The 57671-nt window shown below is 74.0% G+C and carries 47 protein-coding genes (2 of these 47 running past the window's edge); 30 read left to right on the top strand and 17 right to left on the bottom strand.

The window, feature by feature from the left end:
- Nucleotides 1-568, top strand: partial view of an orotate phosphoribosyltransferase gene (gene pyrE / locus ACF0H8_RS04040; protein WP_395287707.1) — the 3' portion only. 5 nt of this gene lie to the left of the window's left edge; 568 of the gene's 573 nt are visible here — the last part of the coding sequence; its start codon lies beyond the left edge, outside the window; the stop codon is at nt 566-568.
- A gap of 211 nt (nt 569-779) precedes the next feature.
- Here the strand turns inward: pyrE and ACF0H8_RS04045 are convergent, their stop codons facing one another.
- A complete protein-coding gene (locus ACF0H8_RS04045) occupies nt 780-1553 on the bottom strand; it encodes an HAD-IIA family hydrolase (protein ID WP_395287708.1) in 774 nt (257 codons plus the stop codon).
- 325 nt (nt 1554-1878) lie between these two features.
- Here ACF0H8_RS04045 and ACF0H8_RS04050 point away from each other — a divergent pair, with 325 nt between their 5' ends.
- On the top strand, nt 1879-2544 hold the full coding sequence (locus tag ACF0H8_RS04050; protein WP_395290802.1) for a TrmH family RNA methyltransferase: 666 nt from the start codon (nt 1879-1881) through the stop codon (nt 2542-2544).
- A gap of 19 nt (nt 2545-2563) precedes the next feature.
- Here the strand turns inward: ACF0H8_RS04050 and ACF0H8_RS04055 are convergent, their stop codons facing one another.
- Nucleotides 2564-2935, bottom strand: coding sequence for a cupin domain-containing protein (locus ACF0H8_RS04055; protein WP_395287709.1), 372 nt, complete (start codon nt 2933-2935; stop codon nt 2564-2566).
- A 307-nt stretch (nt 2936-3242) separates the two neighbouring features.
- Here ACF0H8_RS04055 and fbaA point away from each other — a divergent pair, with 307 nt between their 5' ends.
- Nucleotides 3243-4265, top strand: coding sequence for a class II fructose-bisphosphate aldolase (gene fbaA, locus ACF0H8_RS04060; RefSeq protein WP_395287710.1), 1023 nt, complete (start codon nt 3243-3245; stop codon nt 4263-4265).
- A gap of 101 nt (nt 4266-4366) precedes the next feature.
- On the opposite strand, the gene ACF0H8_RS04065 is transcribed toward fbaA, so the two are convergent.
- Nucleotides 4367-4768 (bottom strand): STAS domain-containing protein, encoded by a 402-nt coding sequence (locus tag ACF0H8_RS04065; protein WP_395287711.1) that lies wholly within the window; start codon nt 4766-4768, stop codon nt 4367-4369.
- Nucleotides 4769-4855: 87 nt separating this feature from the next.
- On the opposite strand from ACF0H8_RS04065, the gene ACF0H8_RS04070 reads away from it, so the two are divergent.
- Complete coding sequence (locus ACF0H8_RS04070) at nt 4856-7063, top strand: SpoIIE family protein phosphatase (RefSeq protein WP_395287712.1); 2208 nt, start codon at nt 4856-4858, stop codon at nt 7061-7063.
- Between the two features lie 141 nt (nt 7064-7204).
- Here the strand turns inward: ACF0H8_RS04070 and ACF0H8_RS04075 are convergent, their stop codons facing one another.
- Complete coding sequence (locus tag ACF0H8_RS04075) at nt 7205-7570, bottom strand: STAS domain-containing protein (RefSeq protein ID WP_395287713.1); 366 nt, start codon at nt 7568-7570, stop codon at nt 7205-7207.
- A gap of 351 nt (nt 7571-7921) precedes the next feature.
- Between ACF0H8_RS04075 and ACF0H8_RS04080 the strand changes: the two genes are divergently transcribed.
- The gene (locus ACF0H8_RS04080; RefSeq protein ID WP_395287714.1) at nt 7922-9208 is read left to right on the top strand and encodes an adenylosuccinate synthase; all 1287 of its coding nucleotides are present in this window, start codon (nt 7922-7924) and stop codon (nt 9206-9208) included.
- A 287-nt stretch (nt 9209-9495) separates the two neighbouring features.
- On the opposite strand, the gene ACF0H8_RS04085 is transcribed toward ACF0H8_RS04080, so the two are convergent.
- The gene (locus ACF0H8_RS04085; protein WP_395287715.1) at nt 9496-10974 is read right to left on the bottom strand and encodes a helix-turn-helix domain-containing protein; all 1479 of its coding nucleotides are present in this window, start codon (nt 10972-10974) and stop codon (nt 9496-9498) included.
- 123 nt (nt 10975-11097) lie between these two features.
- Between ACF0H8_RS04085 and ACF0H8_RS04090 the strand changes: the two genes are divergently transcribed.
- Both ACF0H8_RS04090 and ACF0H8_RS04095 read left to right on the top strand, forming a co-directional pair.
- Nucleotides 11098-12942 carry a phosphoenolpyruvate carboxykinase (GTP) gene (locus tag ACF0H8_RS04090; RefSeq protein WP_395287716.1) on the top strand — a complete coding sequence of 615 codons (1845 nt, stop codon included), beginning with the start codon at nt 11098-11100 and terminating at the stop codon, nt 12940-12942.
- A gap of 125 nt (nt 12943-13067) precedes the next feature.
- Nucleotides 13068-13577: a pyridoxamine 5'-phosphate oxidase family protein gene (locus ACF0H8_RS04095; protein ID WP_395287717.1), complete on the top strand. Its 510-nt coding sequence runs from the start codon at nt 13068-13070 to the stop codon at nt 13575-13577.
- Here the strand turns inward: ACF0H8_RS04095 and ACF0H8_RS04100 are convergent.
- On the bottom strand, nt 13567-14277 hold the full coding sequence (locus ACF0H8_RS04100; RefSeq protein WP_395287718.1) for an LppM family (lipo)protein: 711 nt from the start codon (nt 14275-14277) through the stop codon (nt 13567-13569). The two genes, ACF0H8_RS04095 and ACF0H8_RS04100, sit on opposite strands and share 11 nt — an antisense overlap.
- 116 nt (nt 14278-14393) lie before the next feature.
- Here ACF0H8_RS04100 and purD point away from each other — a divergent pair, with 116 nt between their 5' ends.
- A complete protein-coding gene (gene purD, locus ACF0H8_RS04105; RefSeq protein ID WP_395287719.1) occupies nt 14394-15671 on the top strand; it encodes a phosphoribosylamine--glycine ligase in 1278 nt (425 codons plus the stop codon).
- A 373-nt stretch (nt 15672-16044) separates the two neighbouring features.
- On the opposite strand, the gene gndA is transcribed toward purD, so the two are convergent.
- Nucleotides 16045-17499, bottom strand: coding sequence for an NADP-dependent phosphogluconate dehydrogenase (gene gndA, locus ACF0H8_RS04110; protein WP_395287720.1), 1455 nt, complete (start codon nt 17497-17499; stop codon nt 16045-16047).
- 168 nt (nt 17500-17667) lie between these two features.
- Between gndA and ACF0H8_RS04115 the strand changes: the two genes are divergently transcribed.
- The 12 genes from ACF0H8_RS04115 to purQ all read left to right on the top strand — a co-directional run bounded on the left by ACF0H8_RS04115 (nt 17668) and on the right by purQ (nt 30741).
- Nucleotides 17668-18582, top strand: coding sequence for a phosphoribosylaminoimidazolesuccinocarboxamide synthase (locus ACF0H8_RS04115; protein ID WP_395287721.1), 915 nt, complete (start codon nt 17668-17670; stop codon nt 18580-18582).
- Between the two features lie 145 nt (nt 18583-18727).
- Entirely contained in the window at nt 18728-19843 is a 1116-nt protein-coding gene (locus ACF0H8_RS04120) for a fatty acid desaturase family protein (RefSeq protein ID WP_395287722.1), read from the top strand.
- A gap of 168 nt (nt 19844-20011) precedes the next feature.
- Nucleotides 20012-20959, top strand: coding sequence for a nucleoside hydrolase (locus tag ACF0H8_RS04125; protein ID WP_395290803.1), 948 nt, complete (start codon nt 20012-20014; stop codon nt 20957-20959).
- Between the two features lie 330 nt (nt 20960-21289).
- Nucleotides 21290-22123, top strand: a complete 834-nt coding sequence (locus tag ACF0H8_RS04130; RefSeq protein WP_395287723.1) for an ABC transporter ATP-binding protein — start codon at nt 21290-21292, stop codon at nt 22121-22123.
- Between the two features lie 151 nt (nt 22124-22274).
- Nucleotides 22275-23300 carry an aliphatic sulfonate ABC transporter substrate-binding protein gene (locus tag ACF0H8_RS04135; RefSeq protein WP_395287724.1) on the top strand — a complete coding sequence of 342 codons (1026 nt, stop codon included), beginning with the start codon at nt 22275-22277 and terminating at the stop codon, nt 23298-23300.
- On the top strand, nt 23297-24160 hold the full coding sequence (locus ACF0H8_RS04140) for an ABC transporter permease (protein WP_395287725.1): 864 nt from the start codon (nt 23297-23299) through the stop codon (nt 24158-24160). The genes ACF0H8_RS04135 and ACF0H8_RS04140 overlap by 4 nt, the downstream gene beginning before the upstream one ends.
- Nucleotides 24151-26151 (top strand): acetate--CoA ligase, encoded by a 2001-nt coding sequence (acs, locus tag ACF0H8_RS04145; protein WP_395287726.1) that lies wholly within the window; start codon nt 24151-24153, stop codon nt 26149-26151. Before ACF0H8_RS04140 ends, acs begins: the two co-directional genes overlap by 10 nt.
- The gene (sfnG, locus tag ACF0H8_RS04150) at nt 26148-27344 is read left to right on the top strand and encodes a dimethylsulfone monooxygenase SfnG (RefSeq protein WP_395287727.1); all 1197 of its coding nucleotides are present in this window, start codon (nt 26148-26150) and stop codon (nt 27342-27344) included. The genes acs and sfnG overlap by 4 nt, the downstream gene beginning before the upstream one ends.
- Complete coding sequence (locus ACF0H8_RS04155; RefSeq protein WP_395287728.1) at nt 27341-28765, top strand: O-acetylhomoserine aminocarboxypropyltransferase/cysteine synthase family protein; 1425 nt, start codon at nt 27341-27343, stop codon at nt 28763-28765. Before sfnG ends, ACF0H8_RS04155 begins: the two co-directional genes overlap by 4 nt.
- Nucleotides 28762-29259, top strand: a complete 498-nt coding sequence (locus tag ACF0H8_RS04160; protein ID WP_395287729.1) for a CoA-binding protein — start codon at nt 28762-28764, stop codon at nt 29257-29259. The genes ACF0H8_RS04155 and ACF0H8_RS04160 overlap by 4 nt, the downstream gene beginning before the upstream one ends.
- Before the next feature lie 514 nt (nt 29260-29773).
- Nucleotides 29774-30031, top strand: coding sequence for a phosphoribosylformylglycinamidine synthase subunit PurS (locus ACF0H8_RS04165; RefSeq protein ID WP_395287730.1), 258 nt, complete (start codon nt 29774-29776; stop codon nt 30029-30031).
- A complete protein-coding gene (gene purQ / locus ACF0H8_RS04170) occupies nt 30031-30741 on the top strand; it encodes a phosphoribosylformylglycinamidine synthase subunit PurQ (RefSeq protein WP_395287731.1) in 711 nt (236 codons plus the stop codon). The genes ACF0H8_RS04165 and purQ overlap by 1 nt, the downstream gene beginning before the upstream one ends.
- A 133-nt stretch (nt 30742-30874) precedes the next feature.
- Here the strand turns inward: purQ and ald are convergent, their stop codons facing one another.
- Nucleotides 30875-31990 carry an alanine dehydrogenase gene (gene ald, locus ACF0H8_RS04175; protein ID WP_395287732.1) on the bottom strand — a complete coding sequence of 372 codons (1116 nt, stop codon included), beginning with the start codon at nt 31988-31990 and terminating at the stop codon, nt 30875-30877.
- A 182-nt stretch (nt 31991-32172) separates the two neighbouring features.
- Here ald and ACF0H8_RS04180 point away from each other — a divergent pair, with 182 nt between their 5' ends.
- A complete protein-coding gene (locus ACF0H8_RS04180; RefSeq protein ID WP_395287733.1) occupies nt 32173-32745 on the top strand; it encodes a YceI family protein in 573 nt (190 codons plus the stop codon).
- 119 nt (nt 32746-32864) lie between these two features.
- Here ACF0H8_RS04180 and ACF0H8_RS04185 read toward each other — a convergent pair whose 3' ends face one another.
- The 5 genes from ACF0H8_RS04185 to ACF0H8_RS04205 all read right to left on the bottom strand — a co-directional run bounded on the left by ACF0H8_RS04185 (nt 32865) and on the right by ACF0H8_RS04205 (nt 39273).
- Complete coding sequence (locus ACF0H8_RS04185; RefSeq protein WP_395287734.1) at nt 32865-34520, bottom strand: ABC-F family ATP-binding cassette domain-containing protein; 1656 nt, start codon at nt 34518-34520, stop codon at nt 32865-32867.
- A 456-nt stretch (nt 34521-34976) separates the two neighbouring features.
- Nucleotides 34977-35297, bottom strand: a complete 321-nt coding sequence (locus ACF0H8_RS04190; RefSeq protein WP_395287735.1) for a hypothetical protein — start codon at nt 35295-35297, stop codon at nt 34977-34979.
- A 189-nt stretch (nt 35298-35486) separates the two neighbouring features.
- The gene (locus ACF0H8_RS04195) at nt 35487-36335 is read right to left on the bottom strand and encodes a MaoC/PaaZ C-terminal domain-containing protein (RefSeq protein WP_395287736.1); all 849 of its coding nucleotides are present in this window, start codon (nt 36333-36335) and stop codon (nt 35487-35489) included.
- 161 nt (nt 36336-36496) lie between these two features.
- Nucleotides 36497-37873, bottom strand: a complete 1377-nt coding sequence (locus ACF0H8_RS04200; RefSeq protein WP_395287737.1) for a 3-oxoacyl-ACP reductase — start codon at nt 37871-37873, stop codon at nt 36497-36499.
- Nucleotides 37870-39273, bottom strand: coding sequence for an acetyl-CoA C-acetyltransferase (locus ACF0H8_RS04205; protein WP_395287738.1), 1404 nt, complete (start codon nt 39271-39273; stop codon nt 37870-37872). The genes ACF0H8_RS04200 and ACF0H8_RS04205 overlap by 4 nt, the downstream gene beginning before the upstream one ends.
- A 34-nt stretch (nt 39274-39307) precedes the next feature.
- Here ACF0H8_RS04205 and ACF0H8_RS04210 point away from each other — a divergent pair, with 34 nt between their 5' ends.
- The 5 genes from ACF0H8_RS04210 to ACF0H8_RS04230 all read left to right on the top strand — a co-directional run bounded on the left by ACF0H8_RS04210 (nt 39308) and on the right by ACF0H8_RS04230 (nt 45094).
- Nucleotides 39308-40042: a TetR/AcrR family transcriptional regulator gene (locus tag ACF0H8_RS04210; protein ID WP_395287739.1), complete on the top strand. Its 735-nt coding sequence runs from the start codon at nt 39308-39310 to the stop codon at nt 40040-40042.
- A gap of 57 nt (nt 40043-40099) precedes the next feature.
- Complete coding sequence (locus tag ACF0H8_RS04215) at nt 40100-42259, top strand: acyl-CoA dehydrogenase (protein WP_395287740.1); 2160 nt, start codon at nt 40100-40102, stop codon at nt 42257-42259.
- Nucleotides 42260-42381: 122 nt separating this feature from the next.
- Nucleotides 42382-42867 carry a cation:proton antiporter regulatory subunit gene (locus tag ACF0H8_RS04220; RefSeq protein ID WP_395287741.1) on the top strand — a complete coding sequence of 162 codons (486 nt, stop codon included), beginning with the start codon at nt 42382-42384 and terminating at the stop codon, nt 42865-42867.
- A 10-nt stretch (nt 42868-42877) separates the two neighbouring features.
- Entirely contained in the window at nt 42878-44038 is a 1161-nt protein-coding gene (locus ACF0H8_RS04225) for a cation:proton antiporter (protein ID WP_395287742.1), read from the top strand.
- 117 nt (nt 44039-44155) lie between these two features.
- A complete protein-coding gene (locus ACF0H8_RS04230) occupies nt 44156-45094 on the top strand; it encodes a 1-phosphofructokinase family hexose kinase (RefSeq protein WP_395287743.1) in 939 nt (312 codons plus the stop codon).
- A gap of 20 nt (nt 45095-45114) precedes the next feature.
- Here the strand turns inward: ACF0H8_RS04230 and tkt are convergent, their stop codons facing one another.
- From tkt to ACF0H8_RS04245, 3 genes are all read right to left on the bottom strand, one after another.
- Entirely contained in the window at nt 45115-47181 is a 2067-nt protein-coding gene (gene tkt / locus ACF0H8_RS04235; protein WP_395287744.1) for a transketolase, read from the bottom strand.
- A gap of 31 nt (nt 47182-47212) precedes the next feature.
- Nucleotides 47213-48592 carry a glycosyltransferase gene (locus tag ACF0H8_RS04240; RefSeq protein WP_395287745.1) on the bottom strand — a complete coding sequence of 460 codons (1380 nt, stop codon included), beginning with the start codon at nt 48590-48592 and terminating at the stop codon, nt 47213-47215.
- A 74-nt stretch (nt 48593-48666) separates the two neighbouring features.
- Complete coding sequence (locus ACF0H8_RS04245) at nt 48667-49752, bottom strand: DUF2804 domain-containing protein (protein WP_395287746.1); 1086 nt, start codon at nt 49750-49752, stop codon at nt 48667-48669.
- Nucleotides 49753-49857: 105 nt separating this feature from the next.
- Here ACF0H8_RS04245 and purL point away from each other — a divergent pair, with 105 nt between their 5' ends.
- From purL to ACF0H8_RS04260, 3 genes are all read left to right on the top strand, one after another.
- A complete protein-coding gene (gene purL, locus ACF0H8_RS04250) occupies nt 49858-52164 on the top strand; it encodes a phosphoribosylformylglycinamidine synthase subunit PurL (RefSeq protein WP_395287747.1) in 2307 nt (768 codons plus the stop codon).
- A 210-nt stretch (nt 52165-52374) separates the two neighbouring features.
- Nucleotides 52375-53712 carry an NADP-specific glutamate dehydrogenase gene (gene gdhA, locus ACF0H8_RS04255; RefSeq protein ID WP_395287748.1) on the top strand — a complete coding sequence of 446 codons (1338 nt, stop codon included), beginning with the start codon at nt 52375-52377 and terminating at the stop codon, nt 53710-53712.
- A gap of 48 nt (nt 53713-53760) precedes the next feature.
- On the top strand, nt 53761-54063 hold the full coding sequence (locus ACF0H8_RS04260; RefSeq protein ID WP_395287749.1) for an MTH1187 family thiamine-binding protein: 303 nt from the start codon (nt 53761-53763) through the stop codon (nt 54061-54063).
- On the opposite strand, the gene ACF0H8_RS04265 is transcribed toward ACF0H8_RS04260, so the two are convergent.
- On the bottom strand, nt 54032-55510 hold the full coding sequence (locus tag ACF0H8_RS04265) for an MFS transporter (RefSeq protein ID WP_395287750.1): 1479 nt from the start codon (nt 55508-55510) through the stop codon (nt 54032-54034). The genes ACF0H8_RS04260 and ACF0H8_RS04265 overlap by 32 nt on opposite strands.
- Before the next feature lie 197 nt (nt 55511-55707).
- Here ACF0H8_RS04265 and ACF0H8_RS04270 point away from each other — a divergent pair, with 197 nt between their 5' ends.
- Nucleotides 55708-57671, top strand: the 5' portion of a protein-coding gene (locus tag ACF0H8_RS04270; RefSeq protein WP_395287751.1) for a bifunctional metallophosphatase/5'-nucleotidase. Its footprint extends 4 nt past the window's final position; only the first 1964 of its 1968 coding nucleotides appear in the window; its start codon is at nt 55708-55710; its stop codon lies beyond the right edge, outside the window.

A 57671-nucleotide genomic window follows, 5' to 3' on the forward strand; every position in this document is an offset into this window, starting at 1 on the left:
CACCACGAACGACACCCCCCGCGGCCAGCTCGCCGCCCTGGTGCGCGAGCTCGCCGTCGTGCACGGCGAGGTGACGCTGGCCTCCGGCCTCACGTCGGACTTCTACGTCGACATGCGCCGCGCCACCCTGCACCACGCCGCCGCGCCGCTCATCGGGCACGTCATGCTCGACATGCTCGAAGAGGCGGGGCTGGGCCCGGAGGAGGTCGACGCCGTCGGCGGGCTCACCATGGGCGCCGATCCGGTCGCCACGGCGATGCTGCACGCGGCCGCGTCCCGGGGCCTCGAGCTCGACGCGTTCGTGGTCCGCAAGGAGTCCAAGTCCCACGGCATGCGCCGGCGGATCGAGGGGCCCGACGTCGCGGGGCGCCGCGTCGTGGTGCTCGAGGACACCTCCACCACCGGCGGCAGCCCGCTGACCGCCATCGAGGCGCTGCGCGGGGCCGGGGCGCAGGTGCTCGCGGTGGCCGTGGTCGTCGACCGCGACACCGGGGCCCGGGAGGCCATCGAGAAGACCGGGGTGCCCTACCACGCGGCCCTCGGGCTCGCGGACCTCGGGCTGTCCTGACGCCGACGGCCTCGGTGAGTTGCCCACAGGGGGGAGCATCCGTCAGGCATTGCCTGACGGATGTTCCTCGTTACCGAGAGTTTCGCGCTCCCGACCGCCAGGAGGCGCGGCCCCTGGCTGACCGAGAGTCGTGGCCCTCGATCACGGAGAGCTGTGGCTCCGCGCGTCCGCCCGGCGGGCCGACGCGCCGGGGCTCAGATCACGCCGTGGCTCAGATCAGGTCGACGAGCTCCGCGATCGACTGGTGGACCTCGCTGGGCCGGAAGGGGTACCGCTCGACGTCGGCGAGGGTCGTCGACCCCGTCAGCACGAGGTAGGTGCGCAGCCCGGCCTCCATGCCCGCGACGACGTCCGTGTCCATGCGGTCCCCGACCAGCGCCGTCGTCTCGGAATGGGCCTCGATGCGGTTGAGCGCCGCACGGAGCATCATCGGGTTGGGCTTGCCGACGAAGTAGGGCGACCGGCCGGTCGCCTTGGTGATCAGCGCCGCGACGGCGCCGGTGGCGGGCAGCGGGCCCTCGGTGGAGGGACCGGTCGCGTCCGGGTTCGTGGCGATGAAGCGGGCGCCGCCCCGGATCAGCCGGATGGCCTTGGTGATGGCCGAGAAGGAGTAGGTCCGCGTCTCGCCGAGGATGACGTAGTCGGGGTCGGTGTCGGTGGTGATGTAGCCGGCCTCGTACAGCGCCGTCGTCAGCCCCGCCTCACCGATGACGTAGGCGCGGCCGCCGGGCATCTGCTGCCTGACGAAGGCGGCGGTGGCCAGGGCCGAGGTCCAGATCCGCTCCTCGGGCACGTCGATGCCGGAGGCGGCGAGCCGGGCGGAGAGGTCGCGCGGCGTGAAGATCGAGTTGTTGGTCAGCACCAGGTACGGGAGACCACGCTCGGTGAGCCGGGCGATGAAGTCCGCCGCGCCGGGCAGGGCGTGGCCCTCGTGGACGAGCACGCCGTCCATGTCGGTGAGCCAGCTCTCGATCTTGTCGCTCATGCACGCTCCTCGCAGACGTCGACGCGGCCCGGTCGGCCCCGGGACGCGCGGGACGGGCCAACAGCGACCATACCGGCGGCCGCCCGGCACGGCGCCGCCGCGACGGCTGGGACGCGTGCCACACCGGGCCGCCGAGGCCGGGGCGGTGGGGGCCGCAGGGTGGCGTCGCCCCGTGCCGCGGGGGCGCGCTGCGGGGTGGCGCCGCCCCCGTGACGGGGGCGCCTGCGCCCCCCGGTGCCCGCGCCGGCGCCCGCGACGCTGCCGGTAGTGTCGGGCGCAGGATGAGGGGACCACGGTGAGCGGGGCGCTCGAGAGGACGGCCGCGCTGGCCGGCGTCGGGGCGGTCGAGGCCGAGCCGGGCGCCGTCGCGGAGCGGGCGGTCGGCGTCGGCCCCTGGCCCGGGGGCGAGGCGGCCTGGCCGGACGACCCCCGCTACGACCGCGAGCTCCTGGCAGCAGGGGACCGCCGCAACGTCGAGGACCGGTACCGGTACTGGACCGTCGAGGCGATCGTCGCGGACATCGACGCCCGCCGGCACCCGCTGCACGTCGCGATCGAGAACTTCGCCCACGACATGAACATCGGGTCCGTGGTGCGCACCGCCAACGCCTTCGCCGTCGCGGAGGTGCACATCGTGGGGCGACGGCGGTGGAACCGGCGCGGGGCGATGGTCACCGACCGCTACCAGCACCTGCGTCATCACGCCGACGTCGCGGACCTGCTCGCGTGGGCGCACGAGGGGCGGCTGCCGGTGCTCGGCATCGACAACATCCCGGGTTCGGTGGCCATCGAGGGGCGGGCGCTGCCGCGCGCGTGCCTGATGGTCTTCGGGCAGGAGTCGGCGGGCCTGAGCCCCGAGGCGCTCGCCGGCTGCGACGAGGTCCTCCACATCACCCAGTACGGTTCCACCCGCTCCATCAACGCCGGCGCCGCGGCCGCCGTCGCCATGCACGCCTGGATGCTCCAGCACGCCGGGCCCCCGCCGGCCTGAGCCGGGCGGCGGCGGAGGCTCAGCCGCCGGGCCGCGCCCAGACCGAGGCGCCCTGCCAGTCGACAGCCACGGCGGGCTCGTCACCCACCACCCAGGCGTCGTGCCCCGGCGGGAGGGACGTCACCTCGCCCGGCCCGGCCTCCATCTCCGTGCCGTCCGCCATGACGACGTGGATCCGGCCGGACACGTGGTACTGCTGGTGGGGCGCCATGCACAGGTCGGTCCCGGCGACCGGCCCCACGTCCTTGGTCCACCGCCAGCCCGGCTGGATGGTGATCCGCCCGACCTGGGCGCCGCCGGCGAGGTTGACGAGCTCGAGGCGCCAGTTGTCGCCCTCCCGCACCTCGTCGGGCTTGTCGAAGGACGCGAACTCCAACGGCTGGGTATTCATGGCTGCAGCTCCTTCACCGCTCACGCCCCTGTACTGCACTGCGCCTCCGCCCGGATGTCAACAGCCGGAACGGGCCGGGGCAGGCCGGCGCCGGCGCGCCACCGGGCACGATCCCCGGCCGGCCGGGGATCGCCGGGGATCGCCCGCGCCGGCCCGGCGGAGCGCCCCGCGGCTGGGAGGCGCCGTCGCGACGGGCGGCCAGGACGCGCTGTTGCCACGGGCGCCGAGGTGTCCGGGTCCCCACCGCGGGCAGGATGATGAAACAATCGGACCGAGACCTACCTCACCGACTCACAGGAGTGCTGACGTGCCGATCGCAACCCCCGAGGCCTACGCAGAGATGATCGACCGGGCGAAGGCGGGCAAGTTCGCCTACCCGGCCATCAACGTGACCTCCTCCCAGACCGTCACCGCCGCCCTCCGCGGCTTCGCCGAGGCGGAGAGCGACGGCATCCTCCAGGTGTCGGTCGGTGGCGGCGAGTACGCCTCCGGCTCCACCGTCAAGGACCGGGTGGCCGGCACCCGCGCGCTGGCCGCGTACGCCCGGGAGGTGGCCGACGGGTACGGCATCACGGTCGCGCTCCACACCGACCACTGCGTCAAGGAGAACCTCGACCGCTGGGTCAAGCCGCTCCTCGCCCTGGAGGCGGAGGAGGTGGCCGCGGGCAAGCAGCCCACCTTCCAGTCCCACATGTTCGACGGCTCGACGGTGCCGCTGGAGGAGAACCTCGTCATCGCCGAGGAGCTCCTCGAGCTCTCCCAGAAGGCGCGCACGATCCTCGAGATCGAGATCGGCGTCGTCGGCGGCGAGGAGGACGGCCACGAGGCCGCCATCAACGAGAAGCTCTACACCACCCCCGAGGACGGCCTGGCCACCGTCAGCGCGCTCGGCACCGGCGAGCGTGGCCGCTACCTCACCGCGCTGACCTTCGGCAACGTGCACGGCGTGTACAAGCCCGGCGCGGTCAAGCTCCGCCCGGAGCTGCTCGGCGAGATCCAGCAGGTCGTTGGCCAGGAGGTCGGCAAGGACAAGCCTTTCGACCTCGTCTTCCACGGCGGCTCCGGCTCGACCGCGGAGGAGATCGCGCTCGCGGTGGACAACGGCGTCATCAAGATGAACATCGACACCGACACGCAGTACGCCTTCACCCGCCCGGTCGTGGACCACATGTTCAAGAACTACGACGGCGTGCTCAAGATCGACGGCGAGGTGGGCAACAAGAAGGCCTACGACCCGCGCGCCTGGGGCAAGCTCGCCGAGGCGGGCATGGCCGCGCGCGTCGTCGAGGCCTGCCAGCAGCTGCGCTCCGCGGGCAACAAGATGGCCTGAGCGCCCCGACACGGCGAGGCCCGGCACCCGCGCGGGGTGCCGGGCCTCTTCGTCAGGGCCGGGCCTGTGGCCAACCGTGCAGGCCCCGGCGCCGGATGCCGTCAGGCGGCGTTGTCGGGCTCGGGCGAGTTCTCCGGGAAGCCGGGGTCGGCGTCGAGCACGTCGACAACCTCACCGATGCGGGTGACCTCGAGAAGGAAGCGCACCACGTCCGGCGGCTGGATCATGGCCAGCCGGCCAGGGGTCCGGTGCGCCAGGCGGGCCAGCATGCTCACGCCCGAGGAGTCCATGAACGTGATGTGGCGGGCGTCGATCTCGACGGGGAGGGCCGCGCGCTCGGCGTCCGAGACCGCCTCCGCCAGCTCGCCGGCGAGCGCCACGTCGATCTCGCCCGACAGGACCAGACGCGTCCGCGCAGGTGAGACCATGACGTGGACGGAACCGCTCTCGCCCGTGGCGGCGCCCGAGTCAGCGGGCGGCTCGTCCTGCGTCACGTCATGCACGGCTGTTCCTCTCGGCCAAGATAGGCGCACGTGCGGTTCGGCCGTGCGCGAGGCATCGTAGGGAACGCTAGACGATCGGAGAGGCAAATGGGTAAATCCCCTCACGGGGTCGGCGCGCCCGACGTCGCCGCGGAGACGGCGCAGGGCGGCCACGTCGCCGAAGGTGAAGGTGACGTCCTGGAGGGGATGCGCACGGCGCTCGCGCCGGCCGTGCTCGAGCAGCTGCCCGCGGCGGTGGTGGTGCTGCGCGTGGGGGAGCACCACAGCTGGCGCATAGTGGCCGCCAACGAGGCCGCCGAGGTGCTCACCGGCTACCCGCGCGCGGAGCTGCTCGCCCCCGACCGGGAGATCCGTCACCCCAGCCTGTACATCGACGGCCAGCGCGCGATGCGTGCCGCGCTGCAGGCCGGCGAGCCGGCCTCGCTGACCGTGCTGTCGCGCAAGGCCGACGGCACGGAGTACTGGGCGGCGGTGCAGCTGGCGCCGCTGCACGTCGCGGGCGTCGGCGCGCAGCTGTGGACCGCCGTCGTGCGCGACGTCTCCGCGCAGGTCGCCAGCGCTCAGCTCGAGCGGCTACGGCTCGCGATCGAGCGGCGCGCACGGATCGGGCTCAGCCTGGTGGCACGGGTCTCGGACCTGCTCCAGGACTCCGACTCCGCGGACGTGCTGCGCGCCATCGCCGACCTGCTCACCCGCCAGCTCGTGTCGTGGGCGGGCTTCTTCGTCAACGACCGCGCCCTGCACGAGGCGGACGGCATCGACGACGACCCGCCGCCCGTCCGGCCGCTGACCCTCCGCCGCGAGGCCGGGGAGCACGACGAGGTCCTCGAGCTGCTGCTCGGCACGACGATGCGCCGGGTGACCTTGGACGCCGACGCGGTCCAGGACGACGGGACCCTCACCGGTGATCTGGTCGAGCTGGTCCGGCCGCACACGCGGGGCCGGCCCCCGGGCGACCGCGAGCTGATCGTGCTGCCGGTGCTCGGACGCCAGCGCACGCTGGGGCTGCTCGTCGCCGTCGCGCACCGCGACCCGGCCGCCCTGCCCGACGAGCTCGTCGACGAGAGCGGCACGGCCGTGCCGGGCGTGGAGGACGAGGTCGGGACCGTCCTGGAGCTCGTCGCCCGACGCGTCGGGATGGCGATGGACAACGCCCAGCTCTACGCCCGTGAGCACGCCCTGGCCGAGACGCTGCAGCGGGCGATGCTGCCCGAGCAGGCCGACGTCGCGGGGCTCGACGTGTGGACGTACTACGCGCCCAACGCCGAGCACGCGCAGGTCGGCGGCGACTGGTACGACGTCGTCAACCTGCGGGACGGCATCGTCGCGGTCGTCATCGGTGACGTCGTCGGCCACGACGTCGAGGCGGCGGCCTCGATGGGCCAGCTGCGCTCGGTGGTCCGCGCCTTCGCCGCCGAGCTCGTGGACCCCGGCACCGTGCTGGGCCGCGTGGACGCGCTGGTGACGGGGATGCGCATGCCCCGCACCGCCTCCCTCGTGTACGCCGCCTTCACCCCCTGCGAGGACGGCGCCTGGGACATGGCCTACTCACGCGCCGGCCACCTGCCCGCGCTCCGCGTCCGCGCCGGCGAGGTCAGCGAGCTGAACGAGGCCGGCGGCACGCTCGTCGGGTTCAGCGCCCGGGAGCGGCGGACGGCGCACGCCCGGGTGCTGCCCGGCGACGTGCTGGTGTTCTACACCGACGGCCTCATCGAGCGTAGGGACCGCCCCATGCGCGAGGGCCTGGACGCGCTGGTCGAGCTCTGTTCCCACGTGGACGTCCGGGACGCCGCGGGGGTGGGCGAGGAGCTGCTGCAGCTGGCGGACGCCCCGGAGGACGACGTCGCGATGGTCGTCATCCGCGTGCCCGGCGGGCCCGAGGGGGAGGCGGAGGTGGCCGCCCCGCGCCGCCGGCGCTGGCAGCTGCCGCTCGACCCGGCGTCAATAGGCCGGGCCCGCCACGCCGTGCGCCGCGCGTGCGCGGCGTGGGGCATCGACGACGTCGCGGCGGCCGAGCTGGTGATCTCCGAGCTGATGGCCAACGCCGTCATGCACGGCTGGGGCCGGATCGTGCTCCGGCTGCAGGACACCGGCGACGGGCTGCGCATCGAGGTCGAGGACTCCAACCCCGCCCCGCCCATCACGCGGGAGCGTTCCACCGGCCGCGTGGGCGGCTTCGGGATGCACATCGTGGACCGGCTGGCGGACTGGGGGTGGCGGCCGACGTCGTCCGGCAAGGTCGTGTGGGCGCGGCTGCGCTCGGAACCCGCCCGGCCGTCCGGTCCGGAAGCGTGAGGCACGGGCCCGGGCCGACCCGTCCCGGCCTCATTCGCCGGCGGTACGTGCTGTCGTAGGACGCACGCGACTACCGCCACGGCAGCGCTGCGGCAGCCTCCGGGAAGGACGGCCGGTGGGAACGGGTGGGGCGAGCTGCTCTCAGTGCGCGTTCTGCGGCACGTTGGCGTAGCCGGCCGCGCGGTCCTCGGGTGAGCAGCGGTGCTCGGGGTCGAGCCGGAAGAGGTCCAGCGCCCCGCACACCTCCAGCACGAACAGCTCCCGCTCGCTCGCGCCGCGCAGGACGGTGGCGCCGCCGCGACGGGCGGAGGCCTGGGCGAGGGCCATGAGGAACGCGGCGCCCGTGGAGTCCATGAACGTGACGTCGCACATGTCCAGGACGAGCAGCTGCCGACGCAGGCCGCTCACTCGCGCGGTGACCTCAGGGAACTGGCCCCGCTCCGCGAGGTCGAGGTCGCCCGCGATCGCGACCGTCGCCGTCGTGGACGACGCCGAGATCTGGATCATGCGCGCTTCCTTCGCCGGCCTGCCGAGAAGTCTTCTTCGGTGCTTGTCGAACGCGACGGCTCACGCCGCCACCATCCGAAACTAACGCGCTGCGCGGCCGGATGCACGTCGGGCGTGTCACCGGCGCCCTCCGGGACCGCCGTGGGGGCCGGTGGATGCCGCATCGGCTCGGTGACGTTGCCCACCAGGGTCTGTGAGAGCTGCGCGCGCCACTCGGCCGGCGGGACGTGCCGACGCCGCTCGCGGGGCCGGGGGTCCGCGGCCCGTCCACGGACGCCCGGGTGGTCCGCACGGTGTCCGGTAGCCTCGTCTGGGCGCCGACCGGCGTCCGGGAGTCCTGAGAGGATCGATATGCCAGCCGTGGTGGTCGTCGGAGCGCAGTGGGGCGACGAGGGCAAGGGCAAGGCGACCGATCAGCTCGGCACGCGCGTCGACTACGTCGTGAAGTTCAACGGCGGCAACAACGCCGGCCACACCGTGGTGGTCGGCGAGGAGAAGTACGCGCTGCACCTGCTGCCCTCGGGCATCCTCACCCCGGGCTGCACGCCCGTGATCGGCAACGGCGTCGTCGTCGACCTCGAGGTGCTCTTCTCCGAGATCGAGGGGCTGCAGGTGCGCGGCGTCGACACCTCCAGGCTGCTGGTCTCGGCGAGCGCGCACATCATCCCGCCGTACAACCGCACGCTGGACAAGGTCACCGAGCGCTTCCTCGGCAAGCGGCAGATCGGCACGACCGGCCGGGGCATCGGCCCCACGTACGCGGACAAGATGAACCGGGTGGGCATCCGGATCCAGGACCTGTTCGACGCGTCGATCCTGCGCCAGAAGGTCGAGGGCGCCCTGGCACAGAAGAACCAGCTGCTGGTGAAGGTCTTCAACCGCCGCGCCGTCGACGTGGACCAGACCACCGACGAGCTGCTCTCCTACGCCGAGCGCATCCGCCCGATGGTGGCCGACGCGTCCCTGGTGCTCAACGAGGCGCTGGACCGGGGCGAGACGGTCGTCTTCGAGGCCGGGCAGGCGACGATGCTCGACGTCGACCACGGCACCTACCCGTTCGTGACCTCCTCCTCCGCGACGGCGGCCGGGGCGTGCACGGGCTCAGGCATCGGCCCCACGCGCATCGACCGGGTCGTCGGCGTGATCAAGGCGTACACCACCCGCGTCGGGGAGGGGCCCTTCCCGACCGAGCTGCACGACGAGATGGGCGAGTTCTTGCGCCGGACCGGCGGGGAGTACGGCACCACGACCGGCCGTCCCCGCCGCACCGGCTGGTACGACGCCGTCGTCGCCCGGTACGCCACGCGGGTCAACGGCCTGACTGACCTGGTGATGACCAAGCTCGACGTGCTCACCGGGCTGGAGAAGCTGCCGGTGTGCGTGGCCTACGAGGTCGACGGGGTGCGCCACGACGAGATGCCGATGGACCAGTCCTCCTTCCACCACGCGAAGCCGGTCCACGAGGAGCTCGACGGCTGGTCGGAGGACATCTCCGGCGCGCGGACCTTCGAGGACCTGCCGGCCAACGCCCAGCGCTACGTGCTGGCGCTGGAGGAGATGAGCGGCACGCGCATTTCCTCGATCGGCGTCGGCCCGGACCGCGACGCCACGATCGTGCGCCACGACCTGCTCTCCTGACGCCCGCCCCGCCCGGGAGCGCCATCCCCCGGGGGCGAAGCGCCATTTCCGCGACATGTCATCTTCTCCGCGAGATGTCACCTGCTCCCTGACATCTCGGAACGGTATGGACCCGGGCTGGAAACTCCGCGCGAATCGAGAGTTCGGGCCTGGGTACGGCGCCGCTCCCGCTGAGGACGGCGACGTGCCCGGAACAGTTGAGGTCTCGAGGCGAAGTTGACGTTCCGGGGAGAAGTTGACGTCTCGGGGAGGAGTTGACGTCTCGCGGGCGGGGAGCGGGCGGGGCGTCAGCTCTCGTCGGGAGCGTGGGCCTGGAGGAACTCGTAGACCTCCGTGTCGTCCACCCCGGGGAAGGTGCCGGAGGGCAGCGGGCTGAGGACGTGCGCGTGCATCTTCGCGCTGGGCCACGACTTGTCCCGCCACCGGGCGATCAGGTCCGGGCTCGGGCGCCGGCAGCAGCTCTCGTCCGGGCAGGTGGACCGGGCCCGGCGGGTGGTCTCGCGCCCCCGGAACCACTTGGCGTGCGCGAACGGCACCCCCAGCGTGATGGAGAACTCCGCGTCCGTTGTCGCGCCCGTCTGCGTGCTGCACCAGTACGTGCCGGCCGGGGTGTCGGTGTACTGGAAGAACTCCGTGGTCCGGTCGCGGCGCGTGAACGCCGCGCGCGCGGCCCACTTCCGGCACAGCAGCTGGCCCTCGATGGCGCCGGTGGCGTCGGTGGGCAGCGGCACGCCGTCGTTCTCGTAGCCGCGGTAGAGCGCGCCGTCGCTGTTGGCGCGGATGAAGTGCACCGGGATGCCCAGCAGCGATGTTGCCAGGTTGGTGAAGCGCTGCGCCGCGGAGTGGTGCGTGACGCCGAACGCGTCGCGGAAGTCCTCCATGGCCAGGTCCTTGGCCGCCTTCTGCCGCTCCAGGAACGTGACGGCGGCGAAGCGCGGGACCAGGCAGCAGGCGGTGAAGTACGCCAGCTCCTGGCGCTGGCGGAGGAAGTCGCCGTAGTTCTTCGGGCTCTCGTGGCCGAAGATCCGGTGGGCCATGGCCTGCAGCGCGAGGGAGCGCAGCCCGTACCCGCCCGGGATGGACGCGGGCGGGAGGTAGATGCGGCCGTTCTCCAGGTCCGTGACCGTGCGGGTGGAGTGCGGCAGGTCGTCGACGTGGATGATGGTGAACCCGAGACGCTCCGCCATCTGCGACACCATGCGGTGGGTGAGCGCGCCGCCCGTGTAGCCCACGGACCGCACGAACTCCTCGGCGATCTCCTCGATCTCGGGCACGTAGTTGTTGCGCTCCTGCATCTCCAGGCGCAGCTCGGTGTTGATGCGCCGGGCCTCCTCGGGCGTCGCGATCGACGCCCGGGCCCGCCGCTCCAGCTCGCCGTGCAGGGCGACCAGCGACTCCAGGGCGTCCAGGGGCAGCCGCCGCCCCGGCCGCACGGGCGGCACCCCGAGCGAGGCGAACAGCGGCCCGCGCTGCGCCCGCTCCAGCGCGATCTCCAGCTGAGCCCGCCGGTCAGGCGGCGGCTCGACGCTCAGCAGCTGGGCGGCGGTGGTGCCGAGCACCTCCGCGATCGCGGTGAGGAGGGACAGCCGGGGCTCGCGCCGGCCGTTCTCCACCAGGGAGAGCTGGCTTGTCGTTGAGCCCACCGCGTCGGCGAGCTGACGCAGGGTCAGGTTGGCGCTCGTCCGGGCGTGCCGGATTCGGCGCCCGAGGACGAGCGGATCGGTGCCGTGTCTGGAAGTCTGTGTGACAGAGGTCTCGACGGCCATGGTTTGACAGTACCGAAACTTTGGCCGTTTTTACCACCAGGTCCGCGTTGAAGGGGGCCCGTAATGCACCGAGAGTGGATACAGGACGCGAGAGAGCGTGCCGATGGACCCTCGGAGGACAGCATGACGACGACTGACGCCCGACCCCGCACCGGCGTGCCTGTGACCGGCCTGCCGATCGACGACCCGGACCTGTACGCCTGGGTCCAGCAGATCGCGGCCCTGACCGAGCCCGACCAGATCTACGTGTGCGACGGCTCCCAGGAGGAGTACGACCGGTTCGCGGAGCAGCTGGTCGAGGCCGGCACCTTCATCAAGCTCAACGAGGCCAAGCGCCCGGGCAGCTACCTCGCCCGCTCCGAGCCCTCCGACGTCGCCCGCGTCGAGTCGCGCACCTTCATCGCCTCGGAGAAGGAGATCGATGCCGGTCCGACCAACAACTGGGCCGAGCCGACGGCGATGCGCGCCGAGCTCAAGGGGGTGTTCGCCGGCTCCATGCGCGGGCGCACCATGTACGTCGTCCCGTTCTCGATGGGCCCGGTGGGCGGGCCGATCTCCCGCGTGGGCGTGGAGCTGACCGACTCGCCGTACGTCGTCGTCTCCATGCGCATCATGACCCGCATGGGCGCCGCGGCCCTGGACCAGATCGACAAGGGCGCGGACTGGGTCCCCGCCGTCCACTCGGTCGGGTACCCCCTGCGCGACGCCGACGGCGCCACCCGCCCGGACGTCGCCTGGCCGTGCAACGACACCAAGTACATCGTCCACTTCCCCGAGACCCGGGAGATCTGGTCCTACGGCTCCGGCTACGGCGGCAACGCCCTGCTGGGCAAGAAGTGCTACGCGCTCCGCATCGCCTCGGTCCTCGGCCGCGACGAGGGCTGGATGGCCGAGCACATGCTCATCCTCAAGATCACCGGTCCGGACCAGCGGGTCTACCACCTCGCGGCCGCCTTCCCGTCCGCCTGCGGCAAGACCAACCTGGCCATGCTGCGCCCGACCGTCCCGGGCTGGAAGGTCGAGACCATCGGCGACGACATCGCCTGGATGCGGCCCGGCGAGGACGGCCGGCTCTACGCCATCAACCCCGAGGCCGGCTTCTTCGGCGTGGCCCCCGGCACCGGCGAGTCCACCAACCCGACGGCGATCGCGGCACTCGGCCACGACGTCATCTTCACCAACGTGGCCCTGACCGACGACGGCGACGTGTGGTGGGAGGGGCTGACCGACGAGGTGCCCGAGCACCTCGTCGACTGGCAGGGCAACGACTGGACGCCCGGGTCCGGCAGGCCCGCAGCGCACCCGAACTCCCGGTTCACCGTGCGCGCGGACCAGGCGCCGTCCATCGCCCCGGAGTGGGAGGACCTCGGTGGTGTGCCGATCGACGTCATCCTCTTCGGCGGGCGCCGCGCCACCAACGTCCCGCTCGTGGCCGAGGCCTACGACTGGGAGCACGGCGTGTTCATCGGCGCCACCGTCTCCTCCGAGCAGACCGCGGCCGCCGAGGGCGCCGTCGGCTCGCTGCGCCGCGACCCCTTCGCGATGCTGCCCTTCTGCGGCTACAACATGGCCGACTACTGGGGCCACTGGCTGGAGATGGGCGAGAAGCTCGGGACGAAGGCGCCGCGCATCTTCCAGGTCAACTGGTTCCGCAAGAGCGCCGAGGGCAAGTACCTCTGGCCCGGGTTCGGCGAGAACTCCCGCGTGCTGGAGTGGGCCCTGCGCCGGGTCAACGGCGAGGTGGACGCGGTGGACGCGGCCACCGGCCGCCTGCCTCGCGCCGGGGACCTCAACCTCGAGGGCCTGGACGTGAGCGAGCAGCAGCTCGCCGAGCTGTTCGCGATCGACCCGGCCAGCTGGACCGCCGAGGCCGACCTGACCGAGGAGTACTTCGCCCAGTTCGGCGGCCGGCTGCCGGACGCCATGACCGACCAGCTGGCGCGGCTGCGCGAGCGCCTGGAGAAGTGACGGCGACTGCCTGACCGATCGCCGGCCGGCCGGTCCGCATGCCGCGGGCCGGCCGGCCCCGTCTGCGCCCGGCCCGATCGAAGTCGGGACTCCCGCCGCGCCGCCGCGGCGCCTACCGTGTCGGCATGGGTGAGCCACGCGCGGAACGCCCCTACATGCCCGACTACGGCGTCGGCGCCGGCCGGTGGGAGGCGCTGCCGTGGTCCTGGGCCGCGGAGCGGCTGGCCGGGTCCCGCAGTTACTGGGTGGCCACCGCCTCCGGGGCGGGCCAGCCGCACACCCGCCCGGTGTGGGGCGTGTGGGAGGACGGCGAGCACCGGTTCGCGTTCTCCTGCGGCCCGCACTCCCGCAAGGCGGCGGACCTGGAGGCCAACCCGCGCGTGGCGTTCGCCGTGGACGACACCGTCGAGTCCCTCTCCCTGGAGGGGCGGGCCGTCACGGTGGTGGACCACGCCCGGCGCGAGACCTGGATCGGCCGCTACCTGGCCAAGTACCAGCGGGTCGCGCCCGGCCTGGGCGCGGACTTCCTCAGGCAGAACCTGCTGGTGGAGATCGCACCCACCCGTGCGTTCGCCGTCATCGACCGCGAGGGCGAGCTCGCCGAGCGCGCGACCAGGTGGCTCTTCACCGCCTGACGCTGACCGCGCGCACCACCGCGCCGGCCACGCCGAGGAGGACGACGGCGAGGAGCACCCACCACAGCCACGCCATGTCGCCGCTGCCGGGGCGCTCGGCGGACGGCGCGTCGCCGGTGGGCTCGTCGGCGGTGCCCGTCCCGGCGTCGGTCGGCGCGATACCGGCGCCCGCCGCCCCGGTGGCGGTGACCCCGGCCGCCAGTGCCTCCGGATCGGTCCAGGTGACCGTGCTTCCGGTGACGTCGCCGCCGCCGGCGTCGAGGACGGGCCCCGGGAACGTGACGGCGAGCGTGGTCTCCAGGCCGGGCAGCGAGCGGAGGTCCTCGCCGAGGCCCGGGTCGCCCGCCAGCGTGAAGGTGTAGACCTCGCCCGTGCGGGTCAGCGACATCCCCTCCGCGCGCATCTCCTCCAGCGGCGCGTCCTCGACCGAGACGGCGCAGCCGACGTCGCCGCCGGCGGTGATGTCCTCGATGGCGTAGTCCACGTCCGGGACGGCGTCGTCGTCGGCGAGGTCGTCCACGACGTCGGCACAGTCCGGGTCCTCGCGGCCCACCGTGCCGGAGAGGTCCAGCATCGTGACGGCCATGTCGACCGTGTCGTCGGGGCCGACGGCGACGTCGGCCTCCACGCGCAGGCACCCGGCCAGCGCGAGCGACGCCGCCAGGAGGGCGGCGGTCCGGGCGCCGGTGCCGGTGCGCACAGCAGGACGGTAGCGCGCGGAGCGAACCCGGGCAGGCGGACGGCGAGCGGCCGGAGGGTGCCCGGGGCGTGGACGGCCCCGCGGGCGGCGCGACCGCCGCCAGTAGGCTCTGGCGGGTGAGGATCCTGCTCGTGGGGTCGGGCGCGCGCGAGCACGCCCTGGCCCGCGCCCTGGCCCGTGACCCCCAGACCGAGGCGCTCGTCGTCGCCCCCGGGAACCCCGGCACCGCGGCGGTCGCAACCAACGTCGACCTGGACGTCCTCGACGGGGCGGCCGTGGTGGCCGCCGCCCGGAAGATGGCCGCCGACCTCGTCGTCATCGGGCCCGAGGCGCCCCTGGTCGCCGGTGTCGCGGACGCCGTGCGCGAGGCCGGCATCGCCTGCTTCGGCCCCGGCGGCGACGCCGCCCGGCTCGAGGGCTCCAAGGCCTTCGCCAAGGAGGTCATGGCGGCGGCCGAGGTCCCCACCGCGCTGGCGCGGGTGTGCACCACGCTGGAGCAGGTGGCCGACGCGCTCGACGCGTTCGGCGCCCCGTACGTGGTCAAGGACGACGGCCTCGCGGCCGGCAAGGGCGTCGTGGTGACGTCCGACCGGGACGCGGCGCTGCAGCACGCCCGCGCCTGCCTGGCCAAGACGGGCGGGGACGCCGCCACCCAGGGCGAGCCGGCCGTCGTCGTCGAGGAGTACCTCGACGGCCCGGAGATCTCTCTGTTCTGCCTGTGCGACGGCGCCGCCGTGGTGCCGCTGGAGCCCGCGCAGGACTTCAAGCGCCTGGGCGACGGCGACTCCGGGCCGAACACCGGCGGCATGGGCGCGTACTCGCCGCTGCCGTGGGCGCCCGCCGGGCTGACCGCCGAGGTGGTCGAGCGCGTGGCGACGCCCGTGGTGGCCGAGATGGCACGGCGCGGCACGCCGTTCGTGGGGCTGCTGTACTGCGGGCTGGCGCTGACCTCCCGCGGCCTGCGCGTGGTGGAGTTCAACGTCCGGTTCGGCGACCCGGAGACGCAGGTGGTGCTCGCCCGCCTGGAGTCCTCGCTGGGTGAGGCGCTGATGGCCGCGGCCACCGGGCGCCTGGACCAGGCGGAGAGCCTGCGCTGGACCGACGACGCCGCCGTGACGGTGGTCGTCGCCGCCCACGGGTACCCCGGAAAGGTCCGCAAGGGCGACCCGATCACCGGCGTCGACGAGGCCGAGGAGCTCGACGGCGTCCACGTCCTGCACGCGGGCACCTCGCTCGACGGCGAGGGCCGGCTCGTCAGCGCGGGCGGCCGGGTGCTCAGCGTCGTCGGGACGGGCCCGGACATCCAGGCCGCGCGGGCGACGGCCTACGCCGGCGTCGAGCGCATCGCCCTGGACGGCTCCCAGCACCGGTCGGACATCGCCGCCGGGCGCTGACCCGCGGAGGCCGCCCGCAACGATCGGCGTGGCGCCATGCGGCCGGCCCCTCTGCGGCAACACACCGGCGAGATGTCATCTTCTCCCCGAAATGTCACGGGGGTGAGCACGTCCTTCGCGAGCACACGGGCGGGCCGATGGCACGCTCGCGACGCGGCGCGGAGCGACGCAGCCTCATCGCTGCCGACGTCGTCGAACCGGGCGAGGAGGGGGACATGTCTCGCGGCACAAATGACGTCTGGGGGAGGGGATGACGTCTGGGGGAGGAGATGACGTTTCGCGGAAGCGTCTCGCGCCCCACGGGGCTTGGCGACGAACACAACGGGCCGCCCGGCAGTGCCGGGCGGCCCGTTTCGCGTGACGGGTCAGTCGGTCAGGACTGCTTCTCCTCCGACCGGTCGCCGGACCACAGGGTGTGGAACACGCCGTCGGCGTCCACGCGGTGGTAGGTGTGCGCGCCGAAGTAGTCGCGCTGGCCCTGGATGAGCGCGGCGGGCAGGCGCTCGGCGCGGATGCCGTCGTAGTAGCTCAGCGAGGAGGCGAACGCCGGCGTGGGCACGCCGTTGAGCGCGGCCTGGGAGACGACGCGGCGCCAGGCGGCGACGCCGTTGCCCACGGCCTCGGTGAAGTACGGGTCGGCGAGCAGCAGGGGCAGGTCCGCCTGGCGCTCGTACGCCTCGGTGATGCGGTTGAGGAACTTCGCGCGGATGATGCAGCCGCCGCGCCAGATGCGGGCCATCGCGCCGCGGTCGATGTCCCAGCCGAACTCGTCGCTGGCCGCGGCGATCTGGTCGAAGCCCTGCGAGTAGGCGACCACCTTGGAGGCGTAGAGGGCCTGGCGCACGTCCTCGATGAAGGCGGCGCGGTCCTCGACCTCCCACGTGCCGGCGTTGGCGGGCAGCGCCTTGCGGGCGGCCTCGCGCTGCGGCACGGAGCCGGAGAGGGCGCGGGCGAAGGTGGCCTCGGCGATGCCGGTGATCGGCACGCCCAGGTCGAGGGCGTTCTGCACCGTCCAACGGCCGGTGCCCTTCTGCTCGGCCTGGTCCAGGACGATGTCCACGAACGCCTTGCCGGTCTGCGGGTCGGTGTGCTTGAGCACGTCCGCGGAGATCTCGATGAGGAAGGACTCCAGGTCCCCGGAGTTCCACTCCTCGAAGATCTCGCCGATCTCGGCGGCGGAGGCCCCCAGGCCCTGGCGCAGCAGGTCGTAGGCCTCGGCGATCAGCTGCATGTCGGCGTACTCGATGCCGTTGTGCACCATCTTGACGAAGTGGCCGGCGCCGTCGGGGCCGACGTGCACGCAGCACGGGACGCCGTCGACCTGCGCGGAGATGGACTCGAGCATCGGGCCGAGGCGGTCGTAGGACTCCTTGGTGCCGCCGGGCATGATGGACGGGCCGTTGAGCGCGCCCTCCTCGCCGCCGGAGACGCCGGAGCCGACGAAGTGCAGCCCCTTCTCCTTCAGCGTCTGCTCGCGGCGGATGGTGTCCGGGAAGTGCGCGTTGCCGGCGTCGACGATGATGTCGCCGGGCTCCATGTGCTCGGCCAGCTGGTCGATGACGGCGTCGGTACCGGCGCCGGCCTTCACCATGATGACGGCGACGCGGGGCTTGGCCAGGGAGGCGACGAAGTCCGCGATCGACTCCGACGGGACGAAGCTGCCGTCGTCGCCGTGCTCCGCCACGAGGCGCTCGGTCTTGGCGTAGCTCCGGTTGTGGATGGCGACGGTGTGCCCGTGGCGCGCGAAGTTGCGGGCCAGGTTCGAGCCCATGACCGCCAGGCCGGTCACGCCGATGTCTGCCACACCGACGGGCTTCTCGCTTGCCATGTCTCGGTTCCTCCAGGGTCGGGGAGATGCTCACGGTTTCCCGCAAGACGGTACGCGGTCGGCCATGGACCCACCGTCCTGGTGCCATGAGTTGCCTGTGAGAGGCTCGCCACTCGCATCACGGGACGCATTCCGCACCCGGGGGGCCGTGCTGCCAGGATGAGGGACATGACCACCGCTGGGGGGAGCGCCCCCGACCTCGAGGGCTGGACGCACACCTACTCGGGCAAGGTGCGGGACCTGTACGTGCCGCGGGAGGCCTCGGGCGCCGAGGGCGACGTGGTGCTGGTGGTCGCGTCCGACCGCATCAGCGCCTACGACTACGTCCTGCCCACCACCATCCCGGACAAGGGCAAGATCCTCACCGCCATGAGCCTGTGGTGGTTCGACCAGCTCACCGACGTCGTGCCGAACCACGTGGTCTCCCTCGACGTGCCCGACGAGGTCGCCGGGCGCGCGATGATCTGCCGGCAGCTGCGCATGTACCCGATCGAGTGCGTCGCCCGCGGGTATCTCACCGGGTCCGCGATGACGGAGTACCGGGCGTCGTCGTCGGTGTGCGGCGTCCCGCTGCCGCCGGGGCTGGTGGAGAGCGAGAAGCTGCCGGAGCCGATCTTCACGCCGGCCGCGAAGGCGGAGGTCGGCGAGCACGACGAGAACATCACCTTCGAGCAGACGGCCGAGCGGGTGGGGCCGGCCGTCGCCCGGGGGCTGCGCGAGACGACGCTGGCCGTGTACGCCCGCGCCGCGCGGATCGCCGCGGCCCGCGGAATCCTGCTGGCGGACACCAAGCTCGAGTTCGGCGCCTCGCCCCAGCCCGGCGAGCCCGACGTGGTCCTCGGTGACGAGGTCCTCACCCCGGACTCCTCACGCTTCTGGGGCGCCGCCGACTACACCCCCGGCCGGCCCCAGCTCAGCTTCGACAAGCAGTTCGTGCGGGACTGGCTCGTCTCGCCCGCCTCCGGCTGGGACCGCGGCGGTGCGGCGCCCCCGCCCGAGCTGCCGCACGAGGTCGTCGAGCGCACCCGCGAGCGGTACGTCGAGGCCTACGAGCAGCTCACCGGTCGGCGGTTCGAGGCCTGATCAAGCCGGGCGGCGCGCCACGAGGGTTACGCAACCGTAGGTTCCGGTATCGCCTCAGGTGGTTCCGTGCCACACTCGACGAGGCGGACGGTTCTGTCCGCCAGTGCGGCCCAGGTCGCGCCCCCTCGACCACCAGGAGGCGGCCTTGAGCCAGACCCTCACCCGATCCCCTCTCGCCGACGAACCGGCCGGCCCCGGCCGTCCGCCGCGCGGGGCCGCGCGCGAGCGGCAGGTCAGCGACTTCACCACGCTCACCCAGCGGGTGCAGGCCGCCGGGCTCATGCGCCGGGCGTACGGCTACTACTGGTCGAAGCTGATCGGCCTCACCGCCGCGGGCCTGGCCCTCGCCGTCGGCTTCGTCGCCCTCGGCGACACGTGGTGGCAGATGGGCACGGCCGTCGTCCTGGCGCTGCTGATGACGCAGATCGCCTTCGTCGGCCACGACGCCGCGCACCGGCAGATCTTCGTCTCCGGAAAGTGGAACGAGTGGGTCTCGCTCATCGTCGTGAACCTCTTCGCGGGCATGGGCCTGGGGTGGTGGCAGCGCAAGCACAACAAGCACCACGCCGCCCCCAACAAGCTCGACGCGGACCCCGACATCGCCCCCGGCGTGCTCGCGTACACGCCGCAGGCCGCCGAGGCCCGCAAGACCCGCCTCACCAGGTGGCTGGCCACCAAGCAGGGCTGGTTCTTCTTCCCCCTGCTCCTCCTCGAGGGCGTCAATCTCCACGTGCAGGGCATCAAGCGGGTGCTCGGGCGCGGGGAGGTCAAGCGCCGCTGGGTCGAGCTGTCCTTCATCGCCTTCCGGCTCGTCAGCTACTTCGCCCTGGTGTTCCTCGTCCTCTCCCCGGGCAAGGCCGCCGCCTTCATCGGCGTCCAGCTCGCGGTCTTCGGCCTCTACATGGGCCTGTCCTTCGCGCCCAACCACATCGGCATGCCGATCGTGCCGCCGACCGTGAAGATCGACTTCCTGCGCCGGCAGGTGCTCATGAGCCGGAACATCTCCGGCGGGCGCTGGGTGGACACGTTCATGGGCGGCCTGAACTTCCAGGTCGAGCACCACCTGTTCCCCTCGATGGCCCGGCCGAACCTCCGCAAGGTGGCCCCCATGGTGCGCGCGTACTGCGAGCAGCTCGAGGTCCGGTACACCGAGACCTCGATCGCGCAGAGCTACCGCGCCGTGGCGACCTACCTCAACCGGGTGGGTCGCGGCGGGCTGGACGTGTGGGCCTGCCCGCTGGCGGTGCAGTACCGGGTCTGAGGCGCCACGGCGGCAGCGCGCAGCGCGGCGGCACCTTCCGGCGGCCGCCCGGAGGCACGGGCACGGCGCCACCGGCCACGCGCCACCGGCCACGCGCCCACCGGCGTCGGGAGCCCCGGCGCCCACCGGCCGGCGCCCGGCTGAGAGGATGCCCGGGTGAGCAACGCCATGACCGCCGGGCCGCGCACGATCGTCCTGGACTGCGACCCCGGCCACGACGACGCGATCGCCCTGCTCCTCGCCGCCGGCCACCCCGGGGCCGAGATCGCGGCCATCACCACCGTCGGCGGCAACCAGACGCTCGAGAAGGTCACCGGCAACGCCCTCGCCGTCGCGACCGTCGCCGGCCTGGACGGCGTGGTCGTCGCGGCCGGCTGCGACCGTCCGCTGGTGCGCGACGCCGTCCTGACGGACCCGCGCACGCACGGCGCCAGCGGCCTGGACGGGCCCGAGCTCCCGGAGCCGACCGTGCCGCTGGACCCGCGGCACGGCGTCGACGTGATCGTCGAGACCGTCATGTCCCACCCGGCCCGCACGGTCACCCTGGTGCCGACCGGGCCGCTGACCAACATCGCCACCGCGCTGCGCCGCGAGCCGGCCATCGCCGCCCGGGTGGCGGAGGTCGTGCTCATGGGCGGCGGCTACTCCAAGGGCAACGTCACCGCCGCCGCGGAGTTCAACATCTACACCGACCCCGAGGCCGCCCACGTCGTCTTCTCCGCGCCGTGGCGGGTGACCATGGTCGGCATCGACCTCACGCACCAGGCCCTCGCCACACCGGACGTCGTCGAACGGTTCCGAACCCTGGGCACGACGGCGGGCCGGTTCGTCGTCGACCTGCTCGACTTCTTCGGCCCCGCCTACCGGGCCAAGCAGGGGTTCCCCGCCCCGCCGGTGCACGACGCGTGCGCGGTGGCGCGAGTCCTGGACCCCGGCGTCATGGCGGTGCGGCAGGCGCACGTCGATGTCGAGCTGCGCGGGGAGCACACCACCGGCATGACGGTCACCGACTTCGCCGGCCGGGACGGGCGCGCGCTCGAGCACCTCGTGGCCACCGAGCTGGACGTCCCCCGGTTCTGGGACCTCGTCGTCGGCGGCATCGCCGAGCTGCGCTGACACCCCCCGACCACCAGGTGGGGCCGGCCGTCGGGACAGGCCCGGTGCCGCGGGCACCGCTGCGCCCACGCGCGGCCGCCTGGTGGCCCTGCGGCCAGAAGCCCATGACGATGCCGGCGTGCGGAAGGGGGCCCGCCGCGCGCGCCGCGGCGGCTGCCCACCATCTGGTCACGCGGGGGATCCACCCCCTGCGGCGTCTCACGCACCGGGATATCCCCGGCGCCGCCCCCGGCCACGCGCGCGCCGCCCGTCACAGTGGACGCGTGCCGCCCGGCGGGGAGGCGCACGCGCGGAGCCCTGCGCACCCCGACGGCGCACGAGGAGGACGAGATGGCCGCCCAGCTGGCACCCGCACGGACGTCGTCGTCGATGCCCACCTCGCCCGCGCTCGAGGTCGCCTTCAGCGGCCTGGGCCGCGCGTTCGGCCGGAATGCCGCGGCCCGCACCGTGCTGCGCGACGTCGACCTGCGGGTGCGTCCCGGGGAGATCCTCGCCATCCTCGGCGCCAGCGGCTGCGGCAAGTCGACCCTGCTGCGGCTGGCGGCCGGGCTGGAGACGCCCACGGCGGGCAGCGTGCGCATCGACGGCACGGCCGTCGCCGGGATCGACTCCCGCTGCGCCGTCGCCTTCCAGGAGCCGCGGCTCCTGCCGTGGCGCACCGTCGAGGCGAACGTGGCCGTCGGCCTGCCGCACGGCGCCGGCGCGGCGGGACGGGCGCGGGTCACGCGGCTGCTCGGCCTCGTCGGGCTGGGCGACTTCGCCGGGCACCGGCCGCGGGAGATCTCCGGCGGGATGGCGCAGCGCGCCTCGCTCGCCCGGGCGCTGGCGCGCGACCCCGGCGTGCTCCTCCTCGACGAGCCCTTCGGTGCACTGGACGCCCTGACCCGGCTGAAGATGCAGGACCTGCTCCTCGACGTCCACGAGGCGGCCCCCACGACCGTCCTGCTGGTGACGCACGACGTGGACGAGGCGCTGTACCTTGCCGACCGCGTCGTCGTCCTGGGCCCCTCCGGCGACCGCGAGGGGGCCACCGTCACGCAGGTCCTCGAGGTCCCCGGCGGGCGCCCGCGCGACCGCGGCTCGGCCCGGCTCGCGGAGCTGCGCCGCTCCCTGCTCGAGTGTCTCGGCGTCGCCAGCCACGCCCGTCCGGCCCCCACCGCCTGACGCGCGGGCGAACGCCGCCGAGCGGCGAGCCCGCGTCGACGGCGTCCCGGCGCCGTCGCCCACGCCGCCCCCGCCCACCGCGCCCGACGGCGCCCCCCATCCCTTCGCGGCCCCCGCCGCGGCCCAGCCCCCACAATCGAAGGACCCGACCATGACCCGGACCCCCCTGGCCGTCGCGGCCGCCGCCTCCGCCGCCCTGCTCCTCGCCGGCTGCGTGGCCGGCGAGGACGCCCGGCCCGCCAGCGCCGGCACCGCCGCCGCCCAGAGCGGCGGCGAGCTCAGCATCGACTTCGCCACCTACAACCCGCTCTCCCTCGTCATCAAGGAGAAGGGCTGGCTCGAGGACGCGCTCGCCGACGACGGCGTCGAGGTCAGCTGGATCCAGTCCGCCGGGTCCAACAAGGCCAACGAGCTGCTCCGCTCCGGCGAGCTCGACGTGGGCTCGACCGCGGGCTCCGCCGCGCTGCTGGCCCGCTCCAACGGCTCGCCGATCAGGACGATCGACATCTACTCCCAGCCCGAGTGGGCCGCGCTGGTCACCACCCCGGACTCCGGCATCGACAGCGTGGACGACCTGCGCGGCAAGCAGGTGGCGGCCACCAAGGGCACCGACCCGTACTTCTTCCTCGTCCAGTCCCTCGAGGAGGCCGGGGTCGACCCGTCGGAGGTGACGATCCAGAACCTGCAGCATGCCGACGGCCGGGCGGCGCTGGAGTCCGGCGCCGTGGACGCCTGGGCCGGGCTCGACCCCATCATGGCGGCGGCGGAGCAGGCCGGGAACGTGCTGTTCTACCGCAACGTCGACTTCAACACCTACGGCTTCCTCAACGCCACCGAGTCGTTCCTTCAGGAGCAGCCGGAGGTCGCGCAGACCGTCGTCGACGCCTACGAGCACGCCCGGGCGTGGGCGCAGGAGAACCCGGAGGAGACGGCGGCCATCCTCGCCGACGTCGCCGGCATCGACCCGGCGGTCGCGGCCGCGGTCATCGAGCGGACGACGCTCGACGTCGACCCCGTCCCCGGCCGTGCGCAGCACGACGTGCTGAGCGCCGTGGGCCCGATCTTCGTCGAGACCGGCGACGTGGCCGACCAGGCCCAGATCGACGAGGCCCTGAGCAGCCTCTTCGACGACTCCTACGCGAAGAAGGCCGACCCCGACGCGATCGGCGCGGCATGAGCGCGCTCCACGGCCCCGGCGCCGTCGGCAAGGCCTCAAAGCTCGTCGCGCGGCCCTCCACCGACGCGGCCACGATCACGTCCGCCGCGGTCGGCAGGGCCCCGCGCCGCCTCGCCCCGGTGCGGGTGCTGCTCGGGCTGCTCGTGCCGGCCGCGCTGCTCGCCGGGTGGCAGCTCGCCTCGGCGGCCGGCTGGCTCGACCCGACCACGCTGCCCGCCCCGATCACCGTCCTGAGCGCCGCCGGCGACCTCCTCGAGCGCGGGCAGCTGGGCGTCCACGTGGCGATCTCCACCCAGCGGGTGCTGCTCGGGTTCCTCAGCGGCGCCGCCGCCGGGCTGGCCGCCGGGGCCGTCATCGGGCTCTCCCGCTGGGCGGAGGCGCTGTTCGCGCCGACGATCGGCGCGTTCCGGGCGGTCCCGTCCCTGGCGTGGGTGCCGCTGCTCCTGCTGTGGATCGGCATCGGGGAGAACTCCAAGGTCACCCTCATCGCCATCGGCGCGTTCTTCCCGGTGTTCACGACGGTCTCCATGGCGCTGCGGCACGTGGACCGGCACCTCGTCGAGGCCGGGCGCGCCTTCGGGCTGCGCGGGGCGCGGCTGTTCACCACGGTGCAGCTGCCGGCGGTGGTCCCGTCGGTGGTCTCCGGGCTGCGGCTGGCGCTGGCGCAGTCCTGGCTGTTCCTGGTGGCCGCCGAGCTGCTGGCCTCCTCCATGGGCCTGGGCTTCCTGCTGACCGACTCCCAGTACAACGGCCGGGTGGACCGGATGCTCCTGGCGATCGTGCTGCTCGCCGTCCTCGGCAAGCTCACCGACGCCGTACTGGGGCTCTTCGAGAGATGGGCGATCAAGAGATGGGCGTGATCACGACCGGCACGACGGCGCCGCGGCGCCACCAGGCCGCGGCCGACCCGGCCGAGCAGGCCCGTATCGCCTACTGGGAGGAGCAGGCCCGCCGGCTCGACTGGGTGACCCCCTGGCACACCGCGCACACCTGGCGCCCCGCCGAGCCCACCGGCGAGCTGGACGCCGACGGCGAGCCGGTGCTGTCCGTGCCGCGGATCGAGTGGTTCGCCGGCGGCACCCTCAACGTCGCGCACAACTGCGTCGACCGGCACGTGGCGGCCGGCCGCGGGGACAAGGTGGCCCTGTACTTCGAGGGTGAGCGGGGGGACCGGCGTGCCATCACCTACGCCGAGCTGCAGCGGGAGGTCTCCCGCGCCGCCAACGCCCTGACCGCGCTGGGTATCGGCAAGGGCGACCGCGTGGTGGTCTACCTGCCGGTCATCCCCGAGACGATCGTCATCACGCTCGCCGTGGCGCGGATCGGCGCCATCCACTCCCTGGTGTTCGGGGGCTTCTCGGCCGAGGCGCTGAGGTTCCGGGTGGAGGACACCGGAGCCAAGCTGCTGGTGACCACCGACGGGCAGTTCCGCCGCGGCAGGGCGGTGCCGGTCAAGGCCGACGCCGACGCCGCCGTCGCCGGCGAGAACGCCGTCGAGCACGTGCTCGTGGTCCGCCGGACCACGAGCCCCGGCGAGGAGCACACCGTGGCGTGGACGCCGGGCCGGGACCTGTGGTGGCACGAGGTGGTCGACGCCGCGAGCGACGTGCACGTGCCCGAGGCGTTCGACGCCGAGACGCCGCTGTTCATCATGTACACCTCCGGCACCACCGGGAGGCCCAAGGGCCTCGTGCACACCTCCGGCGGCTACCTCACCCAGGCCTCCGCCACCCACGACCTGCTCTTCCACCCCGACCCCGCCCGCCGCGACCAGGACGTCCACTGGTGCACCGCCGACCTCGCCTGGGTCACCGCCCACACCTACGAGATCTACGGGCCGCTGTCGAACGGCGTCACCCAGGTGATCTACGAGGGCACCCCGGACACCCCGCACCCCGGCCGGCACTTCGAGATCATCGAGCGCTACGGCGTCACCAGCTACTACACCGCCCCGACCCTGGTGCGCTCCCTCATGGCCGCCTTCCCCGACGGCCCGGGCGACCGGTGGGACCTCGGCACCGTCCGGGTGCTCGGCACCGTCGGCGAGGCCACCAACCCCGAGGCGTGGCGCTGGTTCCGCGGGCACGTCGGCGCCGGCACCGCGCCCGTGGTGGACACCTGGTGGCAGTCCGAGACGGGCGCCACGGTTCTCTCGCCCCGGCCCACCGACGCCGAGTTCAAGCCCGGCTGCGCCGCCCGCCCGCTGCCCGGGGTCAGCACCCGGATCGTCGACGACGAGGGCCAGGAGGTGCCGCCCGGCGTGCAGGGCTACATCGTCGTCGAGAAGACGGGGCCCGCCATGGCACGCACGGTGTGGGGGGACCCCCAGCGCTACCTCGACTCCTACTGGCGCAAGTTCGCCGCCCAGGGCTGGTTCCTGGCCGGGGACGGCGCCCGGTACGACGAGGACGGCGACACGTGGATCCTCGGCCGCATCGACGACGTCCTCAACGTCGCCGGGCACCGCTTGTCCACCATCGAGATCGAGTCGGCCCTCGTGTCCCACCCGTGGGTCGTCGAGGCCGGCGTCGCCCCCACCGCGCACCCGCGCACGGGGCACGCCGTCACCGCCTTCGTGGTGCTGCGGCCGGAGGCCGGCGGCACACCCGCCACGGAGATCACCGAGGCCCTGCGCGCCCACGTGGCTCGCGAGATCGGGCCCATCGCCAAGCCGGCGGACGTCGTCGTCGTCCCCGACCTGCCCAAGACCCGCTCCGGCAAGATCATGCGCCGGCTGCTCACCCAGCTCTACGAGGGCACCCCCCTGGGCGACACCACGTCGCTGCAGAACGAGCCGGCCGTCGGCGCCATCGCCGCGGTGCTCGCCGCCCGCACGGAAGGACAGTCATGACCACCCTCGACCTCAGCACCCCCCTGAAGTTCGCCTACTGGGTTCCCAACGTCTCGGGCGGCCTGGTGGTCTCGACCATCGAGCAGCGCACCAGCTGGGACTTCGAGTACAACAAGACCCTCGCCCGCATCGCGGAGAACAGCGGCTTCGAGTACGCCCTCAGCCAGACCCGGTACGCCGCCAGCTACGGCGCGGACAAGCAGCACGAGGCGACGAGCTTCTCCCTCGGCCTGCTCCTGGCCACCGAGCGGCTGAAGGTCATCGCCGCCGTCCACCCCGGCATGTGGCACCCCGGCGTGCTGGCGAAGTTCGTCATCACCGCCGACCACCTCTCGAACGGCCGCGCGGCGGTGAACGTCGTCTCCGGCTGGCTCAAGGACGAGTTCACGGGCTTCGGCCTGCCCTGGCTCGAGCACGACGAGCGCTACGTGCGCACCGAGGAGTTCATCCGGGTGCTGCGCGGGCTGTGGACGCAGGATCACTTCTCGTTCCCGGGGAAGTATTACGACATCAAGGACTTCACGCTGAACCCGTCCCCGGTGGCGGTCCCCGGCCGGCCGCACCCGGAGATCTTCTTCGGCGGCAACTCCACCGCGGCCCAGGCGGCCGCGGGTCGCACCGCGGACTGGTACTTCTCCAACGGGCGCGACATCGACGGCTTCAGGGAGAACATCGCCGGTGTCACCCGCGCGGCCGCCGAGGCGGGCCGCCGCCCCCGGTTCGGGCTCAACGGGTTCGTCATCGCCCGGGACAGCGAGCGGGAGGCGAAGGAGACGCTGCGCGAGATCGTCGCCAAGGCCCACCGGCCCGCCGTCGAAGGCTTTGCCGCCGCCGTCAAGGAGGCCGGGCAGTCCACCAAGGACGGCAAGGGCATGTGGGAGGACTCCACGTTCGAGGACCTGGTGCAGTACAACGACGGCTTCCGCACCCGGCTCATCGGCACCCCGGAGCAGATCGCCGAGCGGATCGTCGCCTACAAGGAGATCGGCGTGAACCTCTTCCTCACCTGCTACCTGCACTTCCAGGAGGAGGTCGCCGCGTTCGGGCGGGACGTGCTGCCGATCGTCCGGGAGCTGGAGGCGGACCTGGCCCGCCGGCACGGCACCGAGCTGAACACCGATCTGCTGCCGGCGGTCGACCTTTCCGCGGCCGCCGCAGTCACCACCTCCCCGAAGCTGGCGGTGGCCCGATGAGCGACCGCCAGTTCGGGTTCCGCACCCGCGCCCTGCACGCCGGCGGCACCCCCGACGCCGTCCACGGCGCCCGGGCCGTGCCGATCTACCAGAGCACGTCCTTCGTGTTCAAGGACGCCGACGACGCCGCGAACCTCTTCGCGCTGCAGAAGTACGGCAACATCTACTCCCGCATCGGCAACCCCACCGTGGCGGCCTTCGAGGAGCGCATCGCCTCCCTCGAGGGCGGCATCGGGGCGGTGGCGACCGCGTCGGGCATGGCGGCGGAGTTCATCACGTTCGCCGCGCTCACCGGCGCCGGGGACCACATCGTCGCCTCCTCCCAGCTGTACGGCGGCACCGTGACCCAGCTCGACGTCACCCTGCGCCGCTTCGGGGTGGAGACGACGTTCGTGCCCGGCACCGACCCGGCCGACTACGCCGCGGCGATCCGGGAGAACACCAAGGCCGTCTACGCCGAGGTGGTCGCGAACCCGTCCGGGGAGATCGCCGACATCGCCGGCCTGGCGGAGGTGGCGCACGCCGCCGGGATCCCGCTGGTCCTCGACGCCACCCTGTCCACGCCCTACCTGGTGCGGCCCATCGAGCACGGTGCGGACATCGTCATCCACTCCGCCACGAAGTTCCTCGGCGGGCACGGCACCACGCTGGGCGGCGTCGTCGTCGAGAGCGGCCGGTTCGACTGGGGCAACGGCAAGTTCCCGCAGCTGACCGAGCCGGTGCCCTCGTACGGCAACATCTCGTGGTGGGGAAACTTCGGGGAGTACGGCTTCCTGACCAAGCTGCGCTCGGAGCAGCTGCGAGACATCGGCCCGTCGCTGTCCGCGCAGTCGGCGTTCCAGCTGCTGCAGGGCGTCGAGACGCTGCCGCAGCGCATGGACGAGCACCTGCGCAACGCCCAGGCGGTCGCCGAGTGGCTCGAGAGCGACGAGCGGGTCACGTACGTCAGCTACGCCGGGCTGCCCTCGCACCCGCACCACGAGCGCGGGCGGCGCTACCTGCCGCTCGGCGTGGGGTCGGTGTTCTCCTTCGGCGTGCGCGGCGGCCGGGCGGCCGGCGCGGCGTTCATCGAGGCGCTCCAGCTCGCCAGCCACCTGGCGAACGTCGGCGACGCCCGCACGCTCGTCATCCACCCCGGCTCGACGACGCACCAGCAGCTCTCGCCCGAGCAGCTGGCCGCCGCCGGCGTGCCGGAGGACCTCATCCGCATCTCGGTGGGGCTGGAGGACCTCGACGACATCCTGTGGGACCTCGACCAGGCGCTCACCGCCGCGCAGCAGGCGGCGGCCGGCCGGGGCGCCGCCGCCGGCGAGCCCGGGGCCGCGGGCCTCGCGGAGGGCGCGTCCTCCCTCGCCGGCGTGCCGGTCCCGGCCGCCCAGGCCTGCGCCCTGCCCGCCGCCCAGAACGGAGCACACCGATGACGACGACGGACGTCCGCACGTGGGAGGGACCCTCGGCCACCGAGCGGCTGCGCATCCTGCGCTCGGCGCGGTCCATCGCGATCGTGGGGGCGTCGAACAAGCCGTCGCGCGCGTCGTACTTCGTGGCCACGTACCTGCTGTCCTCCACGCGGTACCGGGTGTACTTCGTCAACCCCGCGGTCGACGAGGTCCTCGGGCAGCCGGCCTACCCCTCGCTGGCGGACCTGCCCGAGGTGCCGGACCTCGTCGACGTCTTCCGCAAGCACGACGACCTGCCGGGGGTGCTGGACGAGGCGGTGGCCGTGGGCGCGAAGACGCTGTGGCTGCAACTCGGCTCCTGGCACGAGGACGTCGCGCGGGCGGGTGAGGCCGCCGGGCTGAACGTGGTGATGGACCGCTGCGTGAAGATCGAGCACGCCCGGTTCCACGGCGGGCTCAACCTCGCCGGCTTCAATACCGGCGTCATCTCGTCCAAGCGGCAGGTGCTGGCCTGAGCGCCGGCTGAGCGCGGGCACTCGGGTGGGGGCGGCCCCCTCGCTGACAGCTCGCCAGACAGTGGTCCGGGTGTCGAGACAGGGGGTTCGCGTCGAATCAGTGGGTATCGCCCCCCTGTCTCGACGCGAAGCCCCTGTCTCGACGCGAAGCCCCTGTCTCGACGCCGGAGCCCGCTCGCTCGGCGTCATCGATGGCCGTTCGTCCGCGCCGCGGTCCTGTCGTTCGTGGCGGTGGTCCTCGGTGACTCGGCCGAGAATGTCCAAACTGCTCGTTTGATCGCCGAATAGGAAGTTAAGGCATTCTCGGCGGGTCTCGGGTCTCGGGTCTCGGGTCTCGGCGGGTCTCGGGTCTCGGGCTGCGTTCCTCGGTCGCCGGACCCATCGCCAGAGCGGCCCCACCGCGCTGTGTGGCGGCGCTCACCGGTCGTCTCACCGCCGGGACAGCCCCGGCCGGAGCCGCGCCCGAGCCGCTACCCTTGTTGCGCCGCCGTCCGCCGAACCCAGGAGCACATCGATGGGACGCATCGTCGTCGAGGTCATGCCCAAGCCGGAGATCCTCGACCCGCAGGGCAAGGCCGTCGCGGGGGCGCTCCCGCGGCTGGGCCTGGACCAGTTCACCGGTGTGCGCCAGGGCAAGCGGTTCGAGCTGAGCGTGGACGGCGAGGTCACCGAGGAGCTGATCGACGCCGCCCGCAAGGCCGCCGAGACCGCCCTGTCCAACCCCATCATCGAGGACGTCGTGGGCGTCTACGACGCGGAGGGCAAGCGCTGATGAGCGCCACCGGAGCACGCATCGGTGTGGTCACGTTCCCGGGCACCCTGGACGACCGCGACGCCCAGCGCGCGGTGCGCCTGGCCGGCGGCGAGCCGGTGGCGCTGTGGCACGCCGACGCCGATCTGCACGGCGTCGACGCCGTCGTCCTGCCCGGCGGCTTCTCCTACGGCGACTACCTGCGCTGCGGCGCCATCGCCCGGTTCGCGCCGGTGATGTCCGAGGTCGTCGACGCCGCCCGCGGCGGGCTGCCCGTGCTCGGCATCTGCAACGGCTTCCAGATCCTGTGCGAGGCGCACCTGCTGCCCGGCGCGCTGATCCGCAACGACCATCAGCGCTTCGTCTGCCGCGACCAGCAGCTGCGCGTGGTCAACGACAGCACCGCCTGGACCCGCGACCTGAAGGCCGACCAGGTCATCACCATCCCGCTGAAGAACGGCGAGGGCGGTTTCGTCGCCGACGACGCCACCCTCGACCGGCTCGAGGGCGAGGGACAGGTGGTCTTCCGCTACGAGGGGACCAACCCGAACGGCTCGCTGCGCGGCATCGCGGGCGTGTCCAACGAGCGCGGCAACGTCGTCGGTCTCATGCCGCACCCCGAGCACGCCGTCGAGCCGGGGTTCGGGCCGGACATGGCCGGCGCCCCGCGCAGCGGCACCGACGGGCTGGCGCTGTTCACCTCGGTGATCGGCTCCTTGGTCCACGCCTGACGCCGCCTCCCCACCGCCGGCGAGATGTCATCTTCTCCCTGACATGTCAGGGACCCGCGGCCGGGGCGTGCGGACGACGCGGCGGGTCGGGCCCGTGCGGCGGGCCGCGCCACTGCGGCGGGGCATCCCCCCGTCAGGCGAGCACGTCGGCCAGGGACGTCGGCGCGAGGTCGTGCGCGGCGGCCACCGGCGCGCACACCAGCTCGCCGGCGTGGGTGTTGAGCCCCATGGCCAGCGCCGGGTCGGCGCGCATCGCGTCGCGCCAGCCGCGCGCGGCCAGCTGCAGCGCGTAGGGCACGGTGACGTTGGTCAGCGCGTAGGTGGACGTGTGCGGGACGGCGCCAGGCATGTTCCCCACGCAGTAGAACATCGTCTCGTGCACCCGGTAGGTGGGGTGGGTGTGCGTGGTGGGCCGCGAGTCCTCGAAGCAGCCGCCCTGGTCGATCGAGATGTCGACGACGACGCTGCCCGGCTTCATCCGCGACACCTGCTCGTTCGTGACCAGCGTGGGAGCCTTGGCGCCGGCCAGGAGGACGGCGCCGATCACCAGGTCCGCGCCCGCGACGGCGCGCTCGATCTCGTAGGCGTTGGACGCCACGGTCTGGCAGTGCCCCTGGTAGATGGCGTCCGCGTGGCGCAGCTTGGCGATGTCCTTGTCCAGCAGCAGCACGTCGGCCTGCATGCCGATGGCGATCGCCGCGGCGTTCATCCCCGCCACACCCGCCCCGATCACGACCACCCGCGCGGCGTAGACGCCCGAGACGCCGCCGAGCAGCGTGCCCCGCCCGCCCTGGGCGCTCATCAGCGTGTGCGCGCCGACCTGCGGCGCCAGCCGGCCCGCGACCTCGCTCATCGGGGCCAGCAGCGGCAGGGACCGGTCGGGCAGCTGCACGGTCTCGTACGCGACCGCGGTGACGCCGCGGCGCAGCAGCTCGTCCGTGAGCCCCCGGTCGGCGGCCAGGTGCAGGTAGGCGAAGAGCACCTGTCCTGCGCGCATCCGGTGGTACTCCTCGGCGACCGGCTCCTTGACCTTGAGGACCAGCTCGCCGGCGTCCCACACGTCGTCGGCCGAGGGCAGGACCGTCGCGCCCGCGGCGGCGAAGTCGTCGTCGGGGATGGCGGAGCCCACCCCGGCGCCCGCCTCCACGAACACCTCGTGCCCGTGGCGGACCAGCTCGTGCACGCCAGACGGGGTGACCGCCACCCGGAACTCGCTGTCCTTCACCTCGCGCGGAATGGCAACCCTCATCGTGTGACCACGTCCTCTGCCGGGCCGGCCCGTGCGGCCGTTGGCCGGGAGTTTACGGGGCGCGCGCCGTCCGGGTCTGCCTTCCGCCGCCGTCATTTCTCCCCGAACCGCAGGTCACGCCGGTAGGGTCGGCGACAGCCGTCCGCGACACCGACCCCCGGCGGCTTCACCGAGGAGGAGCAATGGCGCAGTACGACGCCGACCTGACGGGCGACTGGGTCTTCGACCCGGCCCACACCCGCATCGGCTTCTCGGCGAGGCACGCGATGGTGACCAAGGTCCGCGGCGCCTTCAACGACATCGACGGGCGCATCCACGTCGACGCGGCGGGCCCGGCCAGCTCCTCGGTCCAGGTGCGGATCAAGGCCGCCAGCGTGGACACCCGCAACGCCCAGCGCGACGAGCACCTCCGCGGCGCCGACTTCTTCGACGCCGAGCGCTTCCCGGAGATCGTCTTCACCTCCACCGCCGTCGACGAGGTGGAGGAGAACACCTACATGGTGGTCGGCGACCTGACCATCCGGGACGTGACCAGGCAGGTCGCGATCCCGATCGAGATGCTCGGCGTCGAGCGCGACCCCAGCGGCAACCTCCGCGCCGGCTTCGAGGGCACCCGGCGGATCAACCGCCGCGACTACGGGCTGGAGTGGAACATGGCCCTGGACGCCGGCGGCGTGCTCGTGTCGGAGAAGATCACCCTGGAGTTCGAGATCTCGGCCGTCAAGGTCGAGGAGGGTGCGGCCTCCGCGGCCTGACGACGCCCGCAGGCCGGCGGGGTCAGGCCACCGACAGGGCCCGGGTCACCCGACAGGCGTGGTCGCGGAAGTAGGCACGGGCGCCGCGGCGCGCCCGCGGGAGGGCCCGACCCGCCGCGTCAGTCCAGCTCGCTGAGCCGGCCGTCCGCCATGGACCACCGGCGCGTGGCCCGCACCTGGGCCAGCATCCGCCGGTCGTGGGTCACCAGGAGCACCGTGCCGGGGAAGGACTCCACCGCCTGCTCGAGCTGCACGATGGCGGGCAGGTCCAGGTGGTTCGTCGGCTCGTCGAGCACCAGCAGGTTGACCCCCCGCGCCTGCAGCAGGGCGAGTGCCGCCCGCGTGCGCTCGCCGGGGGAGAGCGACGACGACGGGCGCGTGGCCTGGTCGCCGCCGAGGCCGAACTTGGCCAGCAGGGTCCGCACGTCCGCGTCCGGCCGGTCGACGAGCTCGCCGAACGTCGCGGCCAGCGGCTCGGCCCCGCCGAACAGCGCCCTTGCCTGGTCCACCTCACCGACGGCCACGCCGGAGCCGAGCGCCGCCCGGCCGGCGTCGGGAACGACGCGGCCCAGCAGGAGGCCGAGCAGGGTGGACTTCCCCGAGCCGTTCGCCCCGGTGATGACGATCCGGTCGCCGTAGTCGACCTGCGCGGTGACCGGCCCCAGCGTGAAGGCGTCGCCGCGCCGCACGACTGCGCCGTCGAGGGTGGCCACGACCGTGCCGCTGCGCGGGGCGGCCGCGATCGACATGCGCAGCTCCCATTCCTTCCGCGGCTCGTCGACCACCTCGAGCCGCTCGATGGCCCGCTCGGTCTGGCTCACCTTCGCGGCCTGCTTCTCCGTGCGCGAGACCGCCCGGGCCTTGATGTGCTTGTCCGGCTCCCTGGCGGCCCGCTTGCGGGCGTTGCGCACCCCCTTGTCCACCCACGACTTCTGGGTCTGCGCCCGGGAACGCAGCTCGCCGAGGCGGTCGGCGTACAGCTCGTAGCCCTCGCGGGCGTGGCGCCGGGCCAGCTCCCGCTCGGCCAGGTAGGCCTCGTACCCGCCGTCGTAGACGCTGACCTGCCGCTGGGCCAGGTCCAGCTCGACGACGCCGGTGACGCTGCGCGCGAGGAACTCCCGGTCGTGGCTGACGATGACCAGCGGGGCCCGCGAGGTGGCCACGAAGCGTTCCAGCCGCTCGAGCCCGGCGAGGTCGAGGTCGTTGGTGGGCTCGTCCAGCAGCAGCACGTCGTACCGGGAGAGCAGGAGCGCGGCCAGCGAGGCGCGCGCCGCCTCGCCGCCGGAGAGGGTGGTGGTCGCGGCCGTGAGCGGCACGCCCAGGCCGATGTCGGCCGCCACGGCCTCGGCACGCTCGTCCAGGTCCGCCCCGCCCAGCGCCAGCCACCGCTCGAGGGCGGTGGCGTAGGAGGCGGCGGCGCCCGCATCCTCCGGCTGCTCGCCCAGGGCGGCGGCGGTGTCGTCCATCTGCTGCGCCGCCGCGCTGACCCCGGTACGGCGGCGCAGGAGCGTCAGCACGGTCTCGCCGGGCCGGCGCTCGGGCTCCTGCGCGAGGTAGCCGACCGTCGCGTGGGCGGGAGCGAGGGTCACCCCACCCTCGGTCTCGGCCCCCGTGGGGATGCCGGCGAGCGCCGCGAGGAGGGTGGACTTTCCGGCGCCGTTCGCGCCGACCAGGCCCCACACGTCGCCCGGGGCGACGGTGAAGGTCAGGTCGGAGAAGAGCCGGCGCGGGCCGCGGGCCGCGCCGAAGCCGTTGACGTGGAGGGTGGCTGGCACACCGACGAGAGTACGGCGGCGCGGAACGGGCCCACGAGGATTTTCATCGTGCCAGACCGCGCCGGCGTCGCGTCACGAGCGCTTCACCGGTCGCGACCGGCGAGGTCGTCCACATCCGGTCCACCTCGGTCCACAAGTGAACCGGCCAGGGTGTGTGTATGTGCACAACCCTGTGGATGAAGTCGGTGGACAACCGGCGTCAACAGCGCGCCGGTCTGCAACGCTGATGCAACGAAGTCCGCCGGCGTGAGGCAGGTGAACGCAGCGGGAAGGACGTCTCCCGGGCGCCGGAGCGCGGGGAGAGAGGTGCACACGGCCTTGCACCGGGATCTGGAGGGCGGCGCGGGGACCATCGCGGGCTGTGGAGAGCGCACGGACGCCGCCGCTGGGGGAGGGCGGCGCGCCCGCCGTCTCCGTGTCCCGCCGACCGTGCGAGCCGAGTCCGGGCCCCGGCCGCTACGCCGGCTCGGACGCCTCGGCGAAGGAGCGGGTGGACGCCCGGTACTGGCCGCGCGCGAGGGCAAGCTCCAGCGCGGCGGTGTGCAGGCGGGTGCACCTCTCGACGACCTTGACCGGGACGCCGGCGTCGATCGCCCGGACGAGGGCGAGGTTCCGCTGGAACATGGCCTCCAGTCCCACGACCGGCGCGGCGTCGAAGGCCTCCTGGGCGGCGTGCAGGGCCGCCATCGCACCGTCCCGGTCGGGGAAGGACACCAGGGCCCGGTCGCAGGCGTCGTCGCGCCGGGTGGCACGGGACTGGTGACCGAGCTGGTGCACGTGGGGCCTTCCTGCGGGCGTGGCGGACGCGTCGGACGCTATCGGCCTGCCAAGCGAGGTGGCGAGGTACGCTCCACGACCCGCTCACGCGTTGCGCGACGTCTGGAGGGCCGGCGCCGGTCCGTGGCACGACCGCTTCACCCGGTCGCCGCGGGAGGGAAGAAGGCCCGGGCGTCGCCCGCCCTCCCCTCACAACGGCGTGACGGCGCCCGTCAGGTGCTGCTTGCCCGAGCGCGACCGCGCGGCGTACCGGTGTCCCCCCGCGCCGTCGGGGGCGGCGGCGAAGACTACCGTGGCGGGGAGCAGCACGGGCTTGGCGAACTCCACCGTCCACCGGAACGCCTGCGCGTGCGGGACCCCGGCGAGCGCGCGGGCGGCGGTGTACATGCCGTGCGCGATGGGCCGCGGGAAGCCGAAGAGCCGCGCCCCCAGTCGCGAGACGTGGATGGGGTTGCGGTCGCCCGAGACCTCGGCGTAGCGCCGGCCCGTGTCCGCGGTCAGCCGCCACAGCGCGGTCGGGACGCTCGGCGCGACCGCGGGCGGCGGATGGTCGACCTCCGGCGCGGCACCCGGGACGCGCCGGCCCTTCGCGAGGTAGGTCGAGACGCCCTGCCAGACCGGCTCCTCGCCGGCGCTGACCGTGACGACGACGTCGACCTGGGTGCCGCGGGCGTGCGCGCGCACGTCCTGGGCCCAGGCGCGCACGGTGAGCGCCTCCTCCAGGTGGACGGCCCGCCGCTGGTCCACCCGGTTGGCCAGGTGGACCATGCCGAGGACCGGCAGGGGGAAGTCGGGCCGCACCATCACCGCCATCGCTAGCGGGAAGGCGAGGGTGTGCACGAACCCCGCGGGCAGCACGTCCGTGCCGGGCTCGCCGAGCAGGTGCTGGTACTCCGACAGCCCGGCCGCGTCCGCCCGCACGCCGTCGACGCGCAGCACCACCTTCGGCAGCCCGCGCCGCGCCAGCGGGCGGGAGGTCAGAACGAGCGCCCGGCTGCGCCCGACCGCCTGCGCGTACAGGCGGCCCAGCGACGGCATGGCGGCCAGCCGCTCCTCGCGGTACCCCGCGGGAGGCTCGAGCCGTGGTGCATTCGGCGTCGCACGCGGGGACACGGCGCCGCCCGTCCGGCCGGATCCGGCGCCGCCCGCCCGGCCGGATCGCGCACCGGCACCGGTACCGAGTCCGGCCCGCCAGGCGCTCACTGGCCGACCACCAGCTGCCCGCACACCCGCAGGACCTGCCCGTTGACGCCCCCGGCCTGCGGGGAGGCGAGGAAGGCGATCGCCTCCGCGACGTCGACCGGCTGCCCGCCCTGCTGCAGCGAGCTCGACCGGCGGGAGATCTCCCGGGGCACCGGCGGGATGGACGCCGTCATGTCCGTCTCGATGAACCCCGGCGCCACCGCGTTCGCGGTGCCGCCGGCCCCGGCCAGCGGCGCGGCCAGCGCGCGGGTCATCCCGATGATGCCCGCCTTCGCGGTGGCGTAGTTGGTCTGGCCGCGGTTGCCCGCGATGCCGGAGGTGGACGCCAGCGAGATGATCCGGGGCGCGACGCCGGCCCCGCCCAGCACGCCCGGGGCGGCGAAGGTCTCGTTCATCCGCAGCGGCGCGGTGATGTTGACGTCCAGCAGGCCCTCGAAGCGGTCCGGGGTCATGTTGGCCAGGAGCTTGTCGCGCAGGATGCCGGCGTTGTGGACCACGACGTCGAGGTGCCCGTAGCGCTGCCGGGCCACCGCCAGGATCCGCTCGGCGGCGTCGGGGGCGGTGATGTCGAGCTGCAGGGCGGTGCCGCGCACCTCGTTCATGACGGCGGCCAGCCCCTCGCCGGCCGCGGGCACGTCCACGCCCACCACCTGCGCGCCGTCGCGGGCCAGCACCCGCGCCACGGCGGCGCCGATGCCGCGGGCCGCGCCGGTCACCACCGCCACCGTGCCGACCAGCGGGCGCACCCAGTCCGCCGGCTCCTCCCCGCCGCCGCCTACGGGCAGCAGCTGGCCGTCCACGAACGCCGAGCGCGCCGAGAGCAGGAAGCGCAGCCCGCCGCGCACGGACGGGGCGGCGAGGGCGACGTCCTCGCCGAGCACCAGGCCGTTGCCGGTGGCGCCCGCGCGCAGCTCCTTGGCGAGCGAGCGCAGGAAGCCGTCCACGCCCTGCCGGGCCGCGGCCACCGCGGGGTCCGCCGGGGCGCCGGCGGCCGGCGCCGTCCGCGACAGCGTGACCACCCGCGCCCCCGGGGTCAGGGACCGCAGCACCGACCCCAGCTCCAGCGCCGGGGCGGCCAGCTCGGCCGGGTGGGTCAGCCCGGTCAGCACCAGCACGACGGCGCCCCATCGCCCGTGGTCGCCGCGGGCGTCGCGGTGGACGTCGAGGTCCCAGCCGAGCAGCCCCTCCGCGACGACGTCGGCGTCCGGGGTGGACCGGGCGTCGGAGAGCACCAGCACGGGCCCCGGGACCAGCGGCACGTCCACCGCCGCGGGGTCCGTGCGCCGCAGCCGCACCGGGCGGGGCAGGCCGAGCTTCTTGGCGACGCCCGCCCCGGGCCCACCGCTGACCAGCTCGAGATAGGTGTCGCTCACGCCGCCTCCAGGATCATCGCGACGGCCTGGCCGCCGGCGGCGCAGACCGAGATCAGTCCGCGCGCGGGCTCTCCGGGCCGCACCTCGGACTCGCCGCGCTCGTGCAGCAGCTTGGCCAGGGTGCCGACGATGCGCCCGCCGGTGGCGGCGAACGGGTGGCCGGCCGCCAGCGAGGAGCCGGTGACGTTGAGCCGGGCGCGGTCCACGGTGCCCAGCGGCGCGCCGAGTCCCTGCCGGGCCGCGAAGTCCTCGTCGGCGAAGGCGGCGAGGGTGGCCAGCACGGTGGCGGCGAAGGCCTCGTGGATCTCGACGAAGTCGAGGTCCGCCAGGCTCAGCCGCTGGCGGGCGAGGAGCCGCGGCACCGCGTACGCGCCGGCCATCAGCAGGCCCTCGGCGCCGGTGGCGAAGTCGACGGCGCCGGCCTGGGCGTCGACGACGTGGGCCAGCACGGGCAGCCCGCGCTGCTGGGCCCAGGCGTCGGAGGCCAGCAGGACCGCGGACGCGCCGTCGGACAGCGGCGTGGAGTTGCCCGCCGTCATGGTCGGCGCCGGGCCGTCGGGGGTCGCCGTCGCCCTGCCGAAGACCGGCTTGAGCTTGGCGAGCTTCTCCATCGACGTGTCCGGCCGCAGCGCCTCGTCCCGGGTCAGCCCCCGGTACGGGGTGAGCAGGTCCTGGAAGAACCCGCGCTCGTAGGCGGCGGCGAGGTTCTGGTGCGACGCGAGCGCCAGCGCGTCCTGCTCCCCGCGGGAGATGCCCCACCGGGCGGTGGTCAGGGCCTGGTGCTCGCCCATGCTCAGGCCCGTGCGGGGCTCGTTGACGTCCGGCGCCACCGGTGCCAGGTCCTTGGGGCGGACGGCGGCGAGCGTCCTCAGCCGGTCCGGCAGGGTCTTGGCGCGCGAGGCCTTCAGGATCGCCTTGCGCAGGTTCTCGGAGACGACGATCGGTGCGTCGGACGCCGAGTCCACGCCACCGCCGACGCCCACCTCGGCCTGGCCGAGCGCGATCTTGTTGGCCACGCCGATGATCGCCTCCAGGCCCGTGCCGCAGGCGCGCTGGACGTCGTACGCCGGCGTGTGCGGGTCCAGGGAGGAGCCGAGCACCGTCTCGCGGGTGAGGTTGAAGTTCTTCGGGTGCTTGAGCACGGCACCGGCCGCGACCTCGTCGAGGCGCTCGCCGGCCAGCCCGAAGCGGGCCACCAGGCCCTCCAGGGCGGCGGTGAGCATGTCCTGGTTCGACGCGCCGGCGTACTTGCTGCCCGCCTTGGCGAAGGGGATGCGGTTGGACCCGACGACGGCGGCCCGCGGGGCGCCGTCGCTCGGGGGCAGGGGCTGAGTCACGTCGTCGTCCTCTTCCGTCGTGCTGTGGCGAGGCCGGAAGGTCCCGGGCCGGGCTCGCACCATTGCGGTACCGACAGTACCTGATACCGTCGGTCCCATGATACCCGTCGCCGACGACCGCGGCCCGCTGACCGGGCCGGCGCCCGAGGAGCCGGACGGCCGCGCCACCCGGTGGGAGGGGCACCGCACCTCCCGGCGTGCCGAGCTGGTGCACGCCGCGCGCCACGCCGTGCACCGGCTCGGGCCCGACGCCTCCATGGAGGAGATCGCCGGCGAGATCGGCACGTCGAAGTCGATCCTGTACCGCTACTTCACCGACAAGATCGGGCTGCAGACCGCCGTCGGCCAGGCGGTCCTCGGCCGGATGCGCGAGGTGCTGGAGGAGGCGGCCGCGCGCGTCGGCGGGCCGCGCGAGCAGATCTCCGCCATGGTCTCGGTCTACCTCGAGATGGTGGCGTCCTCCCCGCACGTGTACGCCTTCGTCACCCGGCCCGAGCCGGCGACGGCGGGCACGCTGCGCGGGTTCGTCGCCGAGGTCAACGATCTGGTCGCCGAGTCCCTGCTGCCGGCCCTGCGGGGCGCGGCGGAGGACGCCGAGGACGGCGAGGTCGACGACGACACCCTGGCCGTGGCGCAGCTGTGGGCGTCGGGCGTCGTCGGCCTCGTGCGCGGCGCCGCCGAACGCTGGGTGGGCGAGCAGGTCGACCCGGCCGGCGCCACCGGCGCCGATGCGGCGATGAGCCGCATGACCCGCGAGGAGCTCGCCGCGCACCTGGCGAACTGGCTGTGGGACGGCGCCGTGGGCGTCACCCGCCGTGCCCGCCGCCGCTGAAGCTACCGCACCGACCCACCCACCCCGCCCCCGCACGACGACGTGAGGAGCAACCACATGAGCACCACGACCCAGCCCGAGGGCACCCTCGCCCCGCACCGCGCGAGCACTCGGGGGCTGGCCCCGTCGGCGCCGACGCCCCCGTGGCCGGCGGCGCCCGACACCGCCGGCCTGGTGGACGTCATGGCGCTCGGCCGCCTGCTGGACGGGCGGTGGTGGCAGGAGCGGCGCCGGGCGCGCGACCTCGCGCTGGACCCGGCGATGCAGAAGGTCGAGGGCCTGCCGGTGGCCGAGCACCGTGAGCGGGTGCTGGAGCAGTGCCGCGCCCTCGCCCGCCGCCGCCAGGTGCACCGCGCCTTCCCCGCCGCCCTGGGCGGCAGCGACGACCCGGGCGGCAACCTCGCCTCCTTCGAGGAGCTCGCCGTCCTCGACCCGTCCCTGCAGATCAAGGCCGGCGTGCAGTGGGGCCTGTTCGGCGCCGCCGTCCTCCACCTGGGCAGCGCGGAGCACCACGCCCGCCTCCTGCCCGGCATCCTCGACCTGAGCGTGCCCGGCTGCTTCGCGATGACCGAGGTCGGCCACGGCTCGGACGTCGCGTCCCTCGCCACCACCGCGACGTACGACCCGGCCGCCGAGGAGTTCGTTCTCCACACGCCCGTCGCCGCGGCGCGCAAGGAGTACCTCGGCAACGCGGCCGAGCACGGCCGGGCGGCGGTGGTCTTCGCCCAGCTCATCACCCAGGGGGTCAACCATGGGGTGCACGCCTTCTACGTGCCCGTGCGCGCCGAGAACGGCGACGGCCGGCTGGAGTTCCTGCCCGGGGTCTCCGGGCGCGACGACGGGCTCAAGGGCGGGCTCAACGGCGTGGACAACGGCCAGCTCTGGTTCGACCACGTCCGGGTGCCGCGCACCAACCTGCTGAACCGCTACGGCGACGTCGCCGAGGACGGCACCTACTCCTCGCTGATCGCCAGCCCCGGCCGCCGCTTCTTCACGATGCTCGGCACCCTCGTCCAGGGCCGGGTGTCGCTGTCCGGGGCGGCGGTGAGCGCGACGAAGATGGCGCTCGCGATCGCCGTGCGCTACGGCCTCGAGCGTCGCCAGTTCACCGGCGCGGACGAGCACTCCGAGGTGGTGCTGCTCGACTACCAGCAGCACCAGCGCCGGCTGCTCCCGCTGCTGGCCCGCGCGTACGCCGCCGCCTTCGCCCACCACGACCTGCTGGACCGCTTCCACGGCGTCTTCTCCGGCGAGCACGACACCGACGAGGACCGTCAGGACCTCGAGACCCTCGCGGCCGTCGCGAAGCCGCTCACCACCTGGCTCGCGCTGGAGGCGCTGCAGGAGGCGCGCGAGGCGTGCGGCGGCGCGGGCTTCATGGCGGAGAACCGGCTGGTCGGGCTCCGGCAGGACATGGACGTCTACGTGACGTTCGAGGGCGACAACAACGTGCTGCTGCAGCTGGTGGGCAAGCGACTGCTCACCGACTACGGCCGGGAGATGGCCAAGGTGGACATCGCGGGCGCGGCGCGCTGGGTCGCCGCCCGCGCCGCCGACATGACGCTCCACCGCACGCCGCTGCGCCGCGCCGCGCAGTCCGTCCGGGACACCGGCTCGCGGGCCCGCTCCGCCGGCCACCTGCGCGCCGCCGAGACGCAGCGCGAGCTGCTCGAGGACCGCGTCGAGGCCATGGTCGCCGAGATCGCGACCGCCCTGCGCCCCGCCCGCAAGGCCGGCGCCGAGGAGGCCGCGGCCCTGTTCAACGCCCACCAGCACGAGCTCATCGAGGCCGCCCGCGCCCACGGCGAGCTGCTGCAGTGGGAGGCCTTCACCGGCGCCCTCGCGCGCGTGAAGGACCCGAGCACGCGCGAGGTGCTCACGACGCTGCGCGACCTGTTCGGGCTGACCCTCATCGAGAAGAACCTGGCCTGGTACCTCATGAACGGCCGGCTCTCCGCGCAGCGGGCCAGGACCGTCACCAGCTACGTGGACCGGCTGCTGGTGCGGCTGCGCCCGCACGCCGCTGACCTCGTCGCCGCCTTCGGCTACACCCCGGGGCACCTGCGGGCCACCATCGCCTCCGGCGTCGAGGCCGAGCGGCAGGCGGAGGCCCGCGCGCACTTCCGCCGGCTGCGGGCCTCCGGGCAGGAGCCGATCAACGAGAAGGTGCTGCACGCCAGCCAGCAGCGGTCGGGGCTCGCCGCGCCGGCGGACTGAGAGGCCGCGCGGCCCGGCCCGCCGGTGGACGTCGTCGGTCCGGCGGCGGGTCGGTGCCGGCCGGCCCGGCGACCGGGGCCCGGAAGCCCCCCGTCCGCGCGGGCATCTGTCACCATGGCTCCGTGGACGTCGTCGAGACGTTGCTGCCCGGTGTCGGGATCCGCTACGAGCTGCGGACGCGCTCGGGCGTGCTGCTCGGCGTGGTCATCCAGCGCGACGGCCCGGTGGAGATCGCCGTCTACGACCAGGCCGACCCGGACCGCGCCCGGCAGGTGTTCGAGCTCGACGCCGACGAGGCGGACGCCATCGCGGACATCCTCGGCGCCCCGCGCCTGACCCAGCGCTTCGCCGACCTCTCCCGAGAGGTCCCCGGCCTGCGGGCGGCACGGCTCGCGGTGCGTCCGGGCACCGCCTTCGTCGGCAGGGCGCTGGGGCAGACCCGCGCCCGCACCCGGACCGGGTGCTCCGTCGTCGCCGTCGTCCGCGACGCCGACGTGGTCACGGCTCCAGGACCCGAGGAGGTGCTGCGGGAGGGCGACGTGCTGGTCGCCATCGGCTCCGAGCAGGGGCTCGACCAGCTCGGCGCGATGCTCACCGAACCCGGGTGAGGGCACGGCGGTGGACCACGTCGGCGCGCTGCTGCTCGAGCTGGGGGCCCTGTTCTTCGGGCTGTCCCTGATCGGCCTGCTGGCGCACCGGCTGGGGCTGTCCGCGATCCCCTTCATCCTCCTGACGGGGCTGGCGTTCGGGCAGGGGGGCCTGGTCCCGCTGACGGCGGCGCAGCCGTTCGTGGAGGCGGCCGCGGAGATCGGCGTCATCCTCCTGCTGCTGACGCTCGGGCTGGAGTTCTCCGCGAACGAGCTGGTCACCTCGCTGCGCCGGCACGCCCCCTCGGGCGTCGTCGACCTGCTGCTCAACGCCCCGCCCGGGTTCCTCGCCGGCCTGCTGCTCGGCCTGCCCTGGCAGGGGTGCCTCGCCCTGGCGGGCGTCACCTGGGTGTCCTCCTCCGGCATCATCGCCCGGCTGCTGGCGGACCTGGACCGGCTGGCGAACCGCGAGACGCCGGCGGTGCTCTCGGTCATCGTGATCGAGGACGTCGCCATGGCGCTGTTCCTGCCCGTGCTCGCCGTCGCCCTGGCCGGCGGCGGCGTGGCGCAGGCGGTCGCCGGCACCGCCCTCGCGCTGGGGGCGGTGCTCATCGTCCTCACCGCGGCCCACCGGCACGGCCACCGGCTCGGCCGCCTCCTCACCCACCCCGACGACGAGCAGGTGCTGCTGCGCCTGTTCGGCCTCACGCTCCTCGTCGCCGGGCTGACGCACCTCGTGGGTGCGTCGGCGGCGGTGGGCGCCTTCCTGGTCGGCATCGCCGTGCCCACGACGCTCGCCGACCGGGCCCGGACCATCCTCAGCCCGCTGCGCAACCTGTTCGCGGCGACCTTCTTCGTCGGCTTCGGCCTGTCGGTGGACCCGCGGGCGGTGTGGCCGGTGCTCCCGGCCGTGCTCGCGCTCGCGGCCGTGACCATCTGCACCAAGGTCGCCACCGGCTGGGTCGCGGCCCGGCGCGACGGCGTCGGGCGAGCCGGACGGCTGCGGGCCGGCACCGCGCTGGTCGCCCGCGGCGAGTTCTCGGTGGTCATCGCCGGCCTCGCCGCGACGGCCGGGTACACCGGCGTCCGTCCGGTCGCCACGGGGTACGTCATGGTCGTCGCCGTCGCCGGGCCGGTGCTCGCCCGCTTCGCCGACCCGCTCTCCGCCACGCTGCCCTCGCGGCCCCGGTGAGCGGGCGGCCCCGGCGGGCGGGCGGCCCCTGGGGCGCGCGGCCCCGCTGAGCGGGCGGCCCCGCCGCCCGCCACCTAACGTGACGCTGGCACCAGCGTGGGCGAGAAAGGGGCCGGGATGACGGAGGAGCAGCACGAGCCGGTGGTCGCGGTCCTGGCGATCGCGCCGATCCTGGAGGTCACGGTCGAGGCGACGATCAACGCCCCGGACAAGCCCCAGATGCACGTGCACCCCGGCGGCCAGGGCCTGTGGGTGGCCCGGATGGTCACGACCCTGGGCGGCCGGGCGGTCGTGTGCGGCCCCTTCGGCGGCGAGACCGGCACCGCGGCCGCCAGCCTCGCCCGTGCCGAGGGCCTGGAGCTGCACACCACCTCCGCGACCGGCAACGGCGGGCACATCGTCGACTACCGCCGCGGCGAGCGTGACGAGATCGTCGTCATGGAGAGCCCCACCCTGGACCGGCACGCCCAGGACGACCTGTACGGCACCATGCTCGTGTACTCCTCGGCCGCCGACGTGTGCGTCGTCACCGGCGCGGACACCGCGCTGGGGGTGCCGCCCGACTTCTTCGGCCGGCTCGCCACCGACCTGCGCGCGTCCGGCAAGCGGCTGGTCGCCGACCTCTCGAGCCACCAGGCCCGCGCCTTCGTGGAGGCGGGCGGCGCGGTGCTGAAGATCAGCCACGAGGAGATGATCGACGGCGGCTTCGCCGACGGCGCGAGCGTGGAGGAGCTGCGGGTCGGCGCCGAGCGGCTTCTCGAGCACGGGCTGGACGCCGTCGCCATCTCCCGCGCGGCGGACCCGACGCTCGTGGTCACGGGCGACGGCGCCCACCTGGTCACCGCGCCCCAGGTCAGCACGCACGAGCACCGCGGCGCCGGCGACTCGATGACCGCCGGCATCGCCGTGGGCCTGGGCCGGGGGGAGTCCATGGTCGACGCCGTCCGGCTGGGGGCCGCCGCCGGGGCGCTGAACGTCACCCGCCGCGGGCTGGGCACCGGCCGGCGGGAGCAGATCGAGCTCTTCGCCGAGAAGGTCGACGTGACGCCCGCCTGAGCGGCCGCCCGGCCGGCGCCCTACCGCCCGACCAGCTCCCGGGCGACGGAGACGACCGCCTCGGGGGTGAAGCCGAACTTAGTCTGCAGGTCCTTCAGGGGCGCCGAGGAGCCGAACGTCGTCATGGCGACGACCCGGCCGCCCGGCCCCACCCAGCGGTCCCACCCGAAGGAGGACGCCTGCTCGATCGCCACCCGCGCCGTCACCGCGGGCGGGAGCACCTCGTCGCGGTAGTCCTGCGGCTGCCGGTCGAACAGGGCCATCGAGGGCATGGACACCACGCGGGAGGCGACGCCCTCGGCCCTGAGCTGCTCGTGCGCGGAGACGGCGAGGCTCACCTCGCTGCCGGTGGCGATGAGGATGACGTCGGGCTCGCGGCCGGGGTCCCCGGCCAGGACGTACGCGCCCCGGGCCAGGCCCGCCGCGGACGCGTACCGGCTCCGGTCCAGGGTGGGCAGCGGCTGGCGGGAGAGCACCAGCGCCACGGGCTGGTGGCGCCACGGCATGATCGTGCGCCACGCCTCCACCACCTCGTTGGCGTCGGCGGGGCGGATCTCCACCATCCCCGGCATGGCGCGCAGCGAGGCGAGGTGCTCGACCGGCTGGTGGGTGGGCCCGTCCTCGCCCACCCCGATGGAGTCGTGCGTGTACAGGTGGATGACCGGGAGCTCCATGAGGGCGGAGAGGCGCACGGCCCCGCGCTGGAAGTCGGAGAAGATGAGGAAGCCGGCCTGGTAGGCGCGGATCTTGGACAGGGCCAGGCCGTTCGCGACGGCGGCGGCCGCGTGCTCCCGCACGCCCAGGTGGAGGTTGCGCCCGTCGTGCTCGCCGGGCGCGAAGTCCCCGGCGCCGTCGAAGGTCAGGCGGCTCTTGTTCGACGGCGCGAGGTCGGCCGAGCCCCCCAGCAGCCAGGGGACGCGCTGCGCGACGGCGTTGAGGACCTTGCCGCTGGCGTCCCGACCGCTGAGCCCCTTGGGGTCGGCGGGGAAGTCCTCCAGCCCCGCGTCCCAGCCGTCCGGCAGGCTCCGCTTCTGCATCCGGTTCAGCTGGTCCGCCAGGTCCGGGTATCGCTCGGCGTAGCGGCCGAAGAGCTCCTCCCACCCGCCCCGCAGCCGCGCCCCCCGCGCCCGCACGCCGCCGTCGAAGTCCGCGTAGACCTCCTCCGGGACGAGGAACTGGGCGTCCTCGGGCCAGCCGTAGGCGCGCTTGGCGGCGCGGACCTCCTCCTCGCCGAGGGGCTCGCCGTGCGCGGCGGCGGTGCCCTGCTTGCGGGGCGCGCCGTAGCCGATGACGCTGTCGACCACGATGAGGGTGGGGCCGCCCTGGTTGGCCCGGAACGCGTCGAGGGCCCGCTCCAGGGCGGCGACGTCGTTGGCGTCCTCGACGTGCTCGACGGTCCAGCCCAGCCCGCGGAAGCGGGTGGCGACGTCCTCGGTGAACGTCAGGGTGGTGCTGCCCTCGATGGTGATGCCGTTGTTGTCGTAGACCCAGCACAGGTTGGACAGCCGCAGGTGCCCGGCCAGGGAGGCGGCCTCGGCCCCGACGCCCTCCATGAGGTCGCCGTCGCCGCAGACGGCGTAGACGTCGAAGTCGAACAGGTCGAACCCGGGCCGGTTGTAGGTGGCGGCCTGCCACCGGCCCGCCAGCGCCATGCCGACCGAGGTGGCGATGCCGGTGCCGAGCGGCCCGGTGGTGCACTCGACGCCGGAGGTCCACCGGTACTCCGGGTGCCCGGGGCACCTGGAGTCCAGCTGCCGGAAGCGCCGGATGTCCTCGAGGGAGACGGACGGCTGCCCCACGGTCTCGTAGTCGGCGTTGACCGCCTTGACCCGGGCGAGGTGCAGCATCCCGTACAGCAGCATCGAGGCGTGCCCGACGGAGAGCACGAACCGGTCACGGTTCGCCCAGATGGGCAGCTCCGGGTCGAACCGCAGGTACTTCTGCCACAGCGTGTACACCAGGGGCGCCAGGGCCATCGCGGTGCCGGGGTGCCCGGACCGGGCCGCCTGCACGGCGTCCATCGCGAGGGTCCGGACCGTGTTGATGGACCGCCACGTCTCGACCTCTGCCGGTGCGGGTGCAGCCATGTCTCTCATCCCCTCGGTGGTGCGCGGGTCGTCAGGGTCGCTGGAGCAGCTCCTCGAGCAGGTCGACGTACTGCAGCAGGTGCCTGTCGCTGAGGAACTCCCGCCGCACGCGGTCGTGGGCGGCGGTGCCCAGCTGCCGGGCGAACGCGGGCTCGGCGAGCAGGCGGCACACCCGCTGCACCAGCCCCTCGAGGTCCGTGGCGTCCGGGAGCAGCAGTCCGTTGGTGCCGTCCTCGATCTGGTCGCGGATCCCGCCCACCGCCGACGCGACCACCGGGCGGGCCTTCCACAGCGCCTCGGTGACCGTCAGCCCGAAGCCCTCCGCGAGGCTCTTCTGCACGACGACGCTGGCGTGGCGCTGCAGGGCGTTGACGACCAGGGCGTTGTGCGCGGGGTCGCGCGTGGGCACGCACGCCACGTGCACCCGCCGGCGGACGTCGGCGTCGAGCCCCGACCAGATCTGCAGGCACCCGTCGAGGACCCCGTCGGCCGTGGGGACCGCGTCGGGTCCGGCGAGCACCAGGTGCACGTCCTCCGGGAGGGCGTCGAAGCCCTCGTCGAAGGCGATGAGCACCCCGGTCATGTCCTTGAGCCGGTCCCACCGGGAGACCTGGAGGACCACGCGGGCGTGCGGCGGCACGGGGCCGCCCGCCCGCGCCGCGCCGGCACCGGGAGTGCCGGCGGCCGCCTCGTCGCCGGGCTGGCCGAGCAGGCCCGCGCCGCGCAGGAGGTCGATCACCTCGTGCCGGTCCAGGCGGCGGTTCTTCGGCGAGAGCGGGTCGACCGAGGGCGGGATGACGCGGACCAGGGCCTCGTCCAGGAAGCCCGGCCGGTAGCCGGCGCGGGAGAGCACCACCCGGTCGACCTTCTCCAGGGCGGGCTCCAGGAACGCCCAGCCCCGGTCGGTGACGCCGTCGGGGATGTCGGCGCCCACGTGGCAGCGCCAGACCACGTGCACGCCGCGGGTCTTCAGGCCGGTCGCCAGGCCGGCGGTGGCCGGGTCGTGGAGGATCACGACGTCGCCGGGCGCGAGCTCCTCGCGGACCTCCTCGAAGTTGGCCGCCAGCGTCCGGTCGTAGTGCGCCTGCTCCGCGGCGCCCAGCTCGCCGCCGTCGCCCGGGTCGGCGTGCAGCACGTGGTGCAGGCGGGTGGCGATGCGCACGAACGCCAGGTCGGCGTCGAGCACTACCCAGCGGGCGTCCACCCCGGCGTCGCGGGCATAGGGCAGCAGGGTCCGCAGCAGCTCGGCGACGCCGCCGTCCGGGGCGCTGACGTTCCAGACCGTGCGTCCCGCGAGCAGGGTGCGGGCGCGCTGGGCGCCGGCCTCCAGGCGCCGGGCCGCCACCTCGTCCAGCTCGGCGGCCAGCGCCTGCAGGGGCGAGACGTCGACGTCGACGGTCCTCATGCCCATGATCAAACTCCCTCGGCGCCCCGGGCGCGAGGGTTTGACCGTCGGTTCGCGCGTACCGTCGCGTCCCGGCCCGCTCACCAGCGGTTGGCGACCTCCTCGGCCCAGCCCACCAGGCCGTCGACGGGACGCTCGGTGCCGTCGTCGTCGACCACCCAGCCGGCCCAGGTCCCGAAGCACTGGTGGGCCTCGGTCGCGACGACGCCGAGGCTCGAGCGGGCGGACCGCTCGTGGAAGGGCGTCAGGCGCACCTGCACCCGCGGGCCGGTGACGAACCAGGGGCTCGTGTAGTCGGTCTCGTCGTACGCCCAGGACAGGTCCTCGCCGAGGTAGTGCACCCGCCCGTCGACGAGGAGGGCGTTCTCCGTCGCGCCCGTCCCGTCGGTCCACTTGCCGCCCAGCTGCAGGCCGGTGACGACGCCGTCCACGACGCCCGAGCCGGTGCCGCGGTTCCACACGACCGAGTACGGCCACCGCCCGCGGCCGAAGTCCATGACCGCCCAGGTGCCCGGGCCGCCCACGGCGACCTCCTCGCCGTCCAGCCACAGCCGGCCCCGCACCGGCAGGGCCACGTCCTTGACGGTGTACTGGAACAGCCGGTCGGTCCACGGCACCACCACGCCCAGGCACTCGTGCCCGGCGGGCACGTCGACCAGGAGGTCCAGCCGCAGCCGGGGGGTGAGCGCCCGCAGCCGCGCCCCGGGACGGGACGGCAGCGCCGGGTGCGCGCCCGGCACCGCCCAGGACCGGGGGTCGTCGTCGGGGCGGACGATCTGGGTGAGCGGGTCCACGGCGATCGCCAGCCGCCCGGCACGGGCCCGCACGGGTCCTGCGCCGCACACGCTCGGCATGCGCGCCTCCCGCGCCAGCGGGTCGGCGGCCGAGCACTCCACCTCCTCGCCGGTGCGCCGGTCCAGCAGCCACACCTGGTGGAAGCCGGCGTAGTTCAGCGCCGAGGCGGTGACCGAGACGACGTGGTCGGGCGTGATGACGCACCAGTGCTCCCACCGCTTGGTCCGCGACCACGTCGCCGCCCGGCCCAGCGGGCTCCCGGTGCGCAGGTTCGCCCGGTGCAGCGGCGCCCGTGTCCACCCGACCGCGCGGGGGTTGAGCGACCCCGACGGCAGGCACAGATCCACCGGAGTGGTGATCTCCGCGAGCACGGGCTCATCATGACCCACCTCACGCCGGGGATGGACGGACTCGGGCCCCTTTCGGGTGCCCGGGTAGCCTGGCGTCATCCACCCGCCCGTCTTGACGGAGGAACCATGACCAGCGTGGCCGAGCAGCAGCCGGACACCGTCTCCCGCGCCGCGTCCACGCCCGAGGTCGAGCTGCCGTACCGGGAGCTGGGGCTCAAGGACGACGAGTACGCCCGCATCGTCGACATCCTCGGCCGCCGGCCCACCGCCGCCGAGCTCGCCATGTACTCGGTGATGTGGTCGGAGCACTGCTCCTACAAGTCGAGCAAGAAGCACCTGGGCCAGTTCGGCCGCAAGACCACCGACGCCATGCGCGAGCACCTGCTCGTCGGCATCGGCGAGAACGCCGGCGTGGTGGACATCGGCCAGGGCTGGGCGGTGACCTTCAAGGTCGAGTCCCACAACCACCCCAGCTACGTGGAGCCCTACCAGGGCGCGGCCACCGGCGTCGGCGGCATCGTGCGCGACATCATCTCCATGGGCGCCCGCCCGGTGGCTGTCATGGACCAGCTGCGTTTCGGCGCCGTCGACCACCCGGACACCGCCCGCGTGGTGCACGGCGTCGTGGCCGGCGTCGGCGGGTACGGTAACTGCCTCGGCCTGCCCAACATCGGCGGCGAGACCGAGTTCGACCCCTCCTACCAGGGCAATCCGCTCGTCAACGCGTTGTGCCTGGGCGTGCTGCGTCACGAGGACATCCACCTGGCCAACGCCTCCGGCGCCGGCAACAAGGTGGTGCTCTTCGGCGCCCGCACGGGCGGCGACGGCATCGGCGGCGCGTCCATCCTCGCGTCGGAGACGTTCACCGGCGGCGTGCCCACCAAGCGCCCGAGCGTGCAGGTGGGCGACCCCTTCATGGAGAAGGTCCTCATCGAGTGCTGCCTGGAGCTCTTCGCCGCCGGCGTGGTGGAGGGCATCCAGGACCTCGGCGCCGCGGGCATCTCCTGCGCCACCTCGGAGCTGGCCTCCAACGGCGACGGCGGCATGCACGTGGACCTGGAGAAGGTGCTGCTGCGCGACCCCACCCTCACCGCCGGCGAGATCCTCATGAGCGAGTCGCAGGAGCGGATGATGGCCGTCGTCCGGCCGGAGAAGCTCGAGGAGCTCCTCGCCATCACCGCCAGGTGGGACGTCGAGACCGCCGTCATCGGTGAGGTCACGGGCACCGGCCGGCTGACCATCGACCACCACGGGCACCGCATCGTCGACGTCGACCCGCGCACGGTGGCCCACGAGGGCCCCGTGTACGACCGGCCCTACGCCCGGCCCGCCTGGCAGGACGAGCTCAACGCCGACGGCGCCGCCCGCCTGCCCCGGCCGGCGACGCCGGAGGAGCTCCGCGCCCAGCTGCTGGCGCTGGTCGCCTCGCCCAACCTGGCGTCGAAGTCGTGGGTGACCGACCAGTACGACCGCTACGTGCAGGGCAACACGGCGCTGGCGCAGCCCGACGACGCCGGCGTCGTGCGCGTCGACGAGGCCACCGGGCTGGGTGTGGCGCTGTCCACCGACGCCAACGGCCGGTTCACCAAGCTCGACCCCTACACCGGCGCCCGGCAGGCGCTGGCCGAGGCGTACCGCAACGTCGCCACCGTCGGCGCCCGCCCGCTGGCGGTGACCGACTGCCTGAACTTCGGCTCGCCCGAGGACCCGGCGGCGATGTGGCAGTTCGTGCAGGCCGTGACCGGCCTCGCCGACGCCTGCCAGGAGCTCGGCGTGCCGGTCACCGGCGGCAACGTCTCCCTGTACAACGGCACCGGCGAGCCCGGCCGCATCGACTCCGCGATCAACCCGACCCCGGTCGTGGGCGTGCTCGGCGTGCTCGACGACGTCCACAGGGCCACGGCGTCGGGCTGGACCGAGGCCGGCGCCGCCGTCTACCTGCTCGGCGCCACCGCCGAGGAGCTGGACGGCTCCGTGTGGGCCGACGTCGTCCACCACCACCTCGGCGGCCTGCCGCCCAAGGTGGACCTGGCCGCCGAGAAGGCGCTCGCCGAGGTGCTCATCGCGGCCGCCGCCGACGGCACGGCGCACGCGGCGCACGACGTCGCCGCGGGCGGGCTCGCGCAGACGCTCGTGGACGCCGCGCTGCGCTTCGGCGTCGGGGCCCGGCTCGACCTCGGCGAGGTCGCGGCCCGGGACGGGATCGACCTGGCCACGCTGCTGTTCGCGGAGAGCGGCGCCCGCGCCGTCGTCGCGGTGCTGCCCGGCCACGAGGAGCGGCTGAAGGCGCTGGCCGCCGAGCACGGCGTGCCCCTCGCCCGCATCGGCACCACCGGCGGCGATCCCGCGCTGACGGTCGAGGGCGCCTTCACCGTCCCGCTGGCCGAGCTGCGCGAGGCCTCCGAGGCCACCCTGCCCCGGTACTTCGGCTGACCCCACCCGCCCCGCCCGTGAGATGCGCCTCGTCCCCCGAGATGTCATCTCCTCCCCGACATGTTCTACGCTCCCCGGGTCGCTGCCGCGGGGCGCCCGCCGGCAGCGCCGCTGACCGGCGGCCCGGTCCGGTGCGCGACGCCTCGCGGAAGGGATGACATCTCGCGAGAGCGGCGCGCGAACGCCCATCACGACGAAGAGGAAACGCCCGTGCTCCAGGAGATCGAGGACGTCTACGACCAGGTCCTGCGCCGCAACCCCGGCGAGCCGGAGTTCCACCAAGCGGTGCGTGAGGTCCTGGAGACGCTCGACCCCGTGGTCCGCAAGCACCCCGAGTACCGCGAGCTCGGCGTGCTCGAGCGCATCTGCGAGCCCGACCGCCAGGTGATGTTCCGGGTGCCGTGGGTCGACGACGCCGGCGCCGTCCGCGTCAACCGCGGCTTCCGCGTCCAGTTCAGCTCCGCGCTCGGCCCGTACAAGGGCGGGCTGCGGTTCCACCCCAGCGTGAACCTCGGGATCATCAAGTTCCTCGGGTTCGAGCAGATCTTCAAGAACGCCCTGACGGGCCTGGCGATCGGCGGCGGCAAGGGCGGTTCCGACTTCGACCCGCACGGCCGCAGCGACGCCGAGGTCATGCGGTTCTGCCAGTCCTTCATGACCGAGCTCCAGCGGCACATCGGGGAGTACACCGACGTGCCCGCCGGTGACATCGGCGTCGGCGGCCGTGAGATCGGCTACCTCTTCGGCCAGTACAAGCGCCTCACGAACCGCTTCGAGGCCCAGGTCCTCACCGGCAAGGGCGTGTCCTGGGGCGGGTCCCTCGGCCGCACCGAGGCGACCGGGTACGGCGCCGTCATCTTCGCCGACCGCATGCTCGCCACCCGCGGGCAGGCCATGGAGGGCCAGCGGGTCGTGGTCTCGGGATCCGGCAACGTGGCCATCTACGCCGTCGCCAAGGCCCAGGAGCTCGGGGCGAAGGTCGTCACCTTCTCCGACTCCTCCGGGTACGTCGTCGACGAGGCCGGCGTGGACCTGGAGCTGCTCACGCAGGTCAAGGAGGTTGAGCGCGGCCGCGTCGCCGACTACGTCGAGCGGCGCCCCGGCGCCCGGCTCGTCCAGGGCGGCAGCGTGTGGGACGTGCCCGCGACCGTGGCGCTGCCGTGCGCGACGCAGAACGAGCTCGACGACCGCGCGGCGGCGACGCTGGTCGCCAACGGCGTGGTCGCCGTCGCGGAGGGCGCCAACATGCCCTCCACGCCGGCCGCCGTCGAGGCGTTCCAGTCCGCGGGCGTGCTGTTCGGCCCCGGCAAGGCGGCCAACGCCGGCGGGGTCGCGACCTCTGCCCTGGAGATGGCGCAGAACGCGGCGCGTGACCCGTGGACCTTCAACCGGGTGGCCTCCAAGCTGGAGGTCATCATGGAGAACATCCACGAGGAGTGCGCCTGGACGGCGGAGGAGTACGGCGCCCCCGGCAACTACGTGCTGGGCGCGAACATCGCCGCGTTCAAGAAGGTCGCCGACGCAACCATCGAGCAGGGCATCATCTGACGCAGGCGGCGCCGGCCGGGCGGCCGGCGCCCACCTATCCTTGGGGGCATGTTGTTCGCCTTCTCCGTCGCCCCGACCGTCGCCGACACCCCGGACGGGTCGGTGAGCGCGGCCGTCGCCGAGGCGGTGCGCATCGTCCGCGCGTCCGGCCTGCCGCACGAGACCACCTCGATGTTCACCACCGTCGAGGGGGAGTGGGACGAGTGCATGGACGTGATCAAGCGCGCCACCCAGGCCGTGGCGGCCACCAGCCCGCGTGTCTCGCTCGTCGTCAAGGCGGACATCCGCCCCGGTCTCACCGGGCAGCTGACCGAGAAGGTCAGGCGGGTGGAGGAGCACCTCGGGGGCTGAACGCCTCAGGGGCGTGACGGCGGCGCAGCGCGTCCACCACCGCCGCCACCAGGGCGACGGCGATCAGGCCGAGGGTGACCCGCAGGCCCACCTGCAGCGCCGGACCGAAGCCGCCCGCGAGGGCGCCGCGGTCGCGCGCCAGCGTGGCGAAGAACACCGAGGTCACCACGGCGACCCCCACCGACGTCCCGATGCGCTGGGCCGTCTGCAGCACGCCGCCGGCGGTGCCGCCCTGCGCGACCGGCACCTCGTCGAGCGTCAGCGCCTGGTTGGGGGAGATCACCGCCCCGTTGCCCAGGCCGGCGACCGCCATCCAGGCCGCCATCGCCCACGCCGCGGCCACGCCGTCGACGCGGCCGACCGTCACGTCCACGCCGGCGACGCCCACCATCATCACCACGATGCCGACGACGACGGTCCAGCGCCCGAAGCGGCCCACCAGTCGCCCGCTCTTGGCCGCCGAGAGCGCCCCGAGCAGCGCGAACGGCGTCTGCACGAGCCCCGCCTGGAGCGGCGTCAGCCCGAGCCCGAGCTGCAGGTACAGCGTCCCCACCAGGAAGATCGTGGGGAACCCGGCGAAGTAGGCGGTGCCCACCGCCGCGCCGAACGTGAACGAGCGCGTGGCGAGCAGCGCCGCCGGCAGCACCGGCGAGCGCCCGGCGCGCTCGGTGCGGCGCTCCCACCAGGCGAACGCCACGAGCAGCGCGGCACCGGCCCCGAGCAGCCACCACGGCGCGCCGGCCGCGCCCTCGGCGGCGGCGATGAACGGCAGCATCACGCACAGGACGGACGCGCCCATGAGCACCAGGCCGCCGACGTCGAGGCCGAGCTTTCGGGGCGAGCGGTGGGGGGCCGGGAGGTTCCGCAGCGCGAGCGGCACGAGCACGGCGCCGATGGGCACGTTGACGAGGAAGACCGCGCGCCATCCCTCCGCCTCGCCGAAGGCGGCGAGCAGCGCCCCGCCGAGCAGTGGGCCCGCGGCCGTCGAGATCCCGATGGTGGCGCCGAAGAGCCCGAAGGCCCGCGCCCGTTCCCGGCCGGTGAACAGCTGCTGGATGAGACCGACGACCTGGGGGTTGAGCACCCCGGCGCTGACGCCCTGCAGCAGCCGCGTCACCGCCAGCATCTCCGCGCTGGTCGCCAGGCCGCACGCCGCGGAGGCGACGACGAACGCGGTCAGCCCGGCGACGAAGACCCCGCGCCGGCCAAGCACGTCCCCGAGACGCCCGGCCGGGACGAGGGAGAGCCCGAACGCGAGGGTGTAGCCGGCGACGATCCACTGCAGCTCGCTGGGCCCGGCCTCGAGCGAGGCCTCGATCGACGGCAGCGCGACGTTGACGATCGAGACGTCGAGCAGCGTCATGAAACCGGCGCCCAGGCACACGGCGAAGGCGCGCCACCGGGCGCGGTCGGCGGCGGGGCCGGGTGCGTCCGGCGCGCGGGTCACCGCACTGGTCTAGCAGGGGTGCCGGCAGAGCGAAACCCGGGCGTGCCGGGCGCGGCGGGCGCCCGGTGGGGGAGGGCGTGTCAGGTGGGTCAACATGGGGTGAACAACCCATGAAAGGTGCGCCGGACCGGCGTTTCGGGACGGGCCTCGCGCCTATGCTGCGAGGCGTCCCAGCCCGAACACCGGTAGAGGAACCCATGTCCCGCGAACCCTCCCGCTCGCCCCGCCGGACCCTGCGCCCGGTCGCCGCCTCCTGCGTGGTGACCCTGGCCGCCGTCGGCCTCGGCACGCTGCCCGCCGGCGCCACCGTCAACCCCGACGGCACCGTCACCCTCGACGTCCTCGGCATCACCGACTTCCACGGCGCGCTGCGGCAGGCGCCCGCCCTCGCCGGGCAGGTGGAGCAGATCCGCACCGCCAACCCGGACACGGTCCTGGTCTCCGCCGGCGACAACATCGGCGGCTCCGCCTTCGAGTCGGCCATCCAGCAGGACGACCCCACCATCGACGTGCTGGGCGCCATGGGCCTGGAGGCCTCCGCCGTCGGCAACCACGAGTTCGACAGGGGCTACGCCGACCTCGCCGGCCGCGTCGCCGACCGGGCGGACTGGACCTACCTGGGCGCGAACGTCGAGGGCGAGACGCCGGAGCTCGGGACCACCCACGTGTGGACGTCGCCGTCCGGCGTGACCGTCGGCTTCGTCGGCGCCGTCACCGACGACACCACCGAGCTCGTCAGCGCCGACGGCATCGCCGGCATCTCCTTCACCGACGAGGCGACCGCCGTCAACGCGGGCGCCGCGGCGCTCTCCGACGGCGACGCCTCCAACGGCGAGGCCGACGTCGTCGTGGCCCTCGTCCACGAGGGCGCCACCGACGGGATCATCACCGGCCTGAGCGACGACGTCGACGCCCTCTTCACCGGCCACACCCACGCCGTCGTCGACGACGACACCCGCGACATCCCGGTCATCCAGGGCGGCGCCTCGGGCGCGAACCTCTCCCGCATGACCCTCACCTACGACCCCGCCACCGACGAGGTCGTCACCGCCGCGGGCGAGAACATCGCCATCGGCTCGCAGCCCGCCGACCCCGAGGTCCAGGCCATCGTCGACGCCGCGCTCGCGGAGGCCGCCGTGCTCGGCCAGCAGCCCGTCGGCACGGTGACGGGCGCGTTCGACCGCGCCACCAACAACGGCACCGACACCGGCGCCAACCGCGGCGCCGAGTCCCCGCTGGGCAACCTGCTGGGCGAGGTCGCCCAGGCCACGGCCGCCTCCATCGGCCTCGAGGCCGACCTCGGCATCATCAACCCCGGCGGCATCCGCGCCGACCTCGACGCGAACGACGACGGCGCCGTCACCTACCAGGAGGCCTTCGACGTCCAGCCGTTCGGCAACACCGTGGGCACCGTCGACCTCACCGGCGCCCAGGTGGTCACGATGCTGGAGCAGCAGTTCCAGCCGGGCTCCTCCCGCCCGGTGCTGCGCCTGGGCCTGTCGGACGAGATCGAGTACGTCTACGACCCGGCCGCTCCCCAGGGCGAGCACGTCACCGCCGTCTACGTCGACGGCGAGCCGATCGACCCGGCCGCGACCTACACCGTCGCGTCCAACACCTTCCTGCTCGGCGGGCAGGACGGCTTCGAGGTCTTCACCGAGGGCACCCACCTCACCGAGACCGGCATCGTCGACGCCCAGGGCCTCATCGACCACCTCGCCGCCAACCCCGGCCTCGCCCCCGACCACTCCCAGCGGTCCGTCGGCGTGACCGGCCCGGCGTCGCTCACCGCCGGCGAGGAGGTCACCCTGGAGCTGTCCTCGCTGGCCTTCACGGCCACCGAGCCCAAGCCCGCCGAGGTGACCGTGTCGCTCGACGGCAAGGTCCTGGGCTCCGCCGCCGTGGACGCCACGATCACGCCCAACGTCGACGAGACCGGCACCGCGACGGTGACCTTCGAGCTCCCGAAGGAGCTCGCGGCCGGTTCCTACGACCTGGTCATCGCGACGGAGGGCGGCACGGAGATCGCCTACCGCGTCGAGGTCGCCGCGGCCGCGGTGGCCGTCCCGCCGGGCAGGGGTGGCGAGCACCCGGGCGAGGGCAACGTCCCGGACGACGTCAAGCAGAAGTGGGCGGACCGGCACGCCGCGCGCAGCGCCGC

The sequence above is a fragment of the Georgenia sp. AZ-5 genome (assembly GCF_043952095.1).
Taxonomy (GTDB): domain Bacteria; phylum Actinomycetota; class Actinomycetes; order Actinomycetales; family Actinomycetaceae; genus Georgenia.

Coding starts and splice junctions, on each gene's coding strand:
- ACF0H8_RS04045 (WP_395287708.1), bottom strand. CDS start 1,553: ATGAGCGACAAGATCGAGAGCTGGCTCACCGACATGGACGGCGTGCTC.
- ACF0H8_RS04055 (WP_395287709.1), bottom strand. CDS start 2,935: ATGAATACCCAGCCGTTGGAGTTCGCGTCCTTCGACAAGCCCGACGAG.
- ACF0H8_RS04070 (WP_395287712.1), top strand. CDS start 4,856: ATGGGTAAATCCCCTCACGGGGTCGGCGCGCCCGACGTCGCCGCGGAG.
- ACF0H8_RS04075 (WP_395287713.1), bottom strand. CDS start 7,570: ATGATCCAGATCTCGGCGTCGTCCACGACGGCGACGGTCGCGATCGCG.
- ACF0H8_RS04080 (WP_395287714.1), top strand. CDS start 7,922: ATGCCAGCCGTGGTGGTCGTCGGAGCGCAGTGGGGCGACGAGGGCAAG.
- ACF0H8_RS04085 (WP_395287715.1), bottom strand. CDS start 10,974: ATGGCCGTCGAGACCTCTGTCACACAGACTTCCAGACACGGCACCGAT.
- ACF0H8_RS04090 (WP_395287716.1), top strand. CDS start 11,098: ATGACGACGACTGACGCCCGACCCCGCACCGGCGTGCCTGTGACCGGC.
- ACF0H8_RS04095 (WP_395287717.1), top strand. CDS start 13,068: ATGGGTGAGCCACGCGCGGAACGCCCCTACATGCCCGACTACGGCGTC.
- gndA (WP_395287720.1), bottom strand. CDS start 17,499: ATGGCAAGCGAGAAGCCCGTCGGTGTGGCAGACATCGGCGTGACCGGC.
- ACF0H8_RS04115 (WP_395287721.1), top strand. CDS start 17,668: ATGACCACCGCTGGGGGGAGCGCCCCCGACCTCGAGGGCTGGACGCAC.
- ACF0H8_RS04125 (WP_395290803.1), top strand. CDS start 20,012: ATGACCGCCGGGCCGCGCACGATCGTCCTGGACTGCGACCCCGGCCAC.
- ACF0H8_RS04130 (WP_395287723.1), top strand. CDS start 21,290: ATGGCCGCCCAGCTGGCACCCGCACGGACGTCGTCGTCGATGCCCACC.
- ACF0H8_RS04135 (WP_395287724.1), top strand. CDS start 22,275: ATGACCCGGACCCCCCTGGCCGTCGCGGCCGCCGCCTCCGCCGCCCTG.
- ACF0H8_RS04140 (WP_395287725.1), top strand. CDS start 23,297: ATGAGCGCGCTCCACGGCCCCGGCGCCGTCGGCAAGGCCTCAAAGCTC.
- acs (WP_395287726.1), top strand. CDS start 24,151: ATGGGCGTGATCACGACCGGCACGACGGCGCCGCGGCGCCACCAGGCC.
- sfnG (WP_395287727.1), top strand. CDS start 26,148: ATGACCACCCTCGACCTCAGCACCCCCCTGAAGTTCGCCTACTGGGTT.
- ACF0H8_RS04155 (WP_395287728.1), top strand. CDS start 27,341: ATGAGCGACCGCCAGTTCGGGTTCCGCACCCGCGCCCTGCACGCCGGC.
- ACF0H8_RS04160 (WP_395287729.1), top strand. CDS start 28,762: ATGACGACGACGGACGTCCGCACGTGGGAGGGACCCTCGGCCACCGAG.
- ACF0H8_RS04165 (WP_395287730.1), top strand. CDS start 29,774: ATGGGACGCATCGTCGTCGAGGTCATGCCCAAGCCGGAGATCCTCGAC.
- purQ (WP_395287731.1), top strand. CDS start 30,031: ATGAGCGCCACCGGAGCACGCATCGGTGTGGTCACGTTCCCGGGCACC.
- ald (WP_395287732.1), bottom strand. CDS start 31,990: ATGAGGGTTGCCATTCCGCGCGAGGTGAAGGACAGCGAGTTCCGGGTG.
- ACF0H8_RS04180 (WP_395287733.1), top strand. CDS start 32,173: ATGGCGCAGTACGACGCCGACCTGACGGGCGACTGGGTCTTCGACCCG.
- ACF0H8_RS04195 (WP_395287736.1), bottom strand. CDS start 36,335: ATGCCGTCGCTGGGCCGCCTGTACGCGCAGGCGGTCGGGCGCAGCCGG.
- ACF0H8_RS04205 (WP_395287738.1), bottom strand. CDS start 39,273: ATGGTGCGAGCCCGGCCCGGGACCTTCCGGCCTCGCCACAGCACGACG.
- ACF0H8_RS04210 (WP_395287739.1), top strand. CDS start 39,308: ATGATACCCGTCGCCGACGACCGCGGCCCGCTGACCGGGCCGGCGCCC.
- ACF0H8_RS04215 (WP_395287740.1), top strand. CDS start 40,100: ATGAGCACCACGACCCAGCCCGAGGGCACCCTCGCCCCGCACCGCGCG.
- ACF0H8_RS04230 (WP_395287743.1), top strand. CDS start 44,156: ATGACGGAGGAGCAGCACGAGCCGGTGGTCGCGGTCCTGGCGATCGCG.
- tkt (WP_395287744.1), bottom strand. CDS start 47,181: ATGGCTGCACCCGCACCGGCAGAGGTCGAGACGTGGCGGTCCATCAAC.
- ACF0H8_RS04240 (WP_395287745.1), bottom strand. CDS start 48,592: ATGGGCATGAGGACCGTCGACGTCGACGTCTCGCCCCTGCAGGCGCTG.
- purL (WP_395287747.1), top strand. CDS start 49,858: ATGACCAGCGTGGCCGAGCAGCAGCCGGACACCGTCTCCCGCGCCGCG.
- ACF0H8_RS04260 (WP_395287749.1), top strand. CDS start 53,761: ATGTTGTTCGCCTTCTCCGTCGCCCCGACCGTCGCCGACACCCCGGAC.